The organism is Halomonas sp. Ps84H-12 (genome assembly GCF_024124725.1).
Taxonomy (GTDB): domain Bacteria; phylum Pseudomonadota; class Gammaproteobacteria; order Pseudomonadales; family Halomonadaceae; genus Vreelandella; species Vreelandella aquamarina.
This window is the reverse complement of record NZ_JAMXSJ010000032.1, coordinates 1-45,722: the sequence shown is the minus strand read 5'-3', so window position 1 is coordinate 45,722 and position 45,722 is coordinate 1. Positions and strand designations below refer to the sequence as shown.

Here is a 45,722-nt window from a genome sequence, read left to right as displayed (position 1 = left end):
TGCGCCAGTTACAGAAACTGGCGTAGCCGATGTTCTCTTGTTTGCAGAACTTCGAAGCTGACAGACCACTGTCACGCTGCTGATTGACCAGAGCCTGCCACTGTTCGGGTGTGCGGTGCTTTCTCATAGGGGTAACCTCGTGTTGGAAAGTGTGAGGTTACTGTAGGGCGATTTTCAGCAGGGTGGCAGAACGTCGTGGAATGAACGCTTACGGCCTGCTGCGGCTGGTGGTCTGGCGCCTGAGCTCGCTGCAGAACGGCGAGCGTCCCAAGCAGCTGACGCTGGACATCGACGGCCTGCCGATCGAAGTCCACGGCCACCAAGGAGGGTCCGCATTTCACGGACTTTACGGTGCCCGCATCTACTCGCCGCTGGTCGCCTCGCTGGCCGAGACCGGCGACATGGTGGGTGGGCTCCTGCGCGAGGGCAACGCTGGCCCGGCTGAGAACGCCGATACTTGGATCCCGCATCTGGTGCGGCGACTCAACGAGAGTACCGGCGCTCAGGTACGGGTGCGCATCGACGCCGGTTTCACTGACAACGCGACGCTGGAGGCCTTGGAAGATCGCGGCATCGAGTACCTGGGCAGGCTGCGCAGCCACACGGGCCTGCAGAAGCTGGCGGCACCGCACCTGAAGCGGCCACCCGGCCGGCCACCCGAGCAGCCTCGCGAGTGGAGCCACGATCTGGAGTATCAAGCGGGCTCTTGGTCGGCACCGCGTCGCGTCGTGCTGGTGGTGCAGGAACGCCCCGATGACCTGCTGCTGCATGCCTTCTTCCTGGTCACCAACCTCGGCAAGTTCGACTGGCCGCCGGAGAAGGTCCTGGCGCTCTACCGCAAGCGCGGCAGCGCCGAGGCGCACATGGGCGAGGTGAAGTCGGCGCTCGACGTGCACCTCTCGTCGACCGATCGCGGCGCCTCCACCGTTCAGGACGTGATGGCGCGCAACGAGGTGAGCCTGCTGCTCAGCCTCTACGCCTACCAGGTCCTGCATGGCCTGCGCTGCTTGCTGGAGCGGCAGACCCGCCAAGGCTGGAGCCTCAGCCGGATGCGCGAGCAAGTGCTGAAGGTCGCCGCCACGCTGAGGCTGCACGCTCGGCGAATCACCGTTCATCTGGGTGCCGCCGCCGACAAGTGGTGGCCGACGCTGCTGAAGGGGCTGCCGAAGCTGACCGCACTGAGCTGACGCTCCTGCGAGACCACCACAACATCAGAAAGCGAGCGACTGGAGCAGGGGTCGGCGATCACGTCTGCTTGGACGGCCGCAATTGATTCCAAAGAGCTATAAGTAAGTAGGAAAAGGGCTGCGTTCTGGCATTACTCAACAGCCACTCGCGCTGAAGAGGCGAATCCTGATAAGCAATGCCAACAGCCAGTACCTTCAGACCGCTCAATCAGCGCCCTCGTGAATAAGGCGGGTTAATGACCATGCACCGATGTTTATCGCAATAATGCATTATTGCTGAGTGGACTCATGTTTTTTAAATGCCGCATTTTCGTGCTTTATAATACTGACCGTTAATAAAAGGCATAAACCTACGCCAACGATCAAACTCGCCGAGATAATAGCGGGATGACTGGAAAAGAACAGGTAATTAATGGCACTTTGCAAATCGGTACTGGTTTCCATTGTTGTCTCCTCAACGTTTCTTAGGATATGTCTGGCAACTACTTTTTTACATGATCATTATTTAGCGCATGCTCGAGGTAAGATGCAGAGTTATCGCGATTAACTAATATCCTGCCTTTTCGCCATGGGGAACGCTTTGTTTAATCCACCATGAACGCCCTGAGGCGAATGACCTTGTGGAGACTCGGTTTCAGGATAGGGCCTCGCCGATATTTCCACCAGGTCAAGCCCTAGTACTTCAACATGTGGTGGTACACGCAGTAGGTTGAACTTTTTCAATGCGTAAGAGATTCCCCAACCTGGGATAAAGCCGGTTAACGCCATAACCACAGCGCCTACCAACTGGCCGGTGAAAGAAATATCCGGCATCCCTTCTGCATTGGCAAACCCTGCCGCGAAGATACCCACCAGCACGACGCCGTAAAAACCGCAGAAACCATGAACCGCAAAGGCGCCCACAGAGTCATCCAGGCCGCGCTGTTCAAGGAAGTTGCCCACTTTGGCCATTAACGCACCACCGCTGGCCGCCAGCGCAAACGCCAGGCCGGGATAGTAAAGATCCAGACCGGCTGCCACGGTGATGATACCGCCCAAGCCACCTGACATGGTCCAGAAGGGGTCTCTTGATATCAGGTAGGCTCCGATAACACCGCCTGCAAAACCCATGACAGTGTTGAAGGCAAAAGCCGACAGGTTGGTCTGGGTTCCATAAATGGTCGTCCAGCCAATATCGCCGGTATTGAAGATGATGCAGCCGCCGAGAAAACCGAAGAAACCGACAATGATCATCATCAGCCCAAGCAACGACATTGGCATGTTGTGCGGTGGGATTGCCTGGGGCTTACCGTTTTTAAACTTGCCAATTCTGGCGCCCAGGTTCATCAATACTCCTAGGGCAAAGAACCCGGCAACCGCATGGACGACCCCTGCTGCCCCAACATCATGATAGCCAAACTGGGTGAGTAGCCAGCCGCTTGGGTGCCAGCCCCAGGACCCGGCCAGTATCCATACGCCACCCCCCAATATGACGGCAAGTGTCAGGAAGGCACTCAAACGAATTCGTTCGATGACGGCTCCAGAAAGGATAGAGCCTGTAGTCGCCCCAAAAAGAGCGAACGCCGCGAAGAATATCCCTGTGCCCATATCGTTGACATCAGGGCGCATACTGGCGCTCCAGGGAAGCGCCGCCGAGGCATCAATGGGAATCAGGCCATTGGGAAAAGCGTTGTAAATCCACCAGCCCACAAAATAGAAGGCCGGAATCACTGACGCCAGCGTAAGGATGTTTTTCATCCCTGATGCCAGCGCATTCTTGGTGCGCGAGGCACCAATTTCGTAAGACAGGAAACCTGCGTGAATCAGGAACATAATGGCAATACACCACCAGTAAAACACCTCTATGTTCATTGCCTGATGCATCTCGAAGATGCCTTTTAGTTCATCGGTCGTCATGTTGTTCCCCTATGTGTAAAGCGTGACGGTGAAATCACCTGGCTGTTTTAACCAGAGAGTTTTCGTAGTAATAAACCATTTTCTGTTGCATTCAATGACGATGATTCTTTAACACTTACCTTTATAAACAGCATTAAAACGGCTACTAGCCAACGCTCATCCCAACATTAACAGCAGCCTTTTTAAACGCCTTAAGTTAAATAGAGCAACATGCATGCCAAAACTCCATCAGCGCAGAAAAACATCTTATCCAGCCCATCAAACGATGCTTTATTGTCTAAAATATCGCGAAAACAAAACGTCACTGAACATTACCCTGGCAAATCAACACTTCCTTTTTACTAGCAAAACCCACTCTTCTGATTGGTCGAATTACCATTAAAAACGGGGGGCACTCATTCTTTTACATGCACTGTGACAGTGCTGACCTTCACCAAGCCAGTGCGTTCTAATCACTGGCTTGATGGAATTAAATTAACTACGCACGCGAGTACGCTCCTTGTCATAAAACGGCAAGGCAACCACTTCCGCCGGCAGGCGTTTCTGGTGCCCATCAAGGCGACCCACTTCTAGCTGGGTACCAGGGCTTGCAAACTCGGGTGCCAGACGACAAAGGGCTATCGATTGCTTAAGCAGCGGTGATTGGGTAGCACTGGTCACCTGCCCCACCGGAAAGCGTCCATGAAAGACCTGATCCCCATGATCCACCAGTTCCGTACTATGAATGATCAGTCCCATTAACTTGTGGCGACTTTCCGGTGCCTGCCGTGCCATCGCCTCCCGGCCAACAAAGTCGTCTTCCTTGGTTTTCATTGGCACGGTGAAACCAATACCCGCTTCAAACGGATTGGTTTCCGGGCAGAATTCATGGTCAGCAAAAATCAGCCCCGCTTCGATGCGCAGCATATCCAGTGCATCCAGCCCTAAGGGCGCTAAGCCGAACGCTTGCCCCGCCTCCCAGATGGTATCCCAAAGACGTTCGCCATGGTCAGGGTGGCACCAGACTTCAAACCCCAGCTCGCCGGTGTAGCCGGTACGCGAGACCATAAGAGGAATGCCATCCGGCCCGCCCAACCGGCCAATCATAAAATGGAACCAGCTTAACTGAGCGACGCTCGTCTGGGTTTCAGCGTTCCACACAAGCTGGCTGAGCAGCTCACGGCTGAACGGCCCCTGAATCGCCAGGTTGTGCAGTTGCTGGGTGGACTCACGAATACTGACCTTATAACCCTGGCGGCTAGCTAGCTCACGCAGCCAGATACCACTATACGGGTCGCCGCAGATCCACCGGAACGCCTGTTCGCCCATCCGAAAAAGCGTGCCATCGTCGAGCATGCCGCCGGTTTCATTGCAGGCGGCTGAGTAAGCGACTTCGCCAACGGATAAACGCCGCACATTCCGGGTCAAGGCGTATTGCAGCAGGCGTTCAGCATCCGGCCCCACCACTTCAAACTTGCGCAAGGGTGTCAGGTCCATGACCGCAACCCGTTCACGGCAGGCAAGGTATTCGGCACGCCGCCCCCAGCCTTCAAACTCGCTGGGTAGCCAGTAGCCGCGATATTCAATGAAGCGCTGGGTCAGGGCCGATGTCCGACGGTGAAAGGCGGTTTGCAGTGTCATGCGGGGCAGTTCCTCCGGGGTAGTCCGGTTAGCAATTGAACGCGGAAATTCATGTTCGGCTGAGTAGATGCGTACCTGTATATCGGTGGGCGTCCATCCGTTAGCGGGGTCAATGTCGTCCGGACACGCGGACGACGCACACACCAGATCGCGCTTCGCGCGCAGCAGGACATAGTCGCCAGCTCGCGACCAGGGCTCATCTGCCGATAGCGTGCCGCAGGGTTCAACGTGCGTATTGAAAAAGAAATTGATGGCTGGCCAGCCAGCGCGAGGGGCGATGTTAAAGACCGCCAGTTCACGGTTAAAATTCTCGGTACAACTGATATGGCCAAAATAGCCGCTGTCTTCGTAGAATTTTGGCGTACATGCCAGCATAAAACTGTCATGCCGCCCGACTGTGTCCTGCACCACTTCAAGCATGGGCTGAAGACGTTGATCGGCAAAGCGCGAAAACAGGCCGGGCTGCGGCATCGCGCAATTGGCCAGCGTGCGTGTTGCCGCCGCGTCCAGGGTCACCGTCTCGCCCAGGTCCAGGGCATCTTTATCAAAGGCAATAAAGTCCGAACACTGCTTGCCTGACACATCGATGATCTGAATCCACTCACCTGCACGAACCTGATAGGTACGCGCACTGCTATGCGGAATGTGGATGTCGTTAATAGGCTCGGCTAAAGGCGCTGGCAGAATCGGTAAATGCTCAGGCAAGTGCCAGTGAATCACGTCCAGTTCCGTGGCGGGTGACTGCTCGGAGACAGCCATGTCGTTGCCGGGGGCCACCAGCACCAACGTTAGCGGCGCGCTATCCAGAGGGCAGCTGAGTTCAAGAGGCAACTGCCGCCCGGGAATATGACCTCCCTGTGACAGCAGTTCAGTATCAATCTGCCAAGAATCGAACCGGGCTTTCAACCGCTTGGCAGCCGCATTACCCTGTTCAAGCTGGCGCTGTGTCAGCGCGGCGGACGGCTGCAGCGCTATCCCCATGGAAGCCGTCACGGCTTGGTTATCCTGGTCAAGCGCCAACAAATCGCAGCCCTGCTCCCCATCTGGCGACGTGATGCTCAAACGCTCCCCCGGTAATAGCGGTAAACGCAGGGCATGCTGGCCAGCGATACGATAGCGCCGGCAAGGCGTTTCCAGCGCCTGCTGCTTAGAGTGATGCCAACTACCCATAGTGTAACCTCGTGTTGTCCGTTCCGGTTTTGTTCAGCCTGGGGCTATAAAGGTGCGTCGCGGTCGTCTGATGCTCCCTTTATGGTGCAGGTGGCGTGCCCGCCCCCACCGGAGAACCGTGATGCGCCAACAATTTTCTTTCTGATAAAAATACTTTACTCGCAGTAGGAAGCTGCACAATCGGCCATGGGGGGTAATCACGAAGGAGTAACCAGCCTGTACTGGCATGAAACCTGCTAGTAACAGGGCTAACGCGCGTAAGGCATGAACGTCGGTGATGGGAGGAGGTATGGCTATCAGTCTCAGTGGCTGGATTGAACGTCGGGTAATTCAACCTGAAAAAACGTCTCAGCCGGAACCGCTCATAAGCGACCAGGTACTCAACGGGCTTACCTTGCGCCTCGCCGCATGCCACCACCTGGCGGTTGACTTACCGACGGTTCTTACCTGGTTGCAACGTCAGCTTCCAGCCACCTACACCGCTATCGAAGGTTCCTGTTTATGCCTCGCCTTGCGAATGTCGCAGGCCCACTCGCTGACCCTGGTGACGCCTTCCGGCATTACCCTGACAGTAGATCAGGCCACCGCTATGGAAGCGGCGTTAACCACGCGCTATCGACGTACAGACGACCTCGTCAATGGGAGCAGGGAAATACCCTCACAGCGTCAGCTTCCATGCTGGCCCCACCCCCTATACGCACAGCAGCTTACGCTGGATAAAAAGGCGGAGGCTTGGTTATTGCTACCAGGCGGATGGCCGCAGAACCCGTTTTTCGAGCCGTTACGCAGAGCCTTCATGGAAGGCTTAAAGATTTGCCTGGCGCACCATCAGCACCTCGAACAGGCGGTAGAAGAAGAGCGTCGCGACTATGCCGCCGGCTTACACGACACCATTGCCCAAGAGCTGGGGTATTTGCGGCTGCGCACCTCGCGCCTGGAGAAGGCTTGCCGACAGCTTGCGCCGGAACTTGAGACGCTGGCCAGCGATATCCACCTGCAAACCCAGCGAACCTACCGCCAAACCCGCGAATTGATCACCACCGCCAGGCTCACTCTGGAGGATGATTCACTCCACTTGGGGCTAGTACGCACAGTAGAGGAATTCGAGCAGCTTTCAGGGCTGGTATTCGAACTGGACAATCGAGCCCAACCAGAAGGCTTATCCAGACAGACCGCCATTCAGGTGCTTCTGATTGTGCGCGAAGCTCTCAGCAACAGCGTGCGTCATTCTCACGCCTCGCATGTTCGTATTCAGCTTTTCCCGCAGGTTAAAGGGGAGTTGCTGGTGCGTGTCGATGACAATGGACAGGGCATCATTTCGGAAGATGCTGGCAGCGGCAGTTTCGGGCTGGGCATCATGCACGAGCGTGCCCAAAAGATAGGTGGCCACCTGCACGTAGGATCACTATCCAGTGGCGGTACCCGTGTCGAATTGATCGTTACGGATGACAGATAGAGAAATGCGATGAACCCTACACGAGTTGTTTTAGTCGATGACCATCCTTTATTTCGACGTGGTGTTGCACAACTGCTCAGCGAAAGTCAGCGCTTTGATATGTTGGAAGAGTTCGGCAATGCTGAAGAGCTCCTCCAGAACCTGGAGCGCCTGGATCCTGAGCTGTTACTGATCGATCTGCAAATGCCGGGCACCAGCGGCTTATCTCTGCTGGAGCAGATCAAGGCCAGGTGTGAAGATACCTGGGTCGTAATGCTGACCGCGTCAGACGACAGCCATGACTTACTGAAAGCCATTCAGCTTGGCGCTGATGGCTACCTGCTCAAAGATACCGATCCGGATATCATTCTCGAGCGTCTTGATGCTCTCCTGCATGGCAAGATAGCGCTCAATGATGATGTTGTCATGATGCTGGCGCAGCACTTGCGTGCCGATCGCCTGGATATTATGGATGACATGCCCGCTTCCTCAAGCTGGGCGGAAGGCTTGACCGAGCGCGAACGCCATACCTTGATGTGGATTACCAAAGGGCTTAGCAACAAGCTGATTGCCCGTGAACTGGGCATCAGTGACAGCACCGTCAAAGTGTATGTCAAAAACCTGCTACGTAAGCTCAATGTCAACTCGCGTCTCGAACTGGCCGCCTGGGTACACACGCACCCTTTACCTGATGAGGATGCGCCATGATGTGCCTTTTGATGCCATTCACCTTCAGGAAGCGTCCCCCCAACACACCGCCTTGTTCAAGCTTGCTGGATAGCCTGAACGAAGCCGTACTGATCGTAAATGACAACAGTGAAATCTTGTTTGCCAACCGTAGCTGGCAGCATTTGATTGACGCCGACAGTGAGGCTACACCGTCCCACCTGCTGGAGTATGTTCACCCTGCTGACCGAGATGTCTGGCAACAGGTGTGCTGTCAGGTAAATCGTCAGGAAAGTCCCGCACCGTTATGGTTGAGAGTGATGGGGGCCGGCCATGAGCTACGCTGGTGTGAGTTACGCGCCCAACCCCTCGGGGTTGGCTCTGCCTGGCCTGCCAGCTTATCCCTCTGTGATATTACGCCTCAGGTACAACGTAATCAGGTTCTCTCTGCTAGCCATCGCAGCCTGTCGCAACTGGTGAATGGACTTCCTGTGATGGTTTATCGAGCCCGTAACAATCGCCGCTGGACCATGGAATACGTCAGTGACGGTTGCTACGGATTGACCGGCTACACGGCCGAAACGCTGCTTAACCATTCCCTGATCAGCTACGGAGACATGATCCACCCCCAGGATGCCGACCAGGTCTGGGAAGAAGTTCAGGATGCCTTGCGTGAACACCGCAGCTTTGAGCTGGATTATCGTATTCAGTGCGCCGATGGACATCTGCTTCGTGTGAACGAAAAGGGACATGGCGTTTACTCACATAACGCCGCTGTGCTTGGCGTCGAAGGCGTTATCATCGCCTTTGACGCCGACCCATCGACCTCTCATACCGATAGATAACTCTTTTTGACTACCCTCTCTGAGTAATTTTGTTGTCTGTGCCGATCCACTAGGTTGGTAGTGAGCGAGCGAGAGGTTTTCTCGCCTCCTATCACGACATTTCGTTCAAATCTGTCAGGACACGTACAGGAAACTAGCTATGAAAAAGCGTATCGCAATCATCGGCGCCGGCCCAAGCGGTCTGGCACAGCTTAGAGCCTTTCAATCGGCACATGAAAAGGGCGGAGAGCCACAGGAGCTGGTCTGTTTTGAGAAACAGTCTGACTGGGGTGGGCTTTGGAACTACACTTGGCGCACCGGCCTTGATGAAAACGGTGAGCCGGTTCACGGCAGTATGTACCGATACCTTTGGTCCAACGGGCCGAAAGAATGCCTGGAGTTCGCCGACTACTCTTTTGAAGAGCATTTTGGTCGTCCTATTGCCTCTTATCCGCCACGGGCTGTGCTCTGGGATTATATAAAAGGCCGCGTTGAGAAAGCCGGTGTTCGTAAGTTCATCCGCTTCAATTGTCCAGTGCGCCACATCAGCTACGACGAGGCCAACGGGACTTTTACCGTCATTGCCCACGACCACACCACGGATACGCTCAGCACTGAGACATTCGATCATGTCATCGTCGCTTCCGGGCATTTCTCTACCCCTAACGTGCCGGAATTCGAAGGTTTCGAAAATTTTGGCGGACGCATTCTCCATGCCCATGATTTTCGCGATGCGTTGGAGTTCAAAGACAAGGATCTGTTACTGGTGGGCAGTAGCTATTCTGCCGAAGATATTGGCTCTCAGTGCTACAAATATGGTGCTCGAACGATCACCACCAGTTACCGCTCTCGACCTATGGGCTTCAAGTGGCCTGATAACTGGGAAGAAAAACCACTACTATTGCGAGTAGATCGCGATAGAGCATACTTTGCGGACGGCACCTCAAAACCTATCGACGCTATTATCCTGTGTACCGGTTACTTGCACCACTTCCCCTTCCTTGAAGAGTCACTGCGCTTGAAAACCAGCAATCGTATGTGGCCGCTGGATCTTTACAAAGGCGTTGCCTGGGAGCACAACCCCAAGCTGTTCTACCTAGGCATGCAAGATCAGTTTTATACCTTTAATATGTTTGATGCACAGGCCTGGTACGTACGCGACATCATTCTTGGGCGTATTCCGCTGCCAAGCCAAAATGAAATGCGCAGCGATAGTGCCGCTTGGCGAGCACGCGAGGAAACACTGGAAAGCGATGAAGACATGATTGTTTTCCAGGGGGATTACGTGAAGTCCCTGATTGATGAAACCGACTATCCCAGCTTTGACATTGACGGCGTTAACAAGACGTTTCTGGAATGGGAGCATCACAAGCATGATGACATCATGGCCTTCCGTAACCACTCCTACCGCTCCTTGATGACAGGCACCATGGCACCTTCCCACCACACGCCCTGGTTACACGCGATGGACGACTCATTGGAGGCCTATCTGGCCACGCATGACGATGCCACCACCGCCCAAGCAGATGCAATGGAAACCTGACAGTAAGCGTATAAAAGCAACCGGCAGATGGCCCATGGGGCAGCTGCCGGAAGTCTGACGAACTGTCTGTCTTTATTAACTTGGCTCTCGCGCCTGCCTGTTTGCTCTCAACGTTCACCCTACCCTTCAGGCTTTTCCTTTTATCTCGTCTTCAAGCACCGGCGAGAGGCTTGTCTCAATGGCCTCAAGCACTTCCGGCAGCATGACCTCCTTATAGCGCAGCAGATCCGCAACGGTTTCCGGCAGCTCGGCCAGGCCGTTCGCCTTGTAGACGCAGGCAGCGATTTCGGCTAAGTCAGCGGGGCTGGCGTCCACCGGCGGCACCAGCCCAATACTGACCAGGCGCTGGCGAAAATCTTCGCCATCCACCAGCTCAGTGATCATCATGAGGTGACCTCCTCTTTTTCGACGGCGGCCAGGCGGCAGGCGGCGTATTTGAACTCGGGGATCTTGCCGTCCGGGTCCAGCGCGGGGTTGGTCAGCAGGTTGGCGGCCGCTTCTGCATAGGCGAAGGGGATAAATACCATGCCATCCGGCATGCCGGGGTCAACCCGTGCGGCCAGTGTGATACGGCCTCGCCGGGTGGTGATGGTCAGGCGGTCTCCCGGCGCCAACTTCAGCCGCTGCATTTCATTGATGGAGAGACTGGCCACAGCTTCCGGTTCCAGCTCATCCAGCACCTTGGCACGCCGAGTCATCGAGCCGGTATGCCAATGCTCCAGCTGGCGGCCGGTGGTGAGCACCGTTGGGTAGTCGTCATCCACCGGTTCATCCGGCGGAATGGGCCGGGTGGCGGCGAACTTGGCCTTGCCCCCTTCGCGGGGGAAGGCATCGCCAAAGACGACGTCCTGGCCGGGGGCGTCGTCACTCGGGCAGGGGTAGGTCACCGACTGTTCGCGCTCCAGGCGTTCCCAGCTGATATGATCCAGCGAGGCCATGCCCTGCTTCATTTCCGCAAACACCTCGCTAGGGTGCTGGTAGTGCCAGCCCAGGCCGAAGCGGTTGGCCAGCTGCTGGATGATCCACCAGTCCGGGCGGGCATCGCCGGGCAGCGGCATGGCCGCACGGCCCAGCTGCACCTGACGGTTGGTGTTGGTCACGCTGCCGTCTTTCTCGGGCCAGGCCGAGGCAGGCAGAATCACATCGGCGAACTGGGCGGTTTCGGTCACGAACAGGTCCTGCACCACCAGATGCTCCAGCTTGCCGAGCGCCTCACGGGCGTGGGTGAGATCGGGGTCAGACATGGCCGGGTTTTCACCCAGGATGTACATGCCGCGAATGGTGCCTGCATGAATGGCATCCATGATCTCGACCACGGTCAGGCCGGGCTGATTATCCAGCGGCGTATTCCACAGTTCCTCAAAGGCGGAGCGCAGCTGATCATCGCCGACCGGCTGGTAGTCGGGCATCACCATGGGGATCATACCCGCGTCCGAGGCGCCCTGAACGTTGTTCTGGCCACGCAGCGGGTGCAGGCCGGTGCCGGGACGGCCAGTATGGCCACAGGCCAGGGCCAGCGAGATCAAGCAGCGGGCGTTATCGGTGCCGTGGGTATGCTGAGAGATGCCCATGCCCCAGAAGATCATCGCACGCTCGGCATTGGCATACAGGCGCGCTACCTCGCGAATGGTCTCAGCCTCTACGCCACACTGGGCGCTCATGGCCTCTGGGGTCATATCGACCACATGCGCTTTGAGGGCGTCGAAGCCTTCGGTATGCTCGGCAATGTAGGTCTCGTCATAGAGGCCTTCCGTGACGATGACATTGAGTAGCGCATTGAACAGCGCCACGTCAGCACCGGGTTTAAAGCGCACGCTCAGGTGGGCGTAGGCGTCCAGCGCCTGACCACGGGGGTCGATGATGATGAACTGGGTGCCGCGCTTGGCGACCTGTTTGAAAAAGGTGGCCGCGACCGGATGGTTTACCGCCGGGTTGCAGCCGGTGAGAATCACCACATCGGCGTTGGCGGCCTGCATAAAGGACGCGGTCACCGCGCCAGAGCCCAGGCATTCCATCAGGGCGGCGACCGAACTGGCGTGACACAACCGAGTGCAGTGGTCGACGTTATTGGTGCCAAAGCCAGTGCGGATCAGCTTCTGGAACAGCCAGGCTTCTTCGTTGGAACATTTGGCGCTACCAAAGCCCGCCAGCGCTTGCGGCCCCTGTTCCGCTTTCAGCGTGATCAGGCCGGTGGCGGCAAATTCCAGCGCTTCTTCCCAGCTGGCCTCACGGAAGTGAGTCAGCGGCTGGGCGGGGTCGAAGTCTGGATCAAGCCCCTTGGCCACACCCTCACGGCGGATCAACGGGGTAGTCAGGCGTGACGGATGGCGCGGGTAGTCAAACCCGAAGCGACCCTTCACGCACAGACGATTATGGTTGGACGGCCCGTTGCGGCCTTCCACATAGACAATCTCGTCGTTCTTGAGGTGGTAGGTCAGCTGGCAGCCGACGCCGCAATAGGGGCAGACAGAGTCGACCTGTTTATCAGTCGCGACACTGTCCCCCACGCCGTGTTCGTCAACCAGGGTGGCGGGCATCAGGGCCCCGGTGGGGCAGGCCTGCACGCATTCGCCACAGGCCACACAGGTGCTGTCGCCCATGGGGTCATCAAAGTCGAAAACAATTTTTGAGGCACTGCCACGATGGGCCAGACCAATGACGTCGTTGACCTGCACTTCGCGGCAGGCGCGTACGCACAGGTTGCATTCAATGCAGGCATCGAGGTTGACCGCCATGGCACTGTGCGAGCGGTCTTTGACGACGGCACTTTCGCGCTCGGCCACATGGTGCACGGTGGGCGTAGTTCGCTCGCTGCGCTTGGGTAAGCGCTCACTTACCTCACCGACATCAATCGCCAGCTGATCGGCCATGGCCCAGAAATGGCTGGAGGCGTCCGGACTCTGCTCGCGGGGCGGCTGGTCCACGGCGAGCATTTCCAGCACGCCTTCGCGGGCCACCCGCGAGCGTTCAGAGGTGGCACTATGCACCACCATGCCAGGCTTGGCCTCACGCAGGCAGCTGGCGACCAGGGCGCGTTCGCCTTGCACTTCGACCATGCAGGCGCGGCAGTTGCCGTCGGCACGGTAGCCCTCGGCATCCTTGAAGCACAGGTGCGGAATGGTTTCTCCGGCGCGCTTGGCGACCTGCCAGAGGGTGTCGCCGGGGTAAGCCGTCACGGCTGCGCCATCCAGCGTGAGGGTAAAGGTCTCTTGGTTCATAAGGTTCTCCTTACCCTTTGAAAATGACGTTCTGGGCGGCAAGCTCAGTGCGGAAATCGCGCAGCAGGCCCAGCACTGGATTGGGGGCGGCTTGCCCCAGGCCGCAGATGGACGCATCCATCATCACCTGGGAAAGCCGCTCCAGCGTGTCGACATCCCAGGTGCTGCGTTCCAGCAGGGTGAGCATTTTCTCGGTACCCACGCGACAGGGCGTACACTGGCCACAGGATTCATCGGCGAAAAAGCCCAGCAGATTGGTCGCTACATTACGCAGGTTATCGTGATCGGAAAACACCACTACCGCCGCCGAGCCGATAAAGCAGCCGTGCTCCTGCAGGGTGTCGAAATCCAGTGGGATATCGGCCTTGCTGGCGGGCAGAATGCCGCCCGAGGCGCCACCGGGCAGGTAGCCGGCAAGCTGATGGCCGTCCTGCATGCCACCGGCATATTCGTTGATCAGCTCGTTAAGGGTGATACCCGCCGGGGCCAGATGTACACCCGGGTTTTTCACCCGGCCAGAGACCGAAAAGCTGCGCAGGCCACTGCGACCATGGCGGCCTTGACTGGCAAACCAGTCGGCGCCCTGGGCATAAATGGCCGGAATCCAATAGACGGTTTCGACGTTATTGACCAGAGTCGGGCGGTCAAATAATCCACGCTGGGCCACAAACGGTGGGCGATGGCGCGGTTTGCCGGGTTTACCTTCCAGCGATTCGATCATCGCCGATTCTTCCCCGCAGATATACGCCCCCGCGCCACGGCGCACCACAATATAGCCCGGTGCCACCAGCCCGGCGGCTTCCAGCTCCGCAATGGCCTGATGCAACACCGTATGCAGCGCCGGGTATTCATCACGCAAGTAGATGTACAGGGCGTCTGCTTCCACGGCCCAGGCGCTGATCAAGGCGCCTTCGAGAAATTGATGGGGCGCGCGCTCCAGGTAATAACGATCCTTGAAGGTGCCCGGCTCGCCTTCATCGGCGTTGATGGCGCAGTAGCGCGGCCCGGCCTCGGCGCGGACGAAAAACCATTTTTTAAAGGTCGGGAAACCCGCGCCCCCCAGCCCGCGCAGGTTGGCCTTTTCCAGGGTGTCCATCAGGCTTTCAACACTCACCTCCCCCGCCCGGCAGGCGCTGAGCAGGGCGTAACCACCGGTTTGCCGATACGCGTCAAGGCGTGGCCAGTCCAAGGGTTCAGGGTGAATGTGATCGGCAGCGATGGCCGCCTGAACGCGCTCAACACTGGCATGGCCCAGATGGTAATGACCCACTTCCACCACAGGCGCCGTATCACAGCGGCCCATGCAGGGGGCGCGCAACACGCGCACCTCGGCGGGGTCGGTGCCTACCGCAAGTGCATTGCGCAGAGCGTCAGCACCGGCCAGCTGGCAGGACAGGGAATCACATACCCGCAGCGTCAGCGCTGGAGGCGGCGATTGATCGTCGTGGATGACATCAAAGTGGGCGTAGAAGGTGGCGGTTTCGTACACCTCAGCCATGGGCAGGTTCATGTAAGCGGCCAGGGCGCGTAGATGGGTCAGCGGCAAGTGGCCAAGGGCATCCTGAATCGCGTGCAGATGTTCGATCAACAGATCACGTTGGCGCCGCTGCGGCTGCTCGCGTTCATCACCGAGCAGTTGACGCAAGGCATCCAGGGCGTCCGGGGCAAGTGAGCGTCCGCGTGGCTTGCCGCGGGCTTTACCACGAAAGGGCGGGAAATGGGTTGGTTGCTGCGGAGCCATACTGTCAGTCACTTCGTTTCACCTTTCGTAGGCATGTCGGGGCAGAGCACCCTCGAGATAATCCGTAGATTTTCGAGCAAAAACAGCGGTGCCGACGGGCGACCCCACTGTTTTGTACGCGGATTTCTGTTGGAATAAGCAGAAAACGCAAGCCTCGCTAAAAAGGAGCTATAACGCCGCCTCGTCAGTTTCACCACTGCGTATGCGTATAACATTGGAAAGTGGATAGACGAATATTTTCCCATCTCCAATACGACCAGAGTATGCGGCTGTTTTAATCGCTTCGATCACTGTGTCGACCTGGGAATCACAGGCTCCCACTTCGACTTTCATCTTGTTCACAAAGTCCACAGTGTACTCCGCCCCCCTGTAAAGCTCGGTATGCCCCTTCTGCCTTCCAAACCCTTTAACCTCAGTCACAGTGAGTCCTTGAACATTGATATCAGATAACGCTTCTCTGACATCTTCAAGCCTATGGGGTTGAATAATAGCTGCGATCATATGCATGGTATGGCCTCTAGGTTTTCATCATCAGTTCACGAAAAGCCAAGACCCGTGTTTATCTAATGGGCCTTGGCCTCGGAGAATCATTTAACGTTGAACAGGTTTCCGGCTGGCCAGCAGGCCGTCGGCCGCTGCACTGCTCCGCAGGGGGGTGCCATCCATGTCCGATGTATTGGCCGAAACGAACTCAGGGTAGGCGTGCATACCGCATTCGTGGGCATCCATGCCCTCAAACTCGTCCTGCTCGCTGACACGCAGCCCCATTACGGCACGTATAATGAAAAGCACCACCAGACTGGCACCGAACATCCAAGCGAAAATAATCACGGTGCCGAGCAGCTGGATGCCTAGCGTGGCGTCAGGGTTAGTGAATACAACGGCGACAATCCCCCAGATACCCGCACTGCCATGTACCGAAATGGCACCCACGGGGTCGTCGATCCTGAGGCGGTCCAGCCCGAGCACAGAGAGCACGACCACCACACCACCGATCGCACCGACCAGCATGGCCATTCCCGGCCCGGGCAGAAGCGGCTCAGCCGTAATGGACACCAACCCGGCCAATGCGCCGTTCATGACCATCGTCATATCGGTCTTGCCGAACAAGGCACGGTACAGCAGAGCGGCCGCTACCATGCCCGAGGCTGCGGCGGTATTGGTATTGACGAAAATACGTGCCACTGCATTGGCATCATCCAGGCTGGCAATTTTCAGCATCGAGCCGCCATTGAACCCGAACCAGCCCATCCAGAGAATAAACATGCCAAGCATGGCAATCGGCAGATTGGCGCCCGGAATGGCCCGTACCTCACCATTGGGACCGAAACGGCCTTTACGTGCGCCAACCATCAATACAGCGGCCAGTGCTGCGGCACCGCCTGCCATGTGCACCACAACGGAGCCGGCAAAATCTTGGAAGCCCATTTCATCCAGGAAGCCACCGCCCCATTTCCAGAACCCGTTCACGGGGTAAATCACTCCGACCATGAAGACCGCAAACACCAGGAAAGGCCACAGTTTCATACGCTCGGCAATTGCCCCGGAAACAATCGACATGGTGGCAGCGGCAAATACCGCCTGGAAAATAAAGTCAGCCATGGAAGAGTAATAAGGTGAGCCTTCTCCCGCCGAAATATCGGCCATGCTGTTATCACTGCCCAGCATGAAATCCAACCCGGGAATAAAGCTGCTGACTGGGTTGGCGGGATACATCAGGTTGTAGCCAACCACCAGATAAACCAGGCACGCAACGGAGTACAGCATCGCGTTTTTGGTCAGTATCTCGACCGTGTTCTTTGACCGGACCAACCCTGATTCAAGCATGGCAAAACCACAGGCCATGAACATGACAAAGGCGGTACAGACTAGAAAATAGAAGGTATCGAGCGCATAACTCAGCTCTAGCGTTATCTCGTTCATGAGTGTCCTCTCGGCTAGCAGGTTTCAGGTTTGTGGTTGGAGTTCGTGGTCGTATTCGCTTAACCACTCCACGACAGTGTCGCGGTAGCGTGTCATCCCTTTGTAATCCACCAGTGCCTCGGGCAGATTGGCCAGCACGCGATGCAGCCGCTTGGCCCAGGCCTTATTGGTTGTGAGGTCGTCCATGCTGATCAGATAAGTGCGGATGCCAAAGAACAGCGCATGGCTTCGGGGCATACGTACCAGTGTCTGTAACTCGACACGCAGAAAGACATCCCTGCCTACGTTCTCGGGGGTAATCGTGGTTCGGTCTGCCCCCCATTGGTGATAGGTTTCAGGGGAACTGTCCATGCGTGGGTGGATCGTCATCGTCCAGTTCAAACGACGAATCGGGCTGCCCACCTGAATGGCGCACAGATATTTAAGGACCCGATCAAAAATACCCATCTCATGAGCCAGCGGCACAGGGCCATGCCACTGTTTGAAACTCATTCCGGCATCAAAGGCCAGCGACCAGTCAGCCGGTGATGTGATTACGCCTGCGTCCATGAAGAGGTCTGCATCACGTTGATCCAGTAACGCAAAATCCCCCTGCATCTGGCGTCCGATAAACTCCATCGGCGGCATGGGCAAAGTGCTTGCGTCGCCCATCACAAAGGTCTGATGAATGCCGAGGGGGCGATTAATCCACTCGCATTGATCGCCCTGTTGGGTGAAGGAAAAATGTTCGGGATAATCCTGGGCATAGTGGGTCATGACAAATTCAAGCAGGTCCCAGCACGCCTGTTCCATGTGGGGCATGGCAAGGCAGCGAGCGGGGTCCTCTTCCAGCACCATCGCCCTTTCTGCTGTTTCACACAGATAATGTTCATCGATATCGAGCATATGTTCGTAAACACTGCCCTTGGGGCCCGGCAGCGTATGCGGCTCAGTATTGACTGAGTACATATAATCATCTTCCGGAAACGGGAAGGGAAAGCGTCTCACGGCCTCGGGACTATTGCGGTAGGTAAACTGGCCTCGGAAGGCCTGGGTATCTCGCGGTGCAAGTTGCATGGTGTTTTCCCCCTTGATTTATAGATCCAGCACCAGGTAGTCGCTCGCTGAACGTGACACGCAAGGCATGATGCAGCGCTGGCTGGCTTTCTCTTGATCATCGAGAAACGCATCCCGATGCTCGATGTCACCGTCCACCACCGAGGTTTTACATTGGCCGCATACACCGCCACGACACATATTGGGTATCTCAAGGCCATGGGCTTCCAGAGCGTCAAGCAGAGGCGTATCCCCCGCGACGGCGACGTCCTGCTGCGAGCGTGAAAGCCTGGCTACAAAAGGCTTACCTGGCTGAGGAGCCGTGAAGGCTTCGTAATGAACCCGCTGAGGTGACCAGCCCAGCGCACTCGCTGTGGCTTTGACGTCCTGAATCATCGCCTCCGGGCCGCAAACATAGACGTGGGTGCCAAGCGGCTGGTGTCCGAGCAGAGTGTAAAAGTCGGGACGTTCGCCGGAATAGCAGTAAAGCCTGTTGCCAAAACGCTCCGTCAAGGCCTCACGAAAGGCCCCTGTTTCGGCATTGCGATACACGTAGTGCACTTCAAAGGAGGCCTGACGTTGTTCCAGCTCATAGCCGTAAGAAAGAAACGGCGTTATTCCGATGCCACCGGCAATCAATATGTGGTGCCGCGCCTGCCAATCCGGTAGAAACATGTTGGCGGGCGGAGAAATAAACAGCCTGTCCCCTGGGCGAAACTCACCATGCATGAACTGAGAGCCTCCTCGGGAGCGCTCCTGCAACCGCACCGCGATGCGATAATGACTGCTGTCAGCCGGGTTGCTGATCAAGGAATACGCATTGCGGAAACGCTTCCCCTCACCTTCCATCTGCACCACCACGTGACTACCGGCAGAAAACGGCGGCAGGGGCTTTTCATCAGCAACAAACGTAAACTGTTTGATAATCGAGCTGATCTGCTCGATCTCGGCGACACGTACCGGAATCAGGTCACTCATGAGTCAAACACCTCCTCGCGGGGAACCTCACCGGGCACCTCGGCATCTATCCGCACGCCCATATAGGCCCCCAGGCGACGTGAAAAATGATCGCGAACTTCCAACGTGAGCCCACACCCCTGGCAGCGGGTGGGTGACGCCGTGACAGGCTCGCTCATAAAACGGCAGTGCGTGCAAAACACGCGTCGGGCGTTATCTGCTGAAGGCAGCAAGGTGATTTCAGCGTCGAGCAGCCCGTGTGCCAGGGCCAGGGTATGTACATCCCATAAAAACGCTTCGCTGCCCGCCACAATCACATGGCAACCTTGGGTCAATGTTTCCAGCTGGGTCGCCAGCGTGGTGGAAAGTGCGTCACGGTCGCAGCATTGCAGTGGCACGTTCTGCCACTCAGACGGCAACCCCGCCGGGGGCGCGTCAGCGCGATCAGCACAGATAATGAAATGAAACGGCGTCCGGTGTTTATCAATCGGCGCCACATGTTTCATGATGAGATTTACCGCGTCTGGCTCAGCCACACACACATAGTAGTTAGCTGTTGCGGGATGCTCAGGCGTTACATATATCGGCCTGCTTTTTATCCTGTCATCATCAGGAAGAGCGTTATGCTGCATTGACTTTTTCCCCTTGATAAATACCCGGTTAATGGATGCCAGCACGACAGAGACGGAATCGAAAGACATCAAGGTTTTATATATGAAACCTAAATATCACCAGCGATACTTAAGCCGCTCCATTTAGTTCTTGTGGTGATATTTTATTTACTGTAGATAAAGCACGTTTCATGCCAAAAAAAAAAAATAATCTTAATTTCATAGGTTTATAAAAAAAGAACAAAAAGAGGCCGCGCTGTAATAGTGCAGATGACGCTTTAAAAAGCCTGTATTAGTGCATCCGCTGACCTTTATCTGGATAAAAATTAAATAGTGAATATTTCTTTTTATATATACACTAAAGAAACCACTCATCACGCCAACTAAACACACTGGGCGCGCGCTCTTTTTAAGCGATATCCTGCACAACAATTAAAAAGTTGTTTTTTAAAACCCTGCTTGGCATTTCTGTTTAACAGCACTTGACGCTACCGCATCGAAGGCTTGATAGGTGTTGCTGAAGAGCATAAAAAAACCCGAAGCCTGGAAGGGGTATCCAGCCTTCGGGATAGCGTTTAATGATGCAGGCAGCTACCTGTCACCAGATAGCAGATTGACCTTCCAATGCCAGCCTAAAACGTTTGACCAGGCACCCAGGTGGTACCCGCCAGGGGCACTCGCGCCATGGCAGCCGCTTCGATATTCAAGGCCACCAGATCTTCCGGTTCCAGGTTATGCAGGTGGGATTTCCCGCAGGCTCGGGCCAACGTCTGCGCTTCCAGGGTCAGCACACGCAAGTAGTTGGCCAGCCGCCTGCCACCTTCCACCGGGTCAAGGCGTTGGCTCAGCTCTGGGTCCTGCGTCGAGATCCCCGCTGGGCATTTTCCTTCCTGGAAGTCATCGTAATAGCCAGACGCTGAACCCAGCTTGCGGTACTCTTCTTCAAAACGTGGATGGTTATCCCCCAAGGCGATGAGGGCAGCCGTACCAATGGCCACGGCATCCGCACCCAGGGCAATGGCTTTGGCAACGTCAGCACCGTTACGGATCCCGCCCGAGACGATCAACTGCACCTCACGGTGAACGCCCATTTCCTGCAGGGCCTGTGTGGCTTGAGGAATCGCCGCCAGGGTGGGAATACCGACATGCTCGATAAACACATCCTGAGTGGCTGCCGTGCCGCCCTGCATACCATCCAGCACCACAACATCCGCGCCGGCTTTCACCGCCAGCTTGACGTCGTAATACGTGCGCGTCGCGCCAATCTTGATAAAGATGGGCACCTGCCAGTCGGTAATTTCACGCAATTCGGCAATCTTGATGGCCAGGTCGTCGGGCCCCGTCCAGTCCGGGTGGCGGCAGGCGCTACGCTGATCAATACCTTTGGGCAGCGTGCGCATGTGGGCGACACGATCCGAAATTTTCTGGCCCAGCAGCATCCCGCCGCCACCCGGCTTGGCGCCCTGCCCTAAGACCACCTCGATGGCATCGGCTTTGCGTAAATCATCCGGGTTCATACCATAGCGTGACGGCAGGTACTGATAGACCAGTTTGGATGACTGACCGCGTTCTTCTGCGGTCATGCCGCCATCACCTGTGGTCGTCGATGTGCCGACTTCCGATGCTCCGCGCCCCAGCGCTTCCTTGGCTTGTGCTGACAAGGCACCAAAGCTCATACCGGCAATGGTCACCGGGGTATCAATCACCATCGGTTTTTTGGCGTAGCGGGTGCCTAATACCACCTCGGTGTCGCATTTTTCCCGATAGCCTTCAAGCGGGTAGCGCGACATGCTCGCACCGAGAAACAAAAGATCATCAAAATTTGGCACCTTGCGCTTGGCACCCCAACCGCGAATGTCGTAGATGCCTGTTTCGGCGGCACGCTGAATTTCGGCGATGACATCTCGACCAAAGGTAGCGGACTCTCTCAGTGCCGGATTAATCGTGTTATCTGTCATGTCAGGCTCCAGATCAGTAGGCCGAGGCATTGGTGACTTTGAAGTGGTAGAGCTGGCGCGCTGATCCATAGCGCGTAAAGTCGCCAGGGTTTTCGTCGCTACCTGCCTGTTTGAGTAAATCTGCCAGCTCGTCCAGGTGCTCCTGACGCATTTCCTTGGCGACGCAATCCGCCCCCAGAGACGCCACTTCCCCTTTTACATAGATGTGCACTTCGTAGAGCGAGTCGCCCAGCGCCTCACCGGCATCGCCGCACACCACCAGCCTGCCGGCCTGCCCCATGAAAGCGCTCATCGGGCCGATATTACCCTTGACCACGATATCCACCCCTTTCATGGAAATACCGCAGCGCGCCGAGGCATTGCCTTCAATGACCAACAGGCCACCGTGAGCGGTAGCGCCCGCCGACTGGGACGCATCGCCTTTGACATGCACCTTGCCCGACATCATGTTCTCGGCCACGCCAACCCCGACATTTCCGTTCACGGTGACATGCGCTTTCTGATTCATGCCCGCGCAGTAATAGCCGGCATGCCCATCAATTTCGACGCTGATCTGTTCATTGAGCCCGCAGGCAATATTGTGCGCCCCGTTGGAATTACTGACACGCCACTCACGCTCGCTGGCGGTCATTTGCGGATCATGCAGTGCCTGGTTGAGTTCTCGCAGACTGGAACTCGCAAGGTCGTAATGTTTCATCATTTAGGCAGCCTCCACCTTTATACCGTCACGTTCCCATACATAGATTTTTGCCGGCTCCGGCTCCCAGACAGTTGCCTCCTTGATACCCGGAAGGTCAGCCAGGGCGCGGTACTCGGATGCCATTGCCACGTAGTCATCGGTTTCAGCAATAACGGCGGGTTTACAGGAAATCGGGTCGCGCACGACCGCAAATCCATCCCGTGTGCCGATCGTGAACGTGAAGAAACCGTCCAGGTCTTTGAGCGCTCCGGTCAGGGCCTGATTAAGGGATTCACCCTTGGCCATCCGCCAGGTCAAATAGCCAGCGGCAACTTCAGAGTCGTTATCGGTCTGGAAAACAATGCCCTGACGCTTGAGCTTGTCGCGCAGGCGATTGTGGTTGGACAGGGAGCCGTTATGCACCAGACACAGATCCAGCCCGGTTGAAAAAGGATGGCTGCCCTGCAGCGTGACGGCACTTTCGGTAGCCATGCGGGTATGCCCGATCGCGTGGCTGCCGCGCATGTTGCTCAGTTTGTAACGGGTTGCCACTTCACCGGGCAAGCCGACACCTTTGAGAATCTCGATGCTTTTTCCGGCACTCATCACGCGAAGGTCAGCCGCATGATCCGCCAGCCAACCCAGCACGCGGCTTTCTTCTTCGGCTATCTTGAACACCCCCACGTTGGCATTCTGAAACCATGACGCCAGGCTGCCGAAGGCGGTTTGCAGCCTGTCGGCGAACGCCTGCCAATCGTAATCGGCATTATCACATTGCAGGGTCAGCTTGACGCCATCATCATATTCGTCGCCATACACCGCAAAACCGGCACTGTCCGGCCCACGGTCTGTCATGGCAATAAGCATCGGCTCAAACAGCTCACCCAAGCGGCTTTCCAGCTGCGGGTTTTTCAGATAAAGCCCGACAATTCCACACATAGCATTACCTCGATAGATTCACGCTGAGGCGTCATGGGCGCCTAAGCACGCAAAGGAACTTATGAAAAAATAAAATGACGTTAGAAAAACTCTACATAGCGCTGAACTTCCCATTCACATACCTGGCGGCTGTACTCTTTCCACTCCTCACGCTTGACCTTGATAAACTCGCCAACGATCTCGGCGCCCATGCCATCGCGCAGATGGGTATCCGCTTCCAGGGCATCAATCGCCTCTTTAAGCGACTGCGGCAGAATCTCGATGCCTTGCGCTTGGCACTGCTCTGGCGTGAGCTCGTAAAGGTTGATGTTTTGCGCCTTGCCGGGGTCCAGCTTGCGCTCGATGCCATCCATTCCCGCCGCAATCAGGGCGGCGTGAACCAGATAAGGGTTGCAGCCAGCATCGGGGAGACGGAATTCAAGACGGCCATAAGGCACGCGCACCATGGCCGAACGGTTGTTATCACCATAGGCAATGAATACCGGTGCCCAGGTCGCCCCGCTCGCCGAACCGCCGGCCACCAGGCGTTTGTAGGAATTCACCGTTGGGGCAGCAAAGGCACATAGCGCCGGGGCGTGATGAAGTAACCCGCCCAGAAAATGGTAAGCCGTCGTCGACAGGCCAAGATGCTGGGGGTCGCTGTCATCGCCAAAGACGTTATTGCCGTCTTTATCAGCAATGGAAAGATGGATATGCATGCCGTTGCCAGGCCGATCAGCATGCGGCTTGGGCATAAAGGAACACACCATGCCAAGCTCGTTGGCGATTTCACCGGCAGCCATGCGCACAAAGGTAAAGCGGTCAGCAGAGGTCAGGGCGTCACTGAAGGTGTAATTGATCTCGAACTGGCCGTTGGCATCTTCGTGATCAATTTGGTAGATATCAAAGTCCACCGCCTGAAGCGCTTCGACCAACCTTTCCAGAAACTCGCGTGAGCGCGACAAGCCTTTATAGTCGTAGCAGGGCTTGGCCAGCGTATCGCTCTCATCAACCGGCAACAGCTCACCGGACGCTCCCCGCTTGAACAAGGAAAACTCAGGCTCCAGGCCGGTGTTCAACGTCCAGCCCAGCTCGTTTAGCCGCTCTAACTGACGCATCATGACAACGCGGCTGTCCAGCGCGTGCGGGGCATCATTGACGTAACCGCAGCACGCCATGCGAGCGTAGTGTTTCTGCCACGGCACCAACGACAACGAGTTCAAATCACCTTTGGCCATAAAATCCGGCCCATGGGGCTGCATGCCAAGGCCCGACACCGCAAAGCCAGCGAACCCCGCGCCTTTCTCAACGACATCCATCAGGCAGTTAGCCGGCACTGACTTGGTTTTGGCCGCACCGTGTATATCCACGAACTGGGCCAGCAGATAACGGATGTCATGCTCTTTGATCAACTCAACAGCAGCTTCTGGAGACATACTCAACCCTCTTAAAAATTCTTTTCAAGAAACTATATTTCCCAAAAAGAAAGGCACATAGCATGCCAGAATGTCTCGTCGACCGTTAAAAAACCTCCTCAAATACCTACAAAACACTGATTTAAATGAAATAAATATTTAATTCAGGATTTCAAGAAAGCATTTCCCATCTTTTCTCCTATTGGTTTCTGTGCCTTGACCGCGCCATAACGGTGCAAATTTGCCAAAAAGCGCACCCATAAAGAACAAATGACACGCATATAAAAACCTGGAGGAAAATATGGCGAATATATCGACCTAAAAATTCAAAAAATAAGTAACTGTTTTTTATATGAAATAAACCTGTGTCTCATGCATTTTCTGTATGCACTGACACGTCATGGCAAGCTTATTGCTTCACTGCAAGGAAATATAATTTCTTTTAAAGAATCCATAAAGGGCGACAGCCACTTCTGGTTTCTTTTGGAAAACCTGCCCTAACCGACTGGAAGGAGAATTGATATGACAACGTTATGGCGTACTTCTGCCCTTGCCGAACGCCACCATGCACTCGGTGCGACACTGGAAGACTGGAACGGCATGGGGACTGCGTTTCGTTACGCGGGAGCGGATACCGCCGATCACCACGCCGCCATTCGCACCCAAGCAGGCTTGATGGATGTCTCTGGTCTGAAAAAGATCCATTGCGTTGGCCCGCATGCCAAAGTGCTGCTAGACCATGCCACCACGCGGGATATGTCAAAGCTTTACCCGGGAAAATCTGTCTATGCCACCATGCTCAACGAGGCTGGCAAGTTCGTGGATGATTGCATTGTCTACTGCCTGGCGCCGAATGCGTACTTGGTGGTGCATGGCACCGGTCTGGGCCAGGAAATGCTCACTCTAGGTGCCTTGGGTCGTAACGTCAGCCTGATGTTTGACGATGATCTTCACGACTTGTCACTGCAAGGGCCATTGGCCGTCGACTTTCTTGAAAAGCATGTTGAGAGTATTCGCGACCTGCGTTACTTCCACCATTTGCAGACCCGCCTGTTTGGCTTTGATGTGATGATTTCACGCACCGGCTATACCGGTGAGCGCGGCTATGAGATTTTTTGCAAGGCCAAGGATGCTCCCTCTGTGTGGGACGAAATCCTCGACAAGGGTGCCCCCATGGGCATCGTGCCATGCGGTTTCGAGACACTCGATTGGCTACGCGTGGAAAGTAACCTGCTGTTCTATCCCGTTGATAACTCCGAGACATACCCCTTCCCCGACCAGCCCGCCGGCGACACGCTATGGGAGCTGGGGCTGGACTTCACCGTATCCAAGGACAAGACCGAGTTCCGGGGGGCAGGCGAACACTTCCGCCTCAAGGGCAAGGAGCGCTTCAAGATCTTTGGTGTATTGATTGACAGCGAGGAGGCGGCAAGCGCTGGGGACACCCTCTGGGCAGATAACAAGCAGGTCGGCATTGTTACCGAAGGCATGTTTTCAAGGCTTAGTGGCCGCTCCATGGCACTGGCGCGCCTTGATGTTCCTTATGCCGAGCACGGTGTGCCGTTGGAAATACGTGGCAGCCTGCAAGCCACTGCCAGCAGCCATAGCTTGCCTTTTGATGACCCTGACAAACAAAAGCGCATTGCCAAAGGCTAGATGAAACGATCAATAAAAAGGAAAATCCATATCGACAAAAGCCAAATATGAAGTCAATCTATTACATAGAGATATATTTGGCTTTAAATCGATAAATTTCTTATTTTTTATTTATATTTAAAATTTTAAATTTATATAGGAAAAAAAATGAAGGATTCTTGTGACAGTTACATCATCCGCGTTTCTTGCCCGGCTACCTCCGGCATCATTTCGGCGGTGACCTCGTTTTTGAGCGAGCATGACTGCTATATCAGTGAACTGGCCCAATACGATGATGAAGAGCTGCAAAACTTCTTTCTGCGTGCCAAGTTTCGCTTCAATGAAGGCGTGAGTGGGGATATCGAGACATTGCGTGATGAATTTGCCGCCATCGCCAAGGACTTTGAGATGGAGTGGCAGATTTACAGCAGTTCCAAACCCATGCGCGTTTTGCTGATGGTCAGCAAGTTCGATCACTGCCTGAGCGATTTGATGTATCGCCAGGCGCAAGGTGAGCTAGACATGGAAATCACCGCCATCGTCTCGAACCATCGCGACCTTCGCCCCATGGCCGAGCGCGAAGGCATCCGCTTTGTTTACCTGCCGGTCACTAAAGAGACCAAGGCCAAGCAGGAAGCCGCGCTGATGGATATCGTCGAAGAGACCGGTACCGAGCTTGTCGTGCTGGCACGTTATATGCAGATTCTGTCTGACAACCTGTGCCGCCAACTGTCCGGGCGCGCCATCAATATTCACCACTCCTTCTTACCGGGGTTCAAGGGGGCCAAGCCTTATCATCAGGCACATACGCGAGGCGTCAAACTGATTGGTGCCACCGCGCACTACGTGACCTCTGACCTTGATGAAGGCCCGATTATCGATCAGGAAGTTCAGCGCGTTAACCATACCTATCGCCCTGAAGACCTGGTCGCCGTGGGACGTAACACGGAAACCATCGCGCTTTCCCGTGCGGTCAAGTATCACCTGGAGCACCGCATCTTCCTTGATCAGAACAAAACGGTGATTTTCCAATGACCCTCACGACACAAACATCTGCCGCCTTGATTGACGGCAAAGCCTGGGCCGAGCGGGTACTGGTTGAAGTCGCCGACAGCGTGGCGCAACTGGAAGCGGAAGGCACCACACCAGGGCTTGCTGTGGTGTTGATCGGTGAAGATGCCGCCAGCCAGGTATATGTGCGCAACAAGATCCGTAAGGCTGAAGCGGTCGGGATCCGTTCGCTTGAGTATCGCTTCGACACCTCCTTGACCCAGGCCGAGCTGCTGGCACTGATCGACAAGCTGAACCAGGACCCTGAGGTCAACGGCATTCTGGTGCAGCTGCCGCTTCCCGACAACATCAGCGAGGACGCCGTGATTCAGGCGATTTCACCGCTCAAGGACGTCGACGGGTTTCATCGTGAAAACGTGGGAGGGCTGGCACAGGGCGCTGACGTGCTGACACCCTGCACGCCTACCGGCTGCCTGCGTCTTCTGCAGGAAACCTGCGGCGACCTGAGCGGTAAACATGCCGTGGTCGTCGGGCGCTCCAACATCGTCGGCAAGCCCATGGCCGCCCTGCTGCTTCAGGCCAACTGCTCGGTCACGGTGCTCCACTCACGCAGCGTTAACGCCGAAGCCATCGCGCGCCAGGCGGATATTGTCATTGCCGCGGTCGGTCGCCCGAAGATGATCAATGCCGACTGGCTCAAGCCCGGTGCGGTGGTGATTGATGTGGGTATTAACCGCATCGAAGAGTCAGCCAATGGCGAGCCAAAGACGCGTCTTGTCGGGGATGTGGATTTTGCCAGCGTCAGCCAGGTGGCCAGTGCAATCACCCCGGTACCCGGCGGCGTCGGCCCGATGACCATCGCTTACCTGATGCAGAACACGGTGGTCGCCACCCGGCTTCAGCAACACCACAAAGCGGCTCAGCCAGCACTTATCTGATCTACCACAGGAGGGCGTTGTCATGCCTTTTGGATTATTGAAATACGGTTTGTCCTCGGAGTATCCCGTCGATGTGGACTTGCCTCCCCCCAAAGAGCTCAAGCCCTCCTACGATGTGGTGATCATCGGTGGCGGTGGCCACGGGCTGGCCATTGCCTATTATCTGGCCAAATACCACAACATCACCAAGGTAGCCGTGCTTGAAAAGGCTTACCTGGGGGGCGGCAACACGGCGCGCAATACCGCCGTTATCCGCTCTAACTACCTGACCTCGGAAGGGGTCAGGTTCTATAGCGAGTCGGTCAAGCTGTTCCAGAACCTCTCGAACGAATTTGACTTCAATATCATGTATTCCGAGCGCGGTCAGTTAACCCTGGCACATACCGATGCCACGGTACGTGCCTTCCGCCAACGCGCAGAGGTTAACAAACATTTCGGCGGACGCACCGAAATGATCGACCGTCAGCAGATCAGTGAGTTGGTGCCAACGCTTAACCTCGACCCGGGGCACTTGCCGGTTCTGGCCGGTTTGTGGCACCGCGACGGCGCCACAGCGCGCCATGATGCCGTGGCCTGGGGCTATGCCAAGGAAGCCGCCAAGCGCGGCGTTGAAATCCATCAGCTCACTGAAGTGCAGGAGCTGATCATTGAAGGCGGGCGCATTACCGGGGTGAAGACCAATCGCGGCACTATCCAGTGCGGTTGCGCCGTGCAAGCGGTTGCCGGGCACAGCTCGATCCTGGCCAAAAAAGCCGGCTTCCGCCTTCCGATTATCAGCTACCCGCTGCAGGCGATGGTCACCCAGCCGGTCAAGCCATTCCTGAGCCCGCTGGTCAGCTCTTCCGCCCTGCATTGCTACGTTCAGCAAACCAGCCGTGGCGAAGTAGTGTTCGGGGGCGGCTCCGATCCCTACCCGCTTTACAACACGCGCTCTACGCTGGAAATGAAGGAAAGCCTGATTGCCAGTGGCATCGAGATGTTCCCGTTTCTGGCCAAGGCCAAGCTGATGCGCCAATGGGGCGGGATTACCGACATGACCCCGGATTACAGCCCCATCATGGGGGAAAGCCCGGTTGAGAATTACTACCTGGATGCTGGCTGGGGCACCTGGGGCTTCAAGTCAACGCCCATCTGCGGCAAGACCATGGCAGAGCTGGTAGCCAACGGCGGAAAAGTGCCGGCGCTGATTCAGCCATTCCGCCTGGAACGTTTTGCCAATTTCCAGCAAGTCAATGAAATGGGCGCGACAGCGGCCAGTCATTAACGTCAGCCGCTTATGTCAGCCACCGTCTCAGCGACTATGTGAAGGCACGCTCAATGAAAGTCATGAACTGCCCGCTCAACGGGCTACGCAATATCAGTGAGTTCATCTATGGCGGAGAACTCAAACCGATGCCCGGTCAATGCAGCGACCGGGAATGGGCCCACTATGTGTTTTATAGCGACAACACAGCAGGCGTTATTACCGAATGGTGGATGCATGCCGCCTCCAGCTACTGGTTCCTTGCTGAACGCCATACTGTTACCGATGAAATACTGCGTACGTTCGATCCCAAGGAAGTTTTCCAGGAACGTGTCGAGTTTTCCTCTGAGGAGACACGCAAATGAACCGCACCCAACCATCAGGCAATACACAGACGATGGATAACCGCCTTCCCGCTCCCATGGGGCTCTATATCGACCGTCAACAGCCTATCAGCATGACGTTTGAAGGGCAGACCCATCAGGGTTTTTGCGGAGACTCGATTGCCAGTGCGCTGGCGGCTGATGGCCGTTATCTGCTGTCCCGCTCGTTCAAGTACCACCGCCCGCGCGGCCCGCTCACCATGGCCGGGCAAGATGCTAATACGCTGGTGCAGCTGCCCGATGAACCGAACGTACTGGCAGATACCTGCCTTGCCTACGAGGGTTTGAACGTTACAGGCCAGAACTACAGCGGCAGCCTTGACCACGACAGCGACATGAAGCTGGGTAAGTTCTCGAAATTCATGCCGGTGGGCTTTTATTACCGTTCTTTCTATAAGCCTAAAGGTGCCTGGAAATACTGGGAGTCCCTGATTCGCAAGAAAGCCGGGCTGGGTCACTTTGACCTCAAGGCGAAGGGCGATTATCACGACAAAGCCTACCTGTTCAAAGACGTTGTGGTGGTGGGCAGTGGCCCCGCCGGGCTTAAGGCTGCCTTGACGGCTGCAGAAGGCGGCGCCCAGGTACTGCTGGTTGAGCAGGAACCCTTGCTGGGCGGCGCGCTGACCTACGCCCGCTTTGATGAACAGGGGGTGCGTGCCACGGCATTGCGTGATGAACTGGTGCCGGCCGTGGAAGCACACGCCAATATCCATGTGCTGTGCAACGCCATCTGTAACGGCTGGTTCACTGACAACTATTTGCCGGTCATCCAGGACAAGCGGATGTACAAGGTGCGCGCCAAGGAATGCATCGTCACCGCCGGGGCCTTTGACCAGCCGGTCATCTTCCGCAACAACGACCTGCCGGGTATCATGCTGGCCAGCGCCGTCCAACGCCTGATGCGCCATTACGCGGTGCGCCCAGGCAAGCGGGCCGTTGTGTTAACCGGCAATGATGACGGTTATCTGACCGCCCTCGACCTGCACGAACAGGGCGTGGATGTAGCGGCCCTGGTGGATATGCGCGCGGGGCCAACCGACAGCCAGCTAAGCCAGGCCATCAAGCAGCGCGGTATCACCCTGCATCTTGAGCATACCGTTTTCGAAGCGCTGTGCGACAAGACAATGCACCGCGTTAACGGGGTCGATATCCGGCGTATTACCCAACGCGGTGAAGTGGACAAAGAAAGCGTGACTCTGGAATGCGACCTGCTGTGCATGAGCGCAGGCTATATGCCTGTCTACCAGCTGTTGTGCCAGGCTGGCGGCAAGCTGACCTACAACGACGATGTCGCCGAGTTTTCGCTTTCCAACCTGCCCGAACACCTGCATGTAGCAGGCTCGGTCAATGGTTTGCACGACCTTGAGCAGGTGCTGCAGGACGGTATCTTTGCCGCCAGCCAGGCACTGGCTAATCTGGGGTTATCCGCACCGAAAGCCGACCCTGTGACCGAAGCGCCCAGGCAAGTGAACTTCCCGTGGCCCATTTTCGCTCACCCCAAAGGCAAGGAATTCGTCGATTTTGACGAAGACCTTCAGATCCGCGATATCATCAACGCCACCCGCCACGGTTACCGCGATGTCCAGCTGGTCAAGCGCTTCTCCACCGTTGGCATGGGGCCGTCGCAAGGCCGCCACTCTGCGCTGCCCACTGCCCGCCTGGTGGCTGATGCTACCCAGCGTTCAGTCAGTGAAACCGGGGTGACCACCGCACGCCCGCCGTTTACCGCCGAAACCCTGGCGCACCTTGCCGGACGCAGCTTCGACCCTTTCCGGGTGACCACCATGCAACAGCGTCACCTTGAACTGGGTGCCGTCATGATGCCTGCCGGCGACTGGCAGCGCCCGGCCTATTATCCCAGTGCCGACGGCCGCCTTGACCGCCACCACTCGATGCAGGAAGAAGCCCGGCACGTCCGCGAGCACGTTGGCCTGATTGATGTCTCGACCCTGGGTGGCCTTGAAATACGCGGCCCAGACGCAGCAGAATTTATCAACCGCATCTTCACCTTCGGCTTCCTCAAGCAGCCGGTTGGCCGCACGCGCTACGCGGCCATGACCAACGAACAGGGGGTGGTCATTGATGACGGGGTTTCCTGCCGCCTGGCTGACGATCACTTTTATGTGACCGCCACTACCAGCGGTGTCGGCCGCGTGTTTCAAAGTATGCTGCAGTGGAATGCTCAGTGGCGCCTGGACGTGGATATCGCTAATGTCACGTCTGCCTTTGCGGCGGTAAATATTGCTGGCCCCTTATCACGTCAAGTACTTGAAACCGTGTGCACGGGCGTCGACCTTTCCGCCCAGGCGCTTCCCTACCTGGAGTTGCGCGAAGGCTATGCCGGCGATGCGCCAGCTCGCCTTATGCGTACAGGGTTTGTGGGTGAGCTAAGTTATGAGCTACACGTGCCAGCGCGCTATGGCGAATATCTCTGGGATCTGCTGATGGAAGCCGGCAAGGCTTTTGGCATTCGCCCCTTCGGTGTTGAGGCACAGCGCCTGCTACGCCTTGAAAAAGGCCATGTCATCATCGGCCAGGATACCGACGGCATGAGCCACCCTGGCGAGATTGGCATGAGCTGGGCGGTTAACCGTACAAAGCCGTTTTTCGTCGGCCGCCGTGCGGTGGACATCCTTGACGAACAGCCCGCCAAACGGCGCCTTGTCGGCTTTCAGCTACCCGCTGGCAGTGCCAAACCGATGGAAGGGCATCTAGTGCTCGACGGTACGGATATCACCGGTAACGTGACGTCCTGTGAATACTCCACCACTCAGAACGCCATTATCGGCCTGGCTTATGCCGGGGCGGACAAGGCCCCCCCCGGCAGCCAGATCACGATTCGGGTCGAAGGGGGAGCAGAAGTCAGCGCCGAGGTCGTCAAGCTACCTTTCTACGATGCCAACAACAGTCGACAGGAGATGTAATTCATGGCGACCCTCAAAGACACGCTCACTCCCAAACGTACGCCGCTTTATCACCTTCATCAGGCGGACGCTTCCCGTGCCGAGGGATGGCAGGCGCTGAATGGCTATGCCATTGATGGTGGGGACAACACAAGCCTTGACGCTGACTTCACCTCGGCGGCGCATTGTGCACTGGTGGATGTATCGGCGCTGGCCCGCCTTGGCGTGCGCGGCAGCCATGCTGCCAGCTTTCTCGACGAACATGGTTATCAGCTGCCTGATGTGCCGAACCAGGCAACTCGCCAGCCGGATGGCAGCCTGGTCGCGAGACTTTCTGCCAGCGAGTATCTGCTGCTTGGCAGTCTCAACGCTCAGGAGCAGCGGATCAGCCAGCAGGAAGCTACCTGGCCACCCGCTCAGGCGGGCGTTTACCTGCTGCCTCGCCAGGATACCCATGCCTGGCTGGCCCTGACGGGCACCCATGCGAGCAACGTCATGGCCAAATTGTGTGGGGTTGACCTGAGCCCTGCTGCCTTTGCCCCCGGCCAGGTCGCACAGACCTCTGTGGCTCGGGCGAATGCCATCGTCATCAACGCCAGCCAAACGGAGCTTACCTGCCTGTATCTGCTGGTTGATAGCGCCTCGGCCAGCTATTTCTGGCCGGTGCTGCTGGATGCCATGCAGGAATTTGGCGGAAAGCCATTGAGCATCAAGGCATTTATGAACAAGGTATCTTGACGGATAATGCACCTTAACGGCCCGACGGTGGTTAACACCGGGGCCGTTAAACATCGATCCCTTTCAGCAAGGCCTTAACACGTATGGCGAAACCATCCACTAAAGACAACGATTATACGGTTCCCGCGCTTTACCGGGGTCTCAGAATCCTCGAGTTGTTCAACAGCCAACAGCGTATTCTGACGACTCAGGATTTTGCTGATGCGCTAGAGGTCAGCACCTCGTCGATCTATCGTATTGTGACCACACTGACCGAGATGCACTATCTCGATAAAGTGGCCAAGAATACCTATCAGCTTGGCCCCCAGGTGATTTCCCACGGTTTCAGCTATCTGGCCAGCCGCGATATTGTCGATATCGTCATGCCGCATTTGAATGCACTGCGCAACCGCGTATCAATGTCCTGCCACCTCAGTGTGCGTGAAGGCCAAGATACTGTGTATATCTACCGCTCGTTTGCGTCTCAGCGGCTGTCGGTGAACATCCCGGTAGGCACCCGCATCGCTTGCCACAGTTGCGCCATGGGTCGCATTCTCCTCACCGCTCTGGACGAAACCGAGCTCGACGCGCTTTATCACCACGTGCGCCTGGACGGCTATCCTGCCCCCGCGCCGCGCACCTTGCCAGAGCTTAAACACACGATTGCCAATGACCGTGACGCAGGCTGGGTAATGCATCGCTCCGACCACGCCACGGCCATCGCCACCGGGCTAAAAGATTATCAGGGGCGGATTGTCGCGGCGATCAACATCTCAGGCCCCGACGCCATGCTGGACAGCGATGCCCATATCCACGAACTCAAGGAGCAATTACAGGCCACGGCTGAACGTATCTCTTTTGAACTGGGTAGTATAGGACGGTGCTAACGCGCCGATGGGCCATGCCTATCGACCGCCGGGGAGGTCGCAAATAGCTTTACTTTTGCGCTTATGCTTTCATGTCAATATTGTCTAACTTTTATATCACCTCGGGTGGCTGGCACTCCTGCCCCCGAGGGCGGCAACATAATGGTTTCAATATCAACAGGCGTCATGAACACCAAAATCATAAGCGAAGGCACTCATGAGCGAAAAGATCACCACTGATAAACAGGACACGCGCCTAAGTCTGGAACAGCACATCGCCAGGGCACTGAAGCGTAAACGGATTTCGCAGGGATACAAAATATCAGACGTCGCTCGTATCGCAGAGCTTAGTCAGGGCATGATCAGTAAAGTGGAAAATGCCCAAGTATCCACTAGTCTGGACACGCTGAGCCGCCTCTGCAATGCCATTGACCTGCCGATATCCAAACTTTTCAGCGATTTTGATCTTGGAGGGCGTGGTGCCCAGCACGTCAAGGCTGGCGAAGGCATGGAAGTTGTGCGCACTGGTACGGAAGTTGGCCACACCTATCAGTTATTGAGTTACCGCCAGGGACCAAATAAGCGATACGAACCGTTTTTGATCACCATGGACGATGCCAGCGAAGTCTTTCCCAACTTCTGCCATGCCGGGCACGAATTTATCTACCTGCTCGAAGGCAAGCTCGTTTACCGGCACGGGGAGCATTTCTATACCATGAACGCCGGCGACAGCCTGGCCTTTGATGCTGCTGTGCCGCACGGGCCCGAACAGCTGATAGAAGTTCCCATCAAGCTGCTCTCGATCATTCATTACGACAAAGAAGATCAAGGGTAAGCCGACCCGGCGGACAGGTCACCTTACGGTGTCACCCGCCAGAGCTCAGCCCAGTACCGCGACGAAATCGACATTAATTTTTAACGATGTGTCCAAATCAGGTTGACAGGTTCCGGCCCTACCAGGAGACCCTGGCGGGGCGGTTTCGCGTAAAGAAATTGTGTAAATTTTTCTATATGCAGAAAGGGGCTGCCTCCTTTTCATGTTCCCTATAAAACAGGCATTCACTACTTTGGGCTTACCCACTCACCTCCAAAGTGATACCGCACTGATTTTCTACTGAGGCCTTAACAGCCTCGTAGCATGCCTCCAATAAATATGGGCTTGGCTCCTGTCGCTCTGGAGCTTGGCCATAGAGAAAAACATCACCGATACCGATGTCTCTATAGTGCTCTCGTGCGTCAGCGATCAGATTTTCTTCATCAGCCTCAGGATCAGCATCCAGATAATCGTTTATCACCTCGCTCGGTATAGACCCATCGATTAGTGCGATCAATTTTCCTGGCGCCGGGTATTGTCCGTAGAATAGATGGCCTTGCGGGATATCAACTCTGAGGCGCCAACCAGGGACGTTTTGATCATCGAAGACTACTGTGAGATGGCAGGAATTGAACCTGCGACCTTCGGCTTCGGAGGCCGGTTTAAGCCGCACAAGCATCGCCCTTCCCTACCGTCAAAAAACCAATAAACAATATTTAAAACAACAAGTTAATTAACATGCCAATGCATTTCAAATCTTCTCTATCACACCCATTAACGCCATTCTGTGCCCTTCATTGTCAAAACGTTGGCACACACCGTGACTTTTCTGTGTCCTGTTTTCTACCAAATTTGACCTCTGGTCACCGCGCACTACGGACTCCTTTAATTGATTCGGCTACGCGTAGAACGCCAGCAGTACCTATGCAAAAAAACACAGTTCCATACGCGCCACCTGCCCTTATCGCCACCGTGCTAAACTGTCCTGTGTTTCATCGGTTCAGCATTGGAGGCCAGCATGCCAGCTGCTCATCGTCGTAAGCTGCCTATAGGCATTCAAACTTTTTCGGATATCCGAGAAGGCGGCTATTACTACGTCGACAAAACGCCGTTCATTGAAAAGCTGGCGAACCAAAACAAATACTATTTTCTCTCCCGCCCGCGTCGCTTTGGCAAAAGCCTGCTGCTAGATACCCTGGGCTGCCTATTTGAAGGCCGCGAAGCGCTATTTTACGGGTTATATATTCACGACAAGTGGGACTGGCAGCAGCGGTACCCGGTGGTGCGTTTAAGCTTTGGCAATGGTGTGGCGGCTGACAGAGAGGACCTAGATGCGAACATTCGATATCAGTTGCAGCAGCAGCGTGCACGTCTGCAGATTACGTCGACGCCTCCTAAGCGTATTGCGGACGACTTTGCTAGCTTGATTGAGCAAGCGCATCGTGTTCACGGTCAACGCGTAGTAGTGCTGATCGACGAGTACGATAAACCCATCCTTGATAATATTCCCGATAGCGATAGGGCGCGCGAACTGCGCGAAGGTCTGAAAAACCTCTATAGCGTGCTGAAAGATGCCGACCCCCACCTGCACTTTGTACTACTGACCGGCGTTTCCAAGTTCAGCAAAGTCAGCCTGTTTTCAGGGCTGAACAATCTGCGCGACATCACACTCTCATCTGACTATGCCGCTATCTGTGGCTATACCGACCACGATGTGGACACGGTGTTTGCGCCTGAACTGCCTGGGCTTGACCGTGACGAGATTCGCCGCTGGTACAACGGCTATCGCTGGGGCGGGCAAGACGTGCCCAGCGTTTACAACCCGTTTGATGTATTGCTCTTGTTAGAAGAGCGGAAATTCACCCCTTACTGGTTTGAAAGCGCTACCCCTACGTTTTTAGTAGAACTGCTAAAAAAACGCGGTGTGTTCACTCCTGCCTTGAGCCAACTGCAAACAGAAGCCGAATTGTTAGGCCGCTTTGATGTCGACCATATCGCCACCGAAGCGCTCTTGTTCCAAACGGGCTACCTGACCGCGCATGCTGTCGAGGAGCCAATGACCGGTTATTGGCTCTACACCTTGGGCTACCCCAACCTTGAGGTGGAAGCCAGCCTTAACCAAGCGCTTTTACCTGTGCTGGGTGTGCAAGCCCCCCCTCGGGAGCGGCTTACGCTGTTCCGTAACTTGCAAGCGCACGACCTCCAAGGCCTGGAAACCCACCTCAAAGCGCTTTATGCCGGCTTGCCACACGACTGGTACCGCAACAACCCCATTGCCCAATACGAAGGCCATTACGCCAGCGTGTTTTACAGCCACTTCGCCGCGCTGGGTGTGAATGTGACGGTGGAAGACGCCAGCCACCACGGCAAAGTGGATATGAGCATCGACTTTAACGGGCATGTTTACCTGTTTGAGTTCAAGGTGGTTGAACAACTGCCTAAAGGCAAAGCGATTGAGCAGATCAAAACCAAGGGCTATGCCGACAAGTATCGTGCTAGCGGCAAGCCTATTCACTTAGTAGGCGTAGAGTTTTCCAGCGCTCCACGGCAAATCGTAGCGTTTGACGTGGAGGCGCTGTAGTACGCTGCTGCTTATCATCGTCCACTACTTCTCTGCCCGTAATGGAAGGCAACACCAACCCGCCGAGCCGGCTTGGCGGCGAGGGATCTCCGGTGTCAGAGAGCAGGGCAGGTGCACACAGGGGGTTCCCAGGAACCTGAGAGGCCCGCCTTTCTCCCCCGAAAGGCAATGGCACAGGCACGGGGCTGCCTGCGGAGAAAGCTCTCGGTCTGACGCTGTCGTGCCTGGCGGCGACGGAAGCGAACAACAGGCACTCAGGGGGTACGGTCAGGTGACCATCAGGAGCCGACCGGAAGGAAAGGCAGGAGTCGGAGTCGCTCATAGTACCGACGAAGGCGGGGAACCGGCTCGATGGGACCCGTTGGAGGGAAGGGGCGACCAATCATCAGAACCGCAAGAGGGAAACATGGCAGGTGCACAGGAACCTGAGGTCATGTCCACGAAACAATTGCGGATAGCAGCGCTGGCAGAGCGCTTCCCGCAGCGTGCCTTCACGTCACTGGCGCACTATATCGATGCCCAGTGGCTAAAGACGGCCACCCTGATGACGCGCCGTGATGGTGCCGTCGGGATTGATGGCCAGACGGCGGACGACTTCGTGCGCGACTTCGAGGCCAACATCCAGCGGCTGCTGGAGGACGCCAAGAGCGGTCGTTACAAGGCGCCGCCGGTGCGACGCATCCACATTCCCAAGGGAGATGGGCGCAGCACACGGCCGATCGGTATCCCCACCTTCGAAGACAAGGTCCTGCAGCGTGCCGTGGTGGCCCTACTGGAGCCGCTCTACGAGCATGACTTTCTGGACTGCTCGTATGGCTTCCGGCTAGGTCGCTCAGCGCATCACGCCGTCAAGGCGGTGTGGGAAGGACTGTCGTCGATGAGCGGTGGCTGGGTCATTGATCTGGACATCAAAGCCTTCTTCGACACGATCGACCATCAGCACCTGCGAGACTTTCTGCAGCAATGAGTGAAGGACGGTGTGGTCCTCCGCCTGATCGGCAAATGGCTCAAGGCCGGGGTATTGGAAGCCGGGCAATGGCAGAAAGGGGAGGTGGGAAGCCCGCAAGGGGGCGTGATATCCCCGTTGTTGGCAAATATTTACCTGCACTTGATTTCCTGGGCTTCACCCACTACTGGGGGAAGTCACGCCACGGGCGCCTGATCATCAAGCGCAAGACGGCGAAGGACAGGTTTCGGCGCGGTCTCAAGCGAATTGCGCTCTGGTGCCGCTGGAGCCGACACTTGCCGATCCGAGAGCAGCATAGGCTGCTGAGGCGGAAGGTGCAGGGCCATTACGCCTACTACGGCATCCGGGGCAATATCCGAGCCCTCCAGCTGTTCCTCTACCGAGTACGGTTGGTGTGGGTGAAGTGGCTGAGACGCCGATCACAGCGAGCGTACTTCTCGTGGGCAAAGGCGGACCAGCTGTTCCAGCTGCTGCCTTTACCTGCTGCGCGGATCATGCAGCAGTGCTGAGCCTTCAGCGAAACTGATGATTGAGGAGCCGAGTGCGCTAATCGTGCATGCTCGGATCTGTGGGGGGCCGGATCGAGCAATCGCCCGGTCTACCCGACTCCAGTGAGAGGGGCAACGAAGCGTTTTTCCATGGTTCTGTCCGTGTCAGAAATCCTGGCATGGATATTACACAAAAACTTTAGATTAGGCACTTAACAGGGAGTCCTCTTCCTCAATATGAGAAGAAGGAAGAGGACTCCCTAAAACACACTCTTAGTAATGCACAGCTTTCTTTTCTTCTTTGTCCACATGAACAGAAAGGACATCTGGCCTTGAATAATGTCCAACCGGATCAAAATCCAACTTGCTTTTAACCAGAGTATCTCTGTCGATATCAGCGTAAATTATAGTATTTTCGTTATAAACGGGGCCCGAAATTATTTCGCCGAGCGGCCCAACAACCATACTACCGCCTCGCATCAAAACTTCTTCTGGGTTATCGCTAAGAGTACACCGATAATCCTCTTCAAAATCACCACGCTTTAAAAATTGACAGGAGCTAAGAACAAAGCACCGACCTTCCATAGCTATATGTTGCATTGTAGATACCCAGGTATCCCTATCATCAGCAGTAGGAGCGCAGTATATTTCAACACCCTGGCCATACATAGCAGCGCGCAAGGATGGCATATAATTTTCCCAACATATTACCGCACCTATTGCACCTAGATCACTCTCAACTACATCTAGCGTTGATCCGTCACCAAAACCCCAAACAAGTCTCTCGGATCCCGTTGGCATAAGCTTTCGCCTCTTACCAACAACCCCACTCTCCGGGTCGATGAAAACCACAGTACAATAAAGAGTACTTCCACCCTTCTCAATGATTCCCATCACCACAAAGATATTGTTTTCCCTTGCAGTAGAGACAATATCGTCTATCTCAGCCCCATCAATTTCAACTGCGCCATCATAATACTTAAGGTAGTCCCTCCTCCCTTCAGGGTGTCGTTTTCCGACTGGTGAGTCAAAGGTTAGGCCTTTGGGGTAGGTGCCTAAAAATGCCTCCGGAAACACCACCAACTCAGCTCCATTACTCGCTGCTTCTTCGATTAGGCGACAAGCTTTTCTGGCTGTTTTTTCAGCATCAAAAGGGATACTAGAATCTTGCACTACTGCAGCTTTCAATTTATCTTTCATAAAAACCTCAAGCCTTTTTCTCGTCTGAATAAACCACTTGCTCAGCGTTATCTCTCATATATTCGTTGAACATATCATGGAAATCTTTCACTGAAGACTCAGGAACCTTTCTGGTTACTTTGCTTACAGCGACCGTTACAATTATATTGACCATAATTCCCGCAATGCCTGGTCCAACAGGAATGTCTATTTGGGTAATTGCTATGAGAGCCATAACAACAACCCCTAGAACCAAGCCAAGAAACGCTCCTGCTTCCGTGACCGATTTAAAATACAGCATGCCTAAAGCCGAAGGCACAAGCTGAAGACCAAGACCGAACCCTAAAGAAGCAATTGGAACCAAAAACCCTGCACCGCTTGGAAGCATTGCAAGCACAAATATTATTACCGTAAGAGATAGGACTACAACTCTTGTAACCCAAGTGACCCTCTTACTTGTCATATCCTCCTTTGTCAAAGTATCTACAATATCTTCAGCAACTAGGCTCGCTGAGGAAAGAAGCTGGCTATTAATAGTGGAAATTGCTGCTGCAAGAATACCTGCCACAACAAAAGCGCCCAAAACAGGAAAATGAAAATTGAATATTTGCGGAAGGATCGTATCGCTATTGTCCATATTTACGCCAGGAGCAACTCCAGGAATAACTGCCGCCATACCAACCACAAGGGGAATAATAGCCATCATCCATGAATTCCAGAAAGGTGTGGCCATAGCCACTTTTCCAAGAACTTTAGCTGATGAAGCAGAATAAAACTTTTGCCACATATGGGGAAGGACCCAAGCACCAAATCCCAGCCCAAGCCACAGCTCCAACATTCCAAGAGGGTTTCCTGAAACCACGTTAAGTTCAGGCTTATACTGTGATACCTGATTAAACAACTCAGTTCCACCAGAAATATTTAATACGTACAATGCTGTAAATATCAAAATAGATGCAAAAAACACACCCATGAAAGAGTCGGTCCATGCAGTACCTTTAAAGCCAGCCCACAGAACAATAACGCCCACCATCACCGATGTAACGGTGACTCCAACAATGTATGGAATTGCACCATCTGTAAGGGTTTCAAGTGCTCTAGCCCCACCGATAACCTGTATAAGCATTACAGGTACTAAAGCAGCTATTCCGACTAAAGCAACTGAAATTCTAAGCCTGTTGCTCTTGTAATAATGATTAATCATTTGACCCGGAGTTATAAACCCATATTTTTTCCCTGCCAACCAAATCCTAGCCCCGAACAACCATATGAAAATCGCATGAAAAATTGTCCAAACAGCAAAACCCGCAAACCAAACTCCAGATCTATAATATGCGCCGAATGCACCTAAAAGAGTCCAGGTTGAAAAATACGTAGCTCCCATCGACAAAACCAGAACTATCGTCCCTATTCCACGACCACCAATGATAAAGTTTTCTGACGAACTTCCGTAAGATTTCTGCGGGCTCCTTTTAGAAAGATATGACACCAGTATGAAAGCCAAAATAAACGCGACCAATATTGCAGCCGTCAGTGCATTATTCATTTCACCCCCTCCTCATGCAGAGGCTTTTCTTCAAGCTTTCTAATAAAAGGCTTAAAATAAAGGGGATAAGTAAGAATGACGCAAATCGTAAGCACTACGTTGGATGCAATCATCACAGCCAAAGGCTGTGGCAATCCCATCACCATGGAAGCTGAATTAAAAATTCCAAAATATGGAAGCCATGTTACCAATAGCGCAGCCAACACAACTGACCACAATAGCTTCCTTTTACTTTTTGTACTCATTATTAATCCTTCATCAAGTGGATGTGAATTTAACAAAGATCATTCTGAGAGTAGTCGGTAGAAAGCGTTAATAAAAATAGAAAAATCAGAACGGTCTGTTGCCATAAAGCGCACACCCTCAAGAGTTAGTCGGGTAGACTGGGCGATTGCTCGACCCGGCCCCCCCACAGATCCGAGCATGCACGATTAGCGCACTCGGCTCCTCAATACCCAGGAGGAACGTAAGCACAGCCGCTACTACGAGAAAGGCGCGGTGATCGTGCCAGAGCGCGACTATGCCGTGGGCCTCAAGCGCGGGGAGCTGTACCGCGTCATGGACACCGGCCCCGGCAACCGCCTGACGGTCAAGGCGGAGAATGGCGAGGTCATGAGTTTTTCGCCTGCGCGTTGCACCAAGCTATCGGTCTATGCGGTGGAAAAGGCCGAGTTGTCTCCCGGCGATCATGTGCGAATCAGCCGCAATGTGGCCGAGCGTGACCTTGGCACCCATGAGCGCTACCGCGTCAAGGCAGTGCAGCCCGAGAGCGTCCTGATCGAGAACGGCCAGGGCAAGGTGGTGAAGCTGGACAACAAGCAGCCGCTCCCCATGACCTACGGTTATGCCACCACCGTTCACAGTTCGCAGGGGCTTACCGCTGACCGGGTGTTTGCCAACCTCGATTCCAAATCGCACGCCACGGTCAAGGAGGTCTATTACGTGGCCATGTCCCGCGCCCGGCATGAGGCCCAGGTGTATACCGACAGCACCAAGTCGCTGCCTGATGCCATCCGCCGCAGCACCGACAAGAGTACGGCCCTGGAGCTCAAGCAGCTTTGCCAGCATGGCAAAGAGGTCAAGCAGCCCGAGCATGACAAGGTAGTGCCGGGCGATAGCCAGGGACAGAAAGGCATCGAGCATCACCAGCAACCAGCGAACAGGGAGCGCTCCCAGCGTAGCCATGAGCGCGCCATGGGGCGATAAGTCTACCCAAAGCGCGTAAGCGCCCCTTCACCCTCCCTGGAGGCTGCGCAGAACGTCTATCCATGCCACACCACGCCCCCATCGAGATCATCCATGAGCCCGTCGACCCGCTGGGCAAGCAGGGGAAGGGAGTGCGCTCCGCCCATTTCCGCCTGTCCGACCTCGGGCCGTTGGCCATCGAGGGCATGGACACCCGGTAATCCCCCCCGAAAAATAATCGCGGAGATATGTGGAATTTTGTACTCTGAAGAGCCTGGAAAACGAGAATCTGACACCTAAGCAACTGGCGGCGCTCCAGGAACTGCTCGCCGATCAGAGCGCCACGTCCGATTCCTGAGTGATCAAGGAGAAGCTGAGCTGGATCCAGAAGGCGCCGACGCCACGCGCGGCTCGATGGCGCATCACGAACTACCTCAAGGTCATGAAGGTGGCAGTCTCGGAGAAGCCATTGCTGAAGCCGATGGCAAAAGCCCTGGCGACGTTGGAGCGTCACGCCGATGCGGTGGTCAGGCGTTGGATTTCGGGACTGACGAACGCACGACTGGAAGGCATGAACGGTCTGTTTCAGGCGGCTCGGTCACGCGCACGGGGTTACCGGAACAAGGCCAACTTCATCGCCATGATCTACCTGATTGGTAGCCCGGTGGGCCGCCTGTTCGACCAGGCCAAATCCACATAAAGTGACGAAGAACCGAAAAAAATGCACATAACTACATACAAATATTTTTTAACAGTATCCAAAGTCGGATCAGTCCGAAAAGCAGCCGATATTCTTCATATTAGCCCCTCTGCGATTAGCAGACAGATATCCTGTCTAGAGCATAACTTCAAGGCGAAACTAATTGACAGGCTAGCATCAGGAATACAGCTTACAGAGGAAGGAAAAATATTAGCGCACCATATGGAAAAAACAATTAGAGAAATAGAAATTGCAAGATCAAGAATTGACGAAATGAATGGAACATTTTCTGGAACTATTCATTATGCCACAATTGAAGGTGTCACTAAAGAGTTGCTTTTTCCCCGCATCAAGGAATTTAAAAACTCTCATGAAAATGTAAGATTTAGTGGTAAAATACTAGGGAGTGACTCTGTTTATGACACCATTCGATCTGGCGAAATTGACTTTGGGATTGTAATGGACACAAAAATCCCAAGTGATATTGAGGCCATAAAATACTTTGATACTAGACTATCCGTTGTTGCACCAAAAAGTCACCCGCTGGCTACAAAAAAGGCAATTGGCTTAAGCGAGCTTGAAGGCCATGAGATAACAATATTAAACCATAAATTCTTAACACGTCAGATAATTGAAGTCGCAACAAAAGGGCTTGGAATAGAACTAAATATTAGATTCGAGCTAGATAGCATTGAAATGATAAAGCATTACATAGAGGGCTCTAATGGAGTTACAATATTGCCCCATTTTTGCGTGGTGGAAAAAGACCATTCTGCCAATCTTAAGTCAATAAAAATCAATGAAGACGAGATGCTAAAATGCTTTACGATAATCTGCAAGAAACCTGGCCGCCATTTAATAAGAGCGGCAAGCTGCTTCATTGATGAAATTTGCCAATTTGGAACTTTAGCGTAAACCCGCCTTATTCATGAGGCCGGCCTGAAAACGAAGATAGCGGATGGTATTCTCTTGAGAAATCAGAACGTTCCGGCAAGAACCTGAACCAAGAGAGCCATCCGCTATGGGTGAAAGCCTATCCACCTGGACGCCCTCGTGCAACTGCTCTGTCCGTGTCGAGCTGAGCGGCCAGCGCACCACCAGCGACAGCGGCGCTTTGCTGCTGCGTGAAGCCCTCGACAACAGCGGCGTGATCGAGGCGCTGGAAGACAACCTGGTCGACCTCCGCAATCCGCTACGCGTCCGCCACTCACTGGCCAGTCAGCTGCGTACCCTGGTGCTGCAGCGTGCCATGGGCTGGATCGATCTCAGCGATACCGACACGCTGCGCCGTGACCCGCTCTGGCAGTTGGCCTGCAGCGACGCGCGCGGGACGACGCCCCTGGCCCAGGACCGGCCGTCGCAAGCCACGCTGTCGCGGCTGCTGAGCTGCCTCGGGCGCAACGACAATATCGATGCTGTGCACGAAGGCCTGCTGCGGCTGGTGGTCTGGCGGCTGACGTCGCTGAAGAACGGGGAGCGACCCAAGCAGCTGACGCTGGACATCGACGGCCTGCCGATCGAGGTCCATGGCCACCAGGGCGGCTCGGCCTATCATGGCCTTTACGGAGCCCGCATCTACTCGCCGCTGGTCGCCTCGCTGGCCGAAACCGGCGATATGGTCGGCGGGCTACTGCGAGAGGGTAAACGCCGGCCCGGCAGAGAACGCCGATACGTGGATCCCGCACCTGGTGAAGCGGCTCAACGAGAGCACCGGGGCACAGGTTCGTGTGCGCATCGACGCCGGATTCACCGACAACGACACGCTGGAAG

Annotated in this window: 38 protein-coding genes and 2 pseudogenes; 21 read left to right on the top strand and 19 right to left on the bottom strand. The window is 55.3% G+C overall.

The window, feature by feature from the left end:
• Window positions 1-212: 212 nt before the first annotated feature.
• Window positions 213-1,187, top strand: a pseudogene (locus NH344_RS14585) (IS1380 family transposase); the annotation flags it as partial.
• Between the two features lie 270 nt (window positions 1,188-1,457).
• On the opposite strand, the gene NH344_RS14580 reads toward NH344_RS14585, so the two are convergent.
• The 3 genes from NH344_RS14580 to NH344_RS14570 all read right to left on the bottom strand — a co-directional run bounded on the left by NH344_RS14580 (window position 1,458) and on the right by NH344_RS14570 (window position 5,873).
• A complete protein-coding gene (locus tag NH344_RS14580) occupies window positions 1,458-1,631 on the bottom strand; it encodes a hypothetical protein (protein WP_161793469.1) in 174 nt (57 codons plus the stop codon).
• A gap of 99 nt (window positions 1,632-1,730) precedes the next feature.
• The gene (locus NH344_RS14575; protein ID WP_044630280.1) at window positions 1,731-3,083 is read right to left on the bottom strand and encodes an ammonium transporter; all 1,353 of its coding nucleotides are present in this window, start codon (window positions 3,081-3,083) and stop codon (window positions 1,731-1,733) included.
• A gap of 474 nt (window positions 3,084-3,557) precedes the next feature.
• On the bottom strand, window positions 3,558-5,873 hold the full coding sequence (locus NH344_RS14570; RefSeq protein ID WP_044630281.1) for an aminomethyltransferase family protein: 2,316 nt from the start codon (window positions 5,871-5,873) through the stop codon (window positions 3,558-3,560).
• Between the two features lie 289 nt (window positions 5,874-6,162).
• Here NH344_RS14570 and NH344_RS14565 point away from each other — a divergent pair, with 289 nt between their 5' ends.
• The 4 genes from NH344_RS14565 to NH344_RS14550 all read left to right on the top strand — a co-directional run bounded on the left by NH344_RS14565 (window position 6,163) and on the right by NH344_RS14550 (window position 10,341).
• Window positions 6,163-7,329, top strand: a complete 1,167-nt coding sequence (locus tag NH344_RS14565) for an ATP-binding protein (RefSeq protein WP_052509963.1) — start codon at window positions 6,163-6,165, stop codon at window positions 7,327-7,329.
• 9 nt (window positions 7,330-7,338) lie between these two features.
• Entirely contained in the window at window positions 7,339-8,016 is a 678-nt protein-coding gene (locus NH344_RS14560; RefSeq protein WP_044630282.1) for a response regulator, read from the top strand.
• Window positions 8,013-8,819, top strand: a complete 807-nt coding sequence (locus NH344_RS14555; RefSeq protein WP_081135857.1) for a PAS domain-containing protein — start codon at window positions 8,013-8,015, stop codon at window positions 8,817-8,819. Before NH344_RS14560 ends, NH344_RS14555 begins: the two co-directional genes overlap by 4 nt.
• 139 nt (window positions 8,820-8,958) lie before the next feature.
• Window positions 8,959-10,341 carry an NAD(P)/FAD-dependent oxidoreductase gene (locus tag NH344_RS14550; RefSeq protein WP_044630283.1) on the top strand — a complete coding sequence of 461 codons (1,383 nt, stop codon included), beginning with the start codon at window positions 8,959-8,961 and terminating at the stop codon, window positions 10,339-10,341.
• Between the two features lie 126 nt (window positions 10,342-10,467).
• Here the strand turns inward: NH344_RS14550 and NH344_RS14545 are convergent, their stop codons facing one another.
• From NH344_RS14545 to glnT, 12 genes are all read right to left on the bottom strand, one after another.
• A complete protein-coding gene (locus NH344_RS14545; protein ID WP_044630284.1) occupies window positions 10,468-10,728 on the bottom strand; it encodes a hypothetical protein in 261 nt (86 codons plus the stop codon).
• Window positions 10,725-13,559, bottom strand: a complete 2,835-nt coding sequence (fdhF, locus tag NH344_RS14540; RefSeq protein WP_044630285.1) for a formate dehydrogenase subunit alpha — start codon at window positions 13,557-13,559, stop codon at window positions 10,725-10,727. The genes NH344_RS14545 and fdhF overlap by 4 nt, the downstream gene beginning before the upstream one ends.
• Window positions 13,560-13,569: 10 nt before the next feature.
• A complete protein-coding gene (locus tag NH344_RS14535; RefSeq protein WP_240312656.1) occupies window positions 13,570-15,312 on the bottom strand; it encodes an NADH-ubiquinone oxidoreductase-F iron-sulfur binding region domain-containing protein in 1,743 nt (580 codons plus the stop codon).
• A 156-nt stretch (window positions 15,313-15,468) separates the two neighbouring features.
• The gene (locus NH344_RS14530) at window positions 15,469-15,807 is read right to left on the bottom strand and encodes a P-II family nitrogen regulator (protein ID WP_044630286.1); all 339 of its coding nucleotides are present in this window, start codon (window positions 15,805-15,807) and stop codon (window positions 15,469-15,471) included.
• An 84-nt stretch (window positions 15,808-15,891) separates the two neighbouring features.
• On the bottom strand, window positions 15,892-17,223 hold the full coding sequence (gene amt / locus NH344_RS14525) for an ammonium transporter (RefSeq protein WP_044630287.1): 1,332 nt from the start codon (window positions 17,221-17,223) through the stop codon (window positions 15,892-15,894).
• 24 nt (window positions 17,224-17,247) lie between these two features.
• On the bottom strand, window positions 17,248-18,279 hold the full coding sequence (locus NH344_RS14520; RefSeq protein WP_044630288.1) for a DUF3445 domain-containing protein: 1,032 nt from the start codon (window positions 18,277-18,279) through the stop codon (window positions 17,248-17,250).
• An 18-nt stretch (window positions 18,280-18,297) separates the two neighbouring features.
• On the bottom strand, window positions 18,298-19,236 hold the full coding sequence (locus NH344_RS14515; RefSeq protein WP_044630289.1) for a PDR/VanB family oxidoreductase: 939 nt from the start codon (window positions 19,234-19,236) through the stop codon (window positions 18,298-18,300).
• A complete protein-coding gene (locus NH344_RS14510) occupies window positions 19,233-19,721 on the bottom strand; it encodes a dimethylamine monooxygenase subunit DmmA family protein (RefSeq protein WP_052509965.1) in 489 nt (162 codons plus the stop codon). The genes NH344_RS14515 and NH344_RS14510 overlap by 4 nt, the downstream gene beginning before the upstream one ends.
• Before the next feature lie 737 nt (window positions 19,722-20,458).
• On the bottom strand, window positions 20,459-21,784 hold the full coding sequence (locus NH344_RS14505) for an FMN-binding glutamate synthase family protein (RefSeq protein ID WP_044630290.1): 1,326 nt from the start codon (window positions 21,782-21,784) through the stop codon (window positions 20,459-20,461).
• Between the two features lie 13 nt (window positions 21,785-21,797).
• Window positions 21,798-22,484, bottom strand: a complete 687-nt coding sequence (locus tag NH344_RS14500; protein WP_240312657.1) for a protein glxC — start codon at window positions 22,482-22,484, stop codon at window positions 21,798-21,800.
• Window positions 22,485-23,402, bottom strand: a complete 918-nt coding sequence (locus NH344_RS14495) for a class II glutamine amidotransferase (protein ID WP_044630291.1) — start codon at window positions 23,400-23,402, stop codon at window positions 22,485-22,487. It lies immediately after the preceding gene.
• 80 nt (window positions 23,403-23,482) lie between these two features.
• Window positions 23,483-24,817, bottom strand: a complete 1,335-nt coding sequence (gene glnT, locus NH344_RS14490; RefSeq protein ID WP_044630292.1) for a type III glutamate--ammonia ligase — start codon at window positions 24,815-24,817, stop codon at window positions 23,483-23,485.
• A gap of 501 nt (window positions 24,818-25,318) precedes the next feature.
• Between glnT and NH344_RS14485 the strand changes: the two genes are divergently transcribed.
• The 9 genes from NH344_RS14485 to NH344_RS14445 all read left to right on the top strand — a co-directional run bounded on the left by NH344_RS14485 (window position 25,319) and on the right by NH344_RS14445 (window position 35,327).
• Window positions 25,319-26,452, top strand: a complete 1,134-nt coding sequence (locus tag NH344_RS14485; protein ID WP_044630293.1) for an aminomethyltransferase family protein — start codon at window positions 25,319-25,321, stop codon at window positions 26,450-26,452.
• A gap of 147 nt (window positions 26,453-26,599) precedes the next feature.
• On the top strand, window positions 26,600-27,466 hold the full coding sequence (gene purU / locus NH344_RS14480; RefSeq protein ID WP_044630294.1) for a formyltetrahydrofolate deformylase: 867 nt from the start codon (window positions 26,600-26,602) through the stop codon (window positions 27,464-27,466).
• Window positions 27,463-28,380: a bifunctional methylenetetrahydrofolate dehydrogenase/methenyltetrahydrofolate cyclohydrolase FolD gene (gene folD / locus NH344_RS14475; RefSeq protein WP_044630295.1), complete on the top strand. Its 918-nt coding sequence runs from the start codon at window positions 27,463-27,465 to the stop codon at window positions 28,378-28,380. Before purU ends, folD begins: the two co-directional genes overlap by 4 nt.
• 22 nt (window positions 28,381-28,402) lie before the next feature.
• A complete protein-coding gene (locus NH344_RS14470; protein ID WP_044630296.1) occupies window positions 28,403-29,644 on the top strand; it encodes an FAD-dependent oxidoreductase in 1,242 nt (413 codons plus the stop codon).
• 53 nt (window positions 29,645-29,697) lie between these two features.
• Window positions 29,698-29,988 (top strand): sarcosine oxidase subunit delta, encoded by a 291-nt coding sequence (locus NH344_RS14465; RefSeq protein WP_044630297.1) that lies wholly within the window; start codon window positions 29,698-29,700, stop codon window positions 29,986-29,988.
• A complete protein-coding gene (locus NH344_RS14460; RefSeq protein WP_240312658.1) occupies window positions 29,985-32,930 on the top strand; it encodes a 2Fe-2S iron-sulfur cluster-binding protein in 2,946 nt (981 codons plus the stop codon). Before NH344_RS14465 ends, NH344_RS14460 begins: the two co-directional genes overlap by 4 nt.
• Before the next feature lie 3 nt (window positions 32,931-32,933).
• A complete protein-coding gene (locus NH344_RS14455; protein WP_081193468.1) occupies window positions 32,934-33,647 on the top strand; it encodes a hypothetical protein in 714 nt (237 codons plus the stop codon).
• Between the two features lie 83 nt (window positions 33,648-33,730).
• On the top strand, window positions 33,731-34,513 hold the full coding sequence (locus NH344_RS14450; protein ID WP_044630298.1) for an IclR family transcriptional regulator: 783 nt from the start codon (window positions 33,731-33,733) through the stop codon (window positions 34,511-34,513).
• Window positions 34,514-34,709: 196 nt separating this feature from the next.
• Complete coding sequence (locus tag NH344_RS14445) at window positions 34,710-35,327, top strand: XRE family transcriptional regulator (protein WP_044630299.1); 618 nt, start codon at window positions 34,710-34,712, stop codon at window positions 35,325-35,327.
• A gap of 238 nt (window positions 35,328-35,565) precedes the next feature.
• On the opposite strand, the gene NH344_RS14440 is transcribed toward NH344_RS14445, so the two are convergent.
• Window positions 35,566-35,985, bottom strand: a complete 420-nt coding sequence (locus NH344_RS14440) for a hypothetical protein (protein ID WP_152621790.1) — start codon at window positions 35,983-35,985, stop codon at window positions 35,566-35,568.
• A gap of 339 nt (window positions 35,986-36,324) precedes the next feature.
• On the opposite strand from NH344_RS14440, the gene NH344_RS14435 reads away from it, so the two are divergent.
• Window positions 36,325-37,887, top strand: coding sequence for an ATP-binding protein (locus NH344_RS14435; protein ID WP_044630301.1), 1,563 nt, complete (start codon window positions 36,325-36,327; stop codon window positions 37,885-37,887).
• Window positions 37,888-38,293: 406 nt separating this feature from the next.
• Entirely contained in the window at window positions 38,294-38,854 is a 561-nt protein-coding gene (locus NH344_RS14430) for a reverse transcriptase domain-containing protein (RefSeq protein WP_205408452.1), read from the top strand.
• Between the two features lie 761 nt (window positions 38,855-39,615).
• On the opposite strand, the gene NH344_RS14425 is transcribed toward NH344_RS14430, so the two are convergent.
• From NH344_RS14425 to NH344_RS14415, 3 genes are read right to left on the bottom strand one after another with little or no spacing between them, the layout of a single operon-like run.
• A complete protein-coding gene (locus NH344_RS14425; RefSeq protein WP_044630784.1) occupies window positions 39,616-40,542 on the bottom strand; it encodes a carbon-nitrogen hydrolase family protein in 927 nt (308 codons plus the stop codon).
• 7 nt (window positions 40,543-40,549) lie between these two features.
• On the bottom strand, window positions 40,550-42,067 hold the full coding sequence (locus NH344_RS14420; RefSeq protein WP_044630785.1) for a sodium:solute symporter family protein: 1,518 nt from the start codon (window positions 42,065-42,067) through the stop codon (window positions 40,550-40,552).
• Window positions 42,064-42,312 (bottom strand): hypothetical protein, encoded by a 249-nt coding sequence (locus NH344_RS14415; RefSeq protein ID WP_044630786.1) that lies wholly within the window; start codon window positions 42,310-42,312, stop codon window positions 42,064-42,066. The genes NH344_RS14420 and NH344_RS14415 overlap by 4 nt, the downstream gene beginning before the upstream one ends.
• 259 nt (window positions 42,313-42,571) lie before the next feature.
• On the opposite strand from NH344_RS14415, the gene NH344_RS14410 reads away from it, so the two are divergent.
• The 5 genes and pseudogenes from NH344_RS14410 to NH344_RS14390 all read left to right on the top strand — a co-directional run.
• A complete protein-coding gene (locus NH344_RS14410; protein ID WP_044630787.1) occupies window positions 42,572-43,273 on the top strand; it encodes an ATP-binding domain-containing protein in 702 nt (233 codons plus the stop codon).
• A 62-nt stretch (window positions 43,274-43,335) separates the two neighbouring features.
• Window positions 43,336-43,473 (top strand): hypothetical protein, encoded by a 138-nt coding sequence (locus tag NH344_RS14405; RefSeq protein ID WP_161793472.1) that lies wholly within the window; start codon window positions 43,336-43,338, stop codon window positions 43,471-43,473.
• Window positions 43,474-43,610: 137 nt separating this feature from the next.
• A complete protein-coding gene (locus tag NH344_RS14400) occupies window positions 43,611-43,952 on the top strand; it encodes a transposase (protein WP_074210939.1) in 342 nt (113 codons plus the stop codon).
• A 21-nt stretch (window positions 43,953-43,973) separates the two neighbouring features.
• The gene (locus tag NH344_RS14395; protein WP_253028063.1) at window positions 43,974-44,867 is read left to right on the top strand and encodes a LysR family transcriptional regulator; all 894 of its coding nucleotides are present in this window, start codon (window positions 43,974-43,976) and stop codon (window positions 44,865-44,867) included.
• Between the two features lie 106 nt (window positions 44,868-44,973).
• Window positions 44,974-45,722, top strand: a pseudogene (locus NH344_RS14390) (IS1380 family transposase); the annotation flags it as partial.

Coding starts and splice junctions, on each gene's coding strand:
- NH344_RS14580 (WP_161793469.1), bottom strand. CDS start 1,631: ATGGAAACCAGTACCGATTTGCAAAGTGCCATTAATTACCTGTTCTTT.
- NH344_RS14575 (WP_044630280.1), bottom strand. CDS start 3,083: ATGACGACCGATGAACTAAAAGGCATCTTCGAGATGCATCAGGCAATG.
- NH344_RS14570 (WP_044630281.1), bottom strand. CDS start 5,873: ATGGGTAGTTGGCATCACTCTAAGCAGCAGGCGCTGGAAACGCCTTGC.
- NH344_RS14565 (WP_052509963.1), top strand. CDS start 6,163: ATGGCTATCAGTCTCAGTGGCTGGATTGAACGTCGGGTAATTCAACCT.
- NH344_RS14560 (WP_044630282.1), top strand. CDS start 7,339: ATGAACCCTACACGAGTTGTTTTAGTCGATGACCATCCTTTATTTCGA.
- NH344_RS14555 (WP_081135857.1), top strand. CDS start 8,013: ATGATGTGCCTTTTGATGCCATTCACCTTCAGGAAGCGTCCCCCCAAC.
- NH344_RS14550 (WP_044630283.1), top strand. CDS start 8,959: ATGAAAAAGCGTATCGCAATCATCGGCGCCGGCCCAAGCGGTCTGGCA.
- NH344_RS14545 (WP_044630284.1), bottom strand. CDS start 10,728: ATGATGATCACTGAGCTGGTGGATGGCGAAGATTTTCGCCAGCGCCTG.
- fdhF (WP_044630285.1), bottom strand. CDS start 13,559: ATGAACCAAGAGACCTTTACCCTCACGCTGGATGGCGCAGCCGTGACG.
- NH344_RS14530 (WP_044630286.1), bottom strand. CDS start 15,807: ATGCATATGATCGCAGCTATTATTCAACCCCATAGGCTTGAAGATGTC.
- amt (WP_044630287.1), bottom strand. CDS start 17,223: ATGAACGAGATAACGCTAGAGCTGAGTTATGCGCTCGATACCTTCTAT.
- NH344_RS14520 (WP_044630288.1), bottom strand. CDS start 18,279: ATGCAACTTGCACCGCGAGATACCCAGGCCTTCCGAGGCCAGTTTACC.
- NH344_RS14515 (WP_044630289.1), bottom strand. CDS start 19,236: ATGAGTGACCTGATTCCGGTACGTGTCGCCGAGATCGAGCAGATCAGC.
- NH344_RS14510 (WP_052509965.1), bottom strand. CDS start 19,721: ATGAAACATGTGGCGCCGATTGATAAACACCGGACGCCGTTTCATTTC.
- NH344_RS14505 (WP_044630290.1), bottom strand. CDS start 21,784: ATGACAGATAACACGATTAATCCGGCACTGAGAGAGTCCGCTACCTTT.
- NH344_RS14500 (WP_240312657.1), bottom strand. CDS start 22,484: ATGATGAAACATTACGACCTTGCGAGTTCCAGTCTGCGAGAACTCAAC.
- NH344_RS14495 (WP_044630291.1), bottom strand. CDS start 23,402: ATGTGTGGAATTGTCGGGCTTTATCTGAAAAACCCGCAGCTGGAAAGC.
- glnT (WP_044630292.1), bottom strand. CDS start 24,817: ATGTCTCCAGAAGCTGCTGTTGAGTTGATCAAAGAGCATGACATCCGT.
- NH344_RS14485 (WP_044630293.1), top strand. CDS start 25,319: ATGACAACGTTATGGCGTACTTCTGCCCTTGCCGAACGCCACCATGCA.
- purU (WP_044630294.1), top strand. CDS start 26,600: ATGAAGGATTCTTGTGACAGTTACATCATCCGCGTTTCTTGCCCGGCT.
- folD (WP_044630295.1), top strand. CDS start 27,463: ATGACCCTCACGACACAAACATCTGCCGCCTTGATTGACGGCAAAGCC.
- NH344_RS14470 (WP_044630296.1), top strand. CDS start 28,403: ATGCCTTTTGGATTATTGAAATACGGTTTGTCCTCGGAGTATCCCGTC.
- NH344_RS14465 (WP_044630297.1), top strand. CDS start 29,698: ATGAAAGTCATGAACTGCCCGCTCAACGGGCTACGCAATATCAGTGAG.
- NH344_RS14460 (WP_240312658.1), top strand. CDS start 29,985: ATGAACCGCACCCAACCATCAGGCAATACACAGACGATGGATAACCGC.
- NH344_RS14455 (WP_081193468.1), top strand. CDS start 32,934: ATGGCGACCCTCAAAGACACGCTCACTCCCAAACGTACGCCGCTTTAT.
- NH344_RS14450 (WP_044630298.1), top strand. CDS start 33,731: ATGGCGAAACCATCCACTAAAGACAACGATTATACGGTTCCCGCGCTT.
- NH344_RS14445 (WP_044630299.1), top strand. CDS start 34,710: ATGAGCGAAAAGATCACCACTGATAAACAGGACACGCGCCTAAGTCTG.
- NH344_RS14440 (WP_152621790.1), bottom strand. CDS start 35,985: ATGCTTGTGCGGCTTAAACCGGCCTCCGAAGCCGAAGGTCGCAGGTTC.
- NH344_RS14435 (WP_044630301.1), top strand. CDS start 36,325: ATGCCAGCTGCTCATCGTCGTAAGCTGCCTATAGGCATTCAAACTTTT.
- NH344_RS14430 (WP_205408452.1), top strand. CDS start 38,294: ATGGCAGGTGCACAGGAACCTGAGGTCATGTCCACGAAACAATTGCGG.
- NH344_RS14425 (WP_044630784.1), bottom strand. CDS start 40,542: ATGAAAGATAAATTGAAAGCTGCAGTAGTGCAAGATTCTAGTATCCCT.
- NH344_RS14420 (WP_044630785.1), bottom strand. CDS start 42,067: ATGAATAATGCACTGACGGCTGCAATATTGGTCGCGTTTATTTTGGCT.
- NH344_RS14415 (WP_044630786.1), bottom strand. CDS start 42,312: ATGAGTACAAAAAGTAAAAGGAAGCTATTGTGGTCAGTTGTGTTGGCT.
- NH344_RS14405 (WP_161793472.1), top strand. CDS start 43,336: ATGCCACACCACGCCCCCATCGAGATCATCCATGAGCCCGTCGACCCG.
- NH344_RS14395 (WP_253028063.1), top strand. CDS start 43,974: ATGCACATAACTACATACAAATATTTTTTAACAGTATCCAAAGTCGGA.